Here is a 43,621-nt window from a genome sequence, read left to right on the forward strand (position 1 = left end):
GTGACCTGACCGGGAAACCCGACCCTTGCGTAAAAGACGAACCCTTCCCCAAAAACGATGAACTACTTACTGCTGCTGATTCCATGGGTGCTGCAACTCCCGATTAGTCGGGGGTGTTGCAACGTTCGCTAGAACTCGCCCTGCCCATCGACCGGGCGCTGCAGTGGGCAAAGGGCGGGGATCAGGCCAATTCGCTCCGGATCGCGCTCAGGAAGGCGTCAATGTCCGCCTCGGTGGTGTCGAACGAGCACATCCAGCGCACTTCGCGGGCCGCTTCGTCCCAATCGTAGAACCGGAAGGACTCCCGAAGCCTGTCGGCTGATCCTTCCGGCAAAATGGCGAAGACTCCGTTGGATTGCGTCGGCTGGGTGCAGCTGACGCCGTCGATCCCTTCAACTCCAGCCCGCAGCCGTGCCGCCATCGCATTCGCATGGGAGGCGGAGCGCAGCCACAGATCGCCTTCCAGCAGGGCGATGAACTGAGCCGAAATGAAGCGCATCTTCGAGGCGAGCTGCATATTCATTTTGCGCAGGTACTTTAGGCCCGCTGTAGCCTCGGGATTCAGGGCGACGACGGCCTCGCCGTACATCAGGCCGTTTTTGGTTCCGCCGAAGGACAGTACGTCCACGCCCGCATCGGAGGTGAAGGCACGCAGCGGCTGGCCCAAGTGGGCGGCTGCGTTGGCCAGCCGGGCGCCATCCATGTGCAGCCTCATCCCCTTGGCATGGACGTGGTCGGCGATCGCGGCTACTTCCGCAGGGGTGTAGCACGTGCCAAGTTCTGTGGTCTGGGTAATCGAGACGGCCAGCGGCTGCGCCCGGTGCTCGTCGCCCCAGCCCCACGCCTCCTGGTCAATCAGCTCGGGAGTCAGTTTGCCGTCCGGCGCGGCAACGGCCAGCAGTTTCATCCCGCCAACGCGCTCCGGAGCGCCATTTTCATCCATATTGATGTGCGCCGTCCGGGCGCACACCACAGCACCCCAGCGGGGCAGCAGCGACTGCAGGCTCAGCACGTTTGCCCCGGTGCCGTTGAAAACGGGGAAGACATCCACCTCAGCGCCGAAATGGCCGGCCATCACTTCCTGCAGGCGGCTGGTGTAGACATCCTCCCCATAGGAAACTTGGTGGCCGTCGTTGGCCGCCGCCAGGGCAGCCAGTATCTCCGGGTGGACGCCGGAGTAGTTGTCCGAAGCGAAGCCGCGGACGGCTGGATCATGCAGCCGTCCGGAGGCATTGGTGTCCGCAGAGGACGCTGCGGGCGCAGGGGAGCTTTCCGTCAGGGTGTTTGCCGTGTTGGTCACTGGAGCGGGTTCGCCTTTTTCTAGAGGATGATGCGGCTGCCGTTGAGCTCGGCGGCCGGTCGTGCAAAGAGGCCTGCCACTTCTTCGGCCAGTCGTTTGACGTCCGTGAAGCCGGGGAAGTTGCGTTGAGGGGCTGCGGCGCGCATGCCGTCGTACACCAAAGCCTTGACTGCCAGTATGACGGCGGCTGCCCTGCTGCCGTCAACTGCAAAGCCGTCGGCTACGGCGAGGACCCACGCTTCCGCCGCGGCCTTGACGGCGGCATAGTTGGCGTTGCCCGCCGTCGGCCGGCTCACAGCGGTGCTGGAAACGATGGACAACCGGCCAGTGACGGAGGCTGCCAAGTCGGGGTAGAACGTCCGGCTGGTGTTGCGCAAGGTGGTGAGCACATTGCGCTGCAGGAAGTCCCAGTCCACATCCGACTGTCCGGCGATGCCGTCTCCGCCGCGCCACCCTCCCACCAGGTGCACCAGCCCGTCGACAAGTCCGAATTGGTCATGCACCTGATCAGCCAGGAGACTGACGCTGTCCGGATCGGCCAAGTCGCAGACCAAGCCTGTGGCTCCGGGGATGCCCGCTACGGCCGCTGCAATCCGACCGCCATCGGAGCCGACCGAGATCACCCGATGCCCAGCCTGGGTAAATGCGCGGGCCCCCGCAATGCCGGCCGCGCTGCTGCCACCGGCAATCAGGATGGTCAGCCCTTTGGTCGCGTCCGCGCTTTGGTCCCGGCGGGCTTCTTCAGTGGTCATTGGGGCTGCGGCGGACATCACTGGCCAGCCGGAGCAAGGTCTGGACTTTCGGCTGTGATGCCGGCGGTGGATTCGATCACCGGACGCATCTTCTTTTCCAGCGCCTCGAAGAACATGGAAAGCGGAAATTCGTCGTCCAGGACCTGGTCCGTCAGCCCGCGCGGAGCGCCGTCCACCGGCAGTGCGGCCGGGCCCTTGGCCCAAACGGAGGCCGGATGCGGGGTGACGGTGGCCGAGACCAACTTATAGGCGGCGAGCCAATGTGCCGTCTTGGGCCGGTCGATGGAACGCCAGTACAGCTCCTCGATTTCCTTGCCCAGGGCGATGACTACTTCGGGAACCTCGGCCCAGTCGATGGACAGCTTAGTGTCCGTCCAGTGCAGTACATGATGCTGGTGCATCCAGGCGAACAGGAGCTGGCCGCCCAGCCCGTCGTAGTTGCGGACCCTGGTGCCGGTGATGGCGAAGCGGAAAATCCGGTCGAAGATGACGGCGTACTGGACCAATTTGGCGTGCCTGCGCGCCTCGGGGGAGGCGTCGTCGTCGTGCTCCAGCTTGACAGACTCGCGGAAGGCGGTGAGATCGCAGCGCAGCTCCTCCAGGGAGTAAAGGAAAAACGGCATCCGCTGCTTGATCATAAACGGATCAAAAGGCAGGTCCCCACGCATGTGAGTGCGGTCGTGGATCAAGTCCCACATCACAAAGGTCTCCTGCGCCAGCTTCTGGTCGTCAAGCAGCTCCGCGGCGTCGGCAGGCAGTTCAAGGGACGTTATGGCTGCTGCGGACCGAAGCACGCGGCGGAAGCGCGCGGCCTCCCGGTCCGCGAAGATGGCGCCCCAAGTGAACGTCGGGGTCTCCCGGACGGCGACACTTTCCGGAAAGAGCACGGCGGCATTCGTGTCATACCCGGGCGTGAAGTCGAGAAACCGGATCGGAACAAAAAGCTTGTTGGAGTAATCGCCGGCCTCGAGTTCGGCAACGAACTCGGGCCAGACCACCTCGATCAGGACTGCCTCCACGAGGCGGTTGGTGCTCCCGTTCTGGGTGTACATCGGGAAAACCACCAGGTGCGTCAGCCCGTTGATCCGCTGTTTCTGCGGCTGGAAAGCCAGCAGCGAATCCAGGAAGTCGGGAACTCCCAGGCCTTCCCCGGACCAGCGTTCGAAGTCCTGCACCAGCAGCTGCAAATAATCTGCGTCATGTGGGAAATGGAGGGTCAAGGCTTGGATGGAGTTGGTGATGGTGGCGATGAGGGCGCCCGCAGCTTCATGGTCCGTCTGCTCCGGGACCGAACCGTCCTTGACTTGGAGGGCCTGCAGGGCGGTCGCGGCGGCCTTGAGCGCGCGCCATGGTTCGCTGGCCACCAGGTCTGCGGTGCTGGCGGGTCGGAAGGTGGAAAGCGTCTCGGTCACGGGAAAGACCTTTCTAGGGGACGGCAGGAAAGCTGCGCGAAGTGCGGAATGTCGATCACCGGTAGGCGTCTCCGGCTTTTCGAGCGTACCAATAGAACAGTAAAACTTACCTGCCATATTCCTAAGCGTCAGCAAATCTTAGTCTCGATGACAATGAAGAGCGGCGCTGCCTCAGCATCGTGATGGCTGGGCAGCACCGCCGTGTTGAGGGTGCAGCAATCTTCCGGTTCAGGGCGCCGTACTTGGGCGGCCGGAGGGGCTGGCGATCAGCCGACCGGGCATCTAGGAACGGCAGCGGGCGGGGATCAGCTGGCTGACACCACAACCACCGGGTGGGCGGGGATCAGCTGGCCGACACCAACTTCAGCGACACAGAGTTTATGCAGAATCGCTGGTCGGTGGGGTTGTCGTATCCCTCACCCTCGAAAACGTGCCCCAGGTGCGAGTCGCAATTGCCGCAGCGCACCTCCACCCGGTCCATGCCCATGGTGCGATCGTGGATGTATTTCACGTTCCCGCCCGCCAGCGGCGCCCAGAACGAGGGCCACCCGCAATGCGAGTCGAATTTCTCTTTGCTGGTGAAGAGCTCAGTTCCGCACGCGCGGCACTGGTAGACACCCTCTGCGTGGCTGTCCCAGTACTCGCCCGTATAGGGGCGCTCGGTTCCGGACTGCCGCAGCACCTGGTATTCGGCAGGGGTGAGTTCGTCGCGCCACTGCTCGTCGGTCTTGACCACCGAAGCTGCGCTGGCCTGATTCACTTCTTCACGTTGTTGATGGCTCATATCGGCATAACGTCCGGACGCGGCCAATAAATCCCGGCTGCTACGAATCGCCAATAAATCCCGAGCCGGAGTACAAATGCAGCACCGGAAGGCCGAGCTTGCCCTGCGCCTGGTTGGCCCAGTCCTGGTGGAAGGTATCCGCCAGCACGTGGGGACGGGTGACCACAACGGCTTGGCGGACGTCGCGCGCCTGTACCTCGGCCACCAAGGCGTTTACCGCGCTGCCATCCACCACTTTGCCGGACGCTCTTGCGCCGGCCCGCTGCAGAACGGCAAGGGATGCCTCCAGGGTGGCGGTGGCACCGGCGCGCGCCGTTGCCGCATTGGGTGCCTTTTCCCGCAGTCCGCGCAGCGCCCCCGGCAGGTCCAACAGGGTGAGCTGGTCGACGACGTCCACCAACAGATTGCGCTTGGTATCGGCCGCGACAATCACCACCAGCTCCACGTCCTCTCCAGCGTCGTAGAGCTGGGCGACATTGGCGGCGTCAATGTCGCCCAAGGGTTCCTCGGTCAGGATGATGATTGCGTCAGTCATGGCATAAGCCTATGCGGTGCGATGGGCCAAAGTGTCTGTGTTCTGAATGTGCCTCGTTCCGGTGCTTTGTGTCCAGGGCGCCCATAGCGCTCGCACTAAGGTGCCTTGGCGTGGACCCTGCTGGGTGCCCTGGCGTGGACCCTGCCGGGGCCCCGTGCACGGTGGGCCCCGATTGCGTGTGCCAAGGGTGGTCGGAGGGCTTTTCCGCGTCCAACACGGTGCGCCGCTCGACGTGGTCCACAGCAATGGGAACAATGGGACCATGGTCAGCACCGCACGCCCCCACCGGATGCCCGCTTCGTCAGAGAGGCTTATTCCGGTGCGCCGCGGCGTTGGTGGGATTCCGCGGCAGGCTGGCTCCTGGGCCAAATGGACCGCGCTGGGCGTTGTGCTCGGAGCCGGTGCCGCTTCCGTTGCACTCACCGCGACGTCGGCACTCGCCGCGCATTTTGCCCGCCGCGTGGTCACGCCGGCTCGGGTTCGGGAGCAGGATCTCGCGATTCTCGCGGTGGTTCGGCACGGACACGAGCTTCGCGTTATTCTGCCCGCGAATGAGGACACCACGGTGGAAGGAACCTACAGTCTGTTTTTTGATGGTGGCGCCGGCCATGCGGTGATAGGCGCCATCCGCTCCTATGTGCCGCGTGAAGGCACCGTCATGCGCGATGTGGAGAAGGTGCTGGCGGGTGATCTGGCGTCCGCCAAGCGTGGCTGGTGGAGCGGGGCCGTTTTCGATACCCCTGCCGAGCTGGGCCTGGCCTGCGAAGATGTCAGCATTCATCTCCCCGATGGTCCAGCGCCGGCCTGGCTGATCCGCGCGGAGCCGGCACTTGGCACTTGGGCCATTCTGGTGCACGGCCGCGGCGCCACCCGCAATGAGGGACTTCGGGCGGTTCGGACGGCCCGCGAGCTGGGTCTGAACAGTCTGGTGATGTCTTATCGGAACGACGGCGATGCTCCCGCCGCCGGTGACGGCCGCTACGGCCTCGGTGTGACGGAGTGGGCGGACGTGGAGGCCGCCATCGAATTTGCCCTTGAGTATGGTGCCAAGGATGTTGTGCTGTTCGGCTATTCGATGGGCGGGGCAATTTCGCTGCAGACGGCCGATCGAAGCTCGCACCGCAACCGGATCCTGGCGCTGGTGCTGGATGCTCCAGTAATTAACTGGGTCGATGTACTGGCCCACCATGCGGAGCTGAACAAGATTCCCGCGGCCGTGGGCAAGTACGGCCAGCTCATGCTCAGCCACCCGTTGGGGCGTCGCATCACCGGACTTGCCGCCGCCGTCGACCTGAAGAGCATGGACTGGGTGAGCCGGGCGGTGGAACTGCGCACGCCCACCTTGATCATCCACAGCGTCGATGACGAATTTGTGCCCTACGGCCCATCGGCCGAACTCGCCGAACGAAACCCGGAAATGGTGACCTTCGAACCCTTCAGCCGTGCCCGCCACACCAAGGAATGGAACGTGGATCCGGAGCGCTGGGACGCGGTGGTGAAGCAGTGGCTGGGGCCGCGGCTGGGCAGTTACGAACTGCCCCGCGATGCCGTGCTGCCTGACTAGACGCAGTCGATTCAGCGACCGTCATGCAAGCGCTGAGGTGCGGCGCCGGCGGGTGGCCTCATCATGCAGTCAGCGGCAGTGCAGTGCCGGGCGGCCTCAGTGCGAGACGGCGGCAACCTTGCGCTTGATCCGGCCCAGCATGGCGCTCATGCCGCGCATCCGCAGTGGCGTGATGGCGCGGGTGAGCCCCAGCAGATCGGGCATTTCGTCCGGCACCGCCAAAATCTCTGCTGCGCTGAGTCCGTCCAGCCCTTCGTGCAGCACGCCGGCGAACCCCCGCGTTGTCGGAGCCTCAGCGGGGGCCCGGAAATACAGCCGGACCACCTCGCCGCCTTCACTTTCTTCGGTTTCAACTGTCAGAAACAGCGGCGTCTGGCATTCAACCACCTGTTCCAACAGCTCAGGATGATCCTGCAGGCGCTCCGGCAAGGCCGGTAGTTCCCGGGAAAATTCCAGCAGCAACTGCAGGCGGTCCGGCTCGGTCAGCGCCTGAAAGTCGTCAACGATCTCCGCCAGCGCGGCGGGCAAGGCATATGTAGTCATCCAATCCAGCCTACTGCTGATTTGTTGCGCCGTTTAGTTCCGCGCACTGCCTGCCTCCGTCGTCGTCCTATGAGGCCGAAGCAACTTCGCCGCGTTCGGTGCCTTTGGCGATGGGTACCCGTACCGCGTTGCCCCACTCGGTCCAGGAGCCGTCATAGTTGCGCACGGAATCGAAGCCCAACAGGTACTTCAGCGCGAACCAAGTGTGGCTGGACCGCTCGCCGATGCGGCAGTACGCCACAACGTCGTCCCCGGGCTTTAGTCCGGCTTCGCCCAGATACAGCGCCTCGAGCTCCTCCCGGCTGCGATAGGTTCCGTCTTCGGCTGCGGCGCGGCCCCACGGAATGGATGCCGCCGTCGGGATGTGCCCGCCGCGCATGGCGCCCTCCTGCGGATAGGCCGGCATGTGCGTGCGCTGCCCGGTGTACTCCTCGGGAGAGCGGACATCGATCAGAGGCTTGCCCAAATGCGCCAGGACGTCGTCCTTGAAGGCCCGGATCGGAGCATCATTACGCTCGGCAACCGGGTAATCGGCCGGAACAGTGCTGGAGGTTTCGGTGCTGATCTCCCGGCCCTCGGCAATCCACTTGTCCCGTCCGCCGTCGAGCAGCCGGACATCCTCGTGGCCAAAAAGCGTGAAAACCCACAGCGCGTAGGCCGCCCACCAATTCGACTTGTCGCCATAGATGATGACGGTGGAATCGCGGGAGATTCCTTTCGACGACGCCAGTCGGGCAAAGGCGTCGCCATCAACGTAGTCGCGGGTCACCTCGTCGTTCAGGTCGGTGTGCCAGTCCACCTTGACGGCGCCTGGAATGTGGCCGGTCTCATAGAGCAGCACGTCTTCGTCCGACTCGACCACGACCAGGGATCCTGAGGTGGAGGGGCCACTGTCTCCCGCCAATGCGTCGGCCAGCCACTGGGTGGAAACCAGCCGCTCCGGATGTGCGTAGGCGGCGAACTTCTCATTGGTCTCTGCAGCAACGTCCATGATGCCCCTTCTCGTTCCGTAAGCGTGTTCCGTCAAGTCCATCCCTTTCAGCCTAACCATCCGGGCCGGGCAAAGCTTCCCGGGGTGTTAACTTGGGGAAACATCCAAGCCGGGTGGGCCTTCTTCAGGTGCTAATCCGGCGGTGGCCTGTGGTTCGCCGTGCCGCAGCCAGCCCGGAGATGGCGGTATTCTGGATGTGCGCCACCGGCGCCTTCCTCCTCACGTCGGAAAACGATCGGAACCCTTCTTTGCTACAGCTTGAGCAGCTCGCCGCCCGGACGCCCGCAGTAACGGTGGATGAACTGCTGAAGGGTTTTTACCCATCGCCGCGGTTCGGCTCTGTCTCCTTTGCCAGTTATCGACCTGATCCAGCGCAGCCGTCGCAGGCCGCGGCGGTCAGGGCGCTGGAACATTTCTCCGAATCCATTCGCACCCCGGAACCCACCGGGCTGCGGAAATTCTTTGGAGCCAAGAAGCCGCCCAGCCGTGCCGGGTTCTACCTGGACGGCGGTTTTGGCGTCGGAAAGACGCACCTGCTGGCCTCGCTTTGGCACGCGGCGCCCGGGCCCAAGGCCTTCGGAACCTTTGTGGAGTACACGAACCTGGTGGGCGCTCTTTCATTCCGTAAAACGGTTGAGGCTCTGAGCGCCTACAAGCTGGTCTGTATTGATGAGTTTGAACTTGACGATCCGGGCGACACCGTTCTGATGTCCCGGCTGATGCGCGAACTGGCCGACGCCGGGGTCAAACTGGCCGCCACGTCCAATACGTTGCCCGGGTCCCTGGGGGAGGGCCGGTTCGCGGCTGTGGACTTTCAGCGCGAGATCCAGGTGCTGGCGGACCAGTTCGAGGTGGTCCGCATTGACGGCGATGATTACCGCCACCGCGGACTGCCCACCCCGCCGTCGCCGCTGGCCAACAGTGACCTCGACAGGGCCATGAAGAAGGAATTTGGCTCCTCCGGTGATTCCGGCGACAAGACGGTCGCCGTGGATGACTTCGGCACCCTGATTGACCATCTGGCCGGCGTGCATCCAAGCCGGTACCGGCAGCTGATAAAGGGGATCGACGGCGTGGTGTGGCGCAACGTGCACACCATAACGGAACAGTCGGTGGCCCTTCGCTTCGTGGTCCTGGCCGACCGGCTGTATGACTCGGATATTCCGATCCTGGCCAGCGGGGTGCCATTTGACGCTCTGTTCACCCCGGAAATGATGGCCGGCGGATACCTGAAGAAGTACTACCGGGCAGTTTCCAGGCTCACCGCGCTGGTGCGTGAGGGGCAGAACCACGAACCGAGCTGACCGATCTGGTTCAGGAGCAGCGGGCTGTCCCAGCTGCCAAGGAGCTAAGGCGTCAAGGAGGCAAGGAGGTAGGCTGCCAAGGCGCCGAAGGGGCTCAGCTGGGTTCGGGTTCTCTTGGGATTCTGGGGACCAGCAGCCAGCGCACCACGAGGCCTGCCAGCAACGCCCAGAAGGCGGCTCCGATGCCACCAAAGCTCAGCCCGGAAGCCGCCACCAGGAAGGTGATGGCCGCGCCAATGCGTTCCTGCGGCTGCTCCAGAGCCGCAGAGATGGCGGCGGCCAAGGTTGACAGCAACGCCAGTCCGGCCACCGCTTCCACCAGGCCGGATGGAGCGGCGGCGACGACGGTTACCAGTGCCGCGGAGGCAGCAGCCAGAACCAGGTAGGCCCAGCCCGAGCTGAAGGCGGCGATCCACCGCCGGTGCCGGTTCTGTCCGGCTTCGTCGCCGGCCGCCAGCGCAGCGCTGAGTGCGGCCAGGTTAATCGCGTGACCGCCGAACCCTGCTCCGGCCACGGTCCCGACGCCGGTGACCAGCATGGAAGCCCGCCACGGGGTGGTAAATCCAAAGGACTTCAGCACCGCCACTCCCGGAACGTTCTGCGAGGCCATGGTGACAATGAACAACGGCACGGCGATGCCGGCCATGGCCTGCCAGCTGAAGGCTGGGGTAGTCCACTGCAGGTGGGGAACAAGGGATCCGGTCGGCACGCTTGTCCCGGTCAGCACCAGATAGGTACCAATCACCAGGAGCGCAACGCCCAGCGCAACGGGTACCGCCCAGCGCGATGCCAGTTTCATCATCAGCAGCCAGGACAGCAGGACCGGTGCCACCAGCAGGGGCGTCGACCCCAAGGCTCGAAATGGGGCCAGGCACAGCGAAAGCAGGACGCCGGCGAGCATGGCCTGCGCCAACGCCACCGGTATCCGGCCGAGCAGCGAGCCTAGGGCGGGGATCAATCCGGTCAGGATTATCAGCACCCCCACCGCCAGGAACGCGCCGACGGCCGCCGGCCAGCCGCCGTCGACCGCCCCGGTGCTGACCAGCAGCGCCGCGCCCGGTGTGGACCAGGCCAATGTGACAGGAAGCTTGGTCCGCCAGGAAATCAGCAGCACGCCGATGCTGAAGGTCACCGTGAGCGCCAGCAGACCGGAGGCAGCCTGTCCATCCGTGGCACCGACCGCGCGCAAGCCGGCCAGGACCACGGCGAAGGAGGAGGTGAAGCCCACCAGAGCCGTCACAATCCCGGCCACTATTGGGCGGGAAATGCCCTCCGGCTCTGTCTCCGCAGCAGCGTCGTCCAAGTCAGTATCAACGGGTGCGGCCCGGCTGTTCGGCGGGGTGGCTTCGGCGGGCACACAGACTCCAAAGGGGTAACGGAGGGAAGGTCTCTATCTCAAGGCTAAACTGCCGGTCACCCAGGGTTGCAGCCGCACGGACGGAGGAGCTGGAAGGGCGTTTAAACGTCAAAGGCGCTGGTACTGCCTCGCGGCAGGACCAGCGCCCCTTTGACTCAAATCCAGGGCAAGGGAGCGGCTAAGCCTGCTCGTCCACGGACCTTTCCCCAGTGGCGTTACGGGTGCCACTGTGGTGGTCAACGAAGTTTCCGGCAGCGTTCTGAACGCTCTCGATCCGGTCCTTGAACTTGTCACCGGTCTTGCTGTCGATGAAATCGCCAGCCTTGCCGATGCCATTCTTCAGGGCCGCTTCGTTGTGGGTGATCAGATCCGTGGCCTTGCCCTTGATGTCGTCAAATATAGACACGGGCACCTCCCTTCCCTCTGGGGAGCCATCTCGCTCCGCTGGAGAAAAGCCTAATCGCATCGGCGGGGCATTCCAAGCGTTTTTCCAAGGGCTTAAACCGGCAGTTCCGTTGTGGTACTCCGGGTGGGGGAAGGCGGACGACGACGGCGGTGCGGGAGACCGGCGGTGGGGACGGAAGACGACGGCGGCAGGACGGTGAAGCGGACGGCGGCGGTGGTGGCAGGACGGTGAAGCGGACGGCGGCGGTGGTGGCAGGGCGGTGGGGCGGACGGCGGCGGTGGGGGCGGGGCGGCTCAGTCGCCGGCTGCCTCAGTGTCGCCGTAGCGTCCGTGCAGGAGCCCGGTTGGGAAGCCAACTAAGACCGGTTCCGGCGCAGCGCAGCACGCGGACTCTTCCTCTGTTCCGGCAGCCGGGGCGCCGCAGCTGGGGCCGGTGTCAGTGGAGCAAACTCCTGTTTCGGGCAGTTCGAGCTGCACCCGGTCCGCGGCCTCCTGGTTACCGGCCAGAGCTGCGGCGATGGACCGGACCTGTTCGTAGCCGGTTGCCAACAGGAAGGTCGGGGCCCGGCCGTAGGACCTCATACCCACGATGTAGAAGTCTTTCTCCGGGTGCGCCAACAGCTTGGCCCCGTGCGCCGGAACGGTGCCGCAGGAGTGGAATTCCGGGTCAATCAGCGGTGCCAATTGCCTGGGCGCCTCTAGCCCGGGGTCCAACTCCAGCCGGATTTCCCTGACAATGTCCAGGTCCGGACGGAATCCGGTGGCGGGGATCAGGACATCCACGCTCAGGACACGCTCCCCGGCAGGGGTGCTGCCCTGAACAGCCAGCCCGGAACTGTCTGCGACCAAGCCGGTGATGCTGAAGGCGGTGTGCAGGTCAACAATGCCGGTTTCAACAAGTTTGCGCAGCCTGGTCCCCAGCATTCCCCTGGCCGGCAGTCCGTCGAGGTCTCCGCCGCCATAGAGCCGGGTAACGGCTGGCCCGCGGACGGCCCAGCTGATCCGGGTTCCCTGTTCCGCACGGGCCAGTTCACCCAGGGCGAGCAGGATGTTGGCGGCGGAGTGGCCGGCACCGACCACCAGGACGTGCCTGCCGGCGAAAGTCCCGCGGTCAACTCCAAGAACGTCGGGCAGGGGCGCGGTGATGCGGGTGCCGGCCTCGCGCTCGCCGACGGCGGTCAGCCCGGCCTGACCGAGTGGGTTGGGAGTGTTCCAGGTGCCGGAGGCGTCGATGACGGCCCGTGCCAGGATGTCGGTCAGCGTGCCGTCTGTGTTCCGGGTCCGGACCAGGAATGGCGTCTCATCGCGCCGCTTGGAATGTGTTTTGTCCATGCCCTGACGGGTGACGGCGACGACGGTGGTCCCGGTCCGAATGAGCGGTGCCAGCTGGGCAGTGGCGGCCAGCGGTTCCAGGTAACCGGTGACGAGCTCGGTCCCGGTGGGCAAAGCTGTCAGGCGCGGCGGCACCCATCCAGTGGGTTCGAGCAGGCGCACCGCCGCGGCGTCGAGGTTGTACCGCCACGGGGAGAACAGTCGGGTGTGGCCCCAGGCCTGCACCGCCATCCCGGGTCCGCTGCCGGCCTCCAGGACAAGGGGCGTCAGTCCGTTTTCGAGCAGGTGGGCAGCCGCGGCCAATCCGACGGGTCCGGCACCGACGACGACGACGGGGAGCTCAGTAAGTGCCGGCATGATCTGCTTTCCGTTCTGATCCAGAAATCCGCTGTCCCTTGAGAAAGGGTTGGGTTGGGCATTCGGTTTCCACCCCGACCATCTCCTTCCGTCTGCCATCGTGGACTTAGGCGAAGGTGGCAGGGAGGAGTTCGGAGACCAGCGTCTCAATCCGGGATTTGATATCGTTCCGGATCGGCCGGACGGCGTCCACGCCTTGGCCTGCCGGGTCCTCAAACGCCCAGTCCTCGTAGCGTTTGCCGGGGAAGATTGGGCAGGTATCCCCGCAGCCCATGGTGATGACGACGTCGGACTCCTTCACCGCTTCGATGGTGAGGACCTTGGGAATTTCGGCGGACATGTCGATCCCCTCCTCGGCCATGGCCTGCACCGCGGCCGGATTGACCCGATCGGCCGGTTCGGAGCCGGCGGAGCGGACCTCGATCGCGTCCTTGGACAGCGAAGTGAGATAGGCGGCGGCCATCTGCGAACGCCCGGCGTTGTGGACGCAGACGAACAGGACGGAAGGCCGCTTCACGGTTTCGGTGGTGCTCATTGCTGCTTGCTCCTCGAGTCAGGAATTGGTCGCTGGTTAGTGAGTAAAGTAGCGTCCGCGGGCCCAGAGCGCGGCGTAGACGAGAGCAACCAGGGCCGGGACCTCGATCAAGGGTCCGACGACGCCGGCCAGCGCCTGCCCGGATGTCACACCGAAGGTGCCGATAGCCACCGCGATGGCGAGTTCAAAGTTGTTCCCCGCCGCGGTGAACGCCAAGGTCGTGGTTTTCGCATACCCCAGACTCAGGAACCGGCCAACCACCATGCCGGCGCCGAAAACGACAATAAAGTACACCAGCAGCGGCACCGCGATGCGGATCACGTCCAGCGGCCGTGAGGTAATGGTCCGGCCCTGCAAGGCAAACAGGACGACGATGGTGAACAGCAGTCCGTACAGCGCCCACGGGCCCAGCCTGGGAAGGAATGTTCCCTCGTACCAGGCGCGTCCCCGCGCTTTTTCGCCGACGGTGCGGGTGAGAAAGCCAGCCAGCAGCGGGATGCCCAGGAAAATCAGTACCGACGCCGTGACGGCCCAGAATGAAAAGCCGGCGCTCGTCGTCGGCAGCCCCAGCCAGCCGGGCAGAACCTGGAGGTAGAACCAGCCCATGGCGCCGAAGGCGAGGACCTGGAACACTGAGTTGATGGCGACCAGCACGGCGGCGGCTTCGCGGTCCCCGCAGGCCAGGTCGTTCCAAATCAGCACCATGGCGATGCACCGGGCTAACCCGACAATGATCAGTCCGGTGCGGTAGTCCGGCAGGTCGGGGATGAAAATCCAGGCGAGGGCGAACATGAACGCGGGTGCCAGGACCCAGTTCAGCACCAGGGATGTGACCAGCAGCTTCCGGTCCCCGGTCACCCGGCGGGTTTCGTTGTAGCGGACCTTGGCCAACACCGGGTACATCATCACCAGCAAACCGACCGCGATCGGCAGCGAGACCGAGCCCACCTTCACCGCATCCAAGGCGGTGTTCAGCCCCGGGATGAATCTGCCCAGCAGCAGGCCAGCGGCCATCGCGGCAATGATCCAGACCGGCAGGAAACGATCAAGGGTGGAAAGGCGCCCGGCGACAGCGGCTTGGCCGGCAGCTTGGGGTACTTCTATGCTCACGATTCTCCTGAGCCCAGGACGGGCTGGATTGACGAATTTCGATATCTAAGTATCTTCGGGTATATCGATGGATGTCAATCTTGATGCATAATGGACCTATGAGCGTTGTGCAGTCCCTTGAACCGCCCGTCGTCGACGTCTGTTGCACCCCGTCCGGTACCGACGTCCTCGACGCGGCCGAGGCACAAAAACGGGCTCTGGTGTTTAAGGCCATGGGTGACCCCAACCGGCTCCGGCTGCTGTCCATCGTCCGGGCCAGCGCTGGCGGCGAAGCCTGCGTCTGCGACTTGACTGAGCCCCTGGACCTGGGGCAACCCACCGTTTCCCACCACCTGAAAATCCTGGTCGACGCCGGCCTGCTGGACCGCGATAAACGTGGAACCTGGGCGTACTACTCGCTCGTGCCCGGAGCCCTGGACCGGGCTGCGGCCCTGCTGACCGCACCGTGACTGCGGCGGCAGCGGACGTCGTCGTCCGGAACCTGGTGGAGGCGCACTGGCCGGAGGTGGAGCGGATTTACCGCCAGGGCATCATCACCGGTAACGCCACCTTTGAAACATCGCCGCCCACCTGGCACCAGTTCAACGCCTCGCGCCTCCCGGGGCACCGTCTGGCGGCCATTGACGCTGCGGGTCAGGTAGTTGGCTGGGCAGCGGTCACCCGGGTCTCCACCCGCACTGTCTATGCCGGCGTCGTCGAGCATTCCATCTACGTTGACGAAGGATCCCGCGGCCACGGCGTCGGCAAGCTCCTGCTGAAGGCACTCGCTCGATCAACGGAGGAGGCCGGGATTTGGACCATCCAGTCGGGCATCTTCCCCGAAAACACGGCCAGCATCGGTCTGCACCTGGGACAGGGATTCCGGGTCATCGGTACCCGCGAACGGATCGCCCGCACGAACCTCGGCCCCTATGCAGGATTATGGCGGGACACTGTTCTGATGGAACGCCGCAGCACTTTAATAGGCGCCGGAAACTTAGCAGGCGCCGGGCCACACTTCGTGGATTCGATTCAGCGGGACGTCCATAGAACCGCTGCGCGATGAGCGGCCTGCAGTTGACCAGCACCCTGACCTGCCCGGACTGCGGGAATCGGGAACTGCGGGACATGCCGGAAGACGCGTGCGTGTATTTCTACCGTTGTGAAGCGTGCGGTGGCACCAGCAAACCGTTGCCGGGGGACTGCTGCGTCTTTTGCTCCTATGGCGACGCCGCATGTCCGCCGCTGCAAACACCCATGTGAAACAATGTGCGTATGGATGCAGATAACGCGGTATGTGGGCGGGAACCGGACGGTCAATATGTGGAACTGGCTGTGGAAATCTTCAGCATGCTCGCCGACGCAACCCGGGTACGCATAATTCTCGCTTTGAAGGACGGTGAACAGCCGGTCAGCGCCCTGGCCGAGTCCATCGGGAAATCCCCCGCGGCAGTGTCTCAGCATTTGGCGAAAATGCGGCTCGGACGTCTGGTGACGACGCGGCAAGAAGGCACCCGGGTCTTCTACCGGCTGGAGAACGAGCATGCCCGCCAGCTGGTCACGGACGCCATCTTCCAGGCCGAACACTCCCTCGGTGGCATTCCCCGCCACCACCACGCCGAAAGCACGGGCAAAGCATGAACAGCGACGGGAATCACCGCCACGGAAGCGTGAACATCCACGAAAACGACGACGATTACGACGACGGCGCCGATCAGGTGGGGGCCGACCGCCTCAGCAGCGGCCACGGTCACGACGACGGCCATGGCCGCAGCCACGACGACGGCGACGGACATGATCATGGCCACTCCCATGAGCATGGCCGCTCCCATGAGCATGGCCATGACGACGGCCATGGCCACTTCCATGAACACCCTTCGGGGATTAGGGGTTTCTTTTACGGCTTGTTCGTTCCGCACAGCCACGACGCCGCCGATTCCATCGATGACGCGCTTGAAGCCAGCGAACAGGGTGTCCGGGCGGTCAAAATCAGCCTCTTCCTGCTGCTGGGCACCACCATTGTGCAATTCATCGTGGTGCTCTTCAGTGGCTCAGTGGCGTTGCTGGCCGACACCATCCACAACTTTTCCGACGCGCTGACCGCGGTTCCGCTTTGGATCGCGTTCATTCTCTCCCGCCGGGCCGCGACCCGGCGCTACACCTATGGCTACGGCCGGGCCGAAGACCTCGCGGGACTGTTCATCGTCGCCGTCGTCGCGCTCTCCGCAATCATTGCCGGCTGGCAGTCCGTCGATCGACTTCTCCACCCCCAGCCCCTGCACAGCCTGTTGTGGGTAGCCGTGGCCGGTCTGGTTGGCTTCGCCGGCAACGAAGGCGTAGCCATCTACAGGATCCGCATCGGCCGGAAGATAGGGTCTGCAGCTTTGGTCGCCGACGGCGTGCACGCGCGTATCGATGGCTTCACCTCCCTGGCCGTGGTCCTGGGCGTCATTGGGGTATGGCTCGGCTTCCCGCTGGCCGACCCGCTTGTCGGACTCCTCATCGCTGTCGCGATCGTCATTCTGCTGTGGGGAACTGTCCGCAGCATCGGTCGGCGGCTGATGGACGGCATCGAACCTGAAATCCTGGACCGCGCCCAAACGGAGCTAAGCCAAACACCGGGCGTGCTGGCCGTCCCCTCCGTGCAACTGCGCTGGATCGGTCACCGTCTCCAGGGGACCGCCACAATCCGGCTCGCGGATACGTCGATCTCCGCCGGCGAGGCGACCGTTGAGCTGGCCCGACACCGCCTCAAGCAGGCCCTGCCCAATTTAGACGACATGTCCATCAGCGCCACTGCCGCCTCCGCAGGGCAGGTTGCAGAAGATCGCATATCGGAGCTTCCCACGCAGGGATGACCGGTCATCTTTGCTGCAGGCTGCCATCCGGCGGGCGCATCGCTTTGGGCGCCCAGCGCGGTTATGGCAGCGGAGCGATCGCTGCAGATAGGACGTTGGATGCAGGAAAGGCACTTTTCCTTTCGGAAAAGTGCCTTTGGCCTGTCGTTTACTGGTGGGCGATACTGGGTTCGAACCAGTGACCTCTTCGGTGTGAACGAAGCGCGCTACCACTGCGCCAATCGCCCGCTTGGATGCTGCCGCAATTTCGCGACCGCACCGTGCGTTGCTTGAAAATCGTAGCCGATTCCGAGCCCTGTTCATAATCTGCCGCTGACCGACGCCCGGCCGCGGCTGCAGGAGTCCACCCCGCAAAGCAAGGATTTGGCGAATCCCCAATCCTTGGGTAAAGTTTTTTATCGCAGGAACACGACGAAAACTTCCCCGAAAGGAGGAGTTGGAATCAGGATATGAAGTTTAAAATCCCGTTCCTTCTGCGGATGTGGCTCAGTGGTAGAGCATCACCTTGCCAAGGTGAGGGTCGCGAGTTCGAATCTCGTCATCCGCTCGCAGGAAACTGTCGAACGTTTTCCGGATAGTACCGACTTGTCGGTACAGTCGGTCAGTGGACACGGTGGGGTGGCCGAGAGGCGAGGCAGCGGCCTGCAAAGCCGCGTACACGGGTTCGAATCCCGTTCCCACCTCATCTGTGCGACGGTACTTGTTTTGCCAGATTATGGTGCTGATTTGGGCGATTGGCGCAGCGGTAGCGCGCTTCCCTGACACGGAAGAGGTCACTGGTTCGATCCCAGTATCGCCCACCACGAAAAAAGGCAGCTTCCCTGCGGAAGCTGCCTTTTTGTTGCCGCAACGGACCCAGTCGAAGCCGACAGGCACGCCCAGCGACTGCTACACCTCGACCCGACGCAAGGCGAAGCCGGCCGTCAGGGCCGCCCAGCGCCTGCTACACCTCGATCCCGCCGCGCCGCAGCAGTTTCCCCGTTGGGGTCCGGCCATCGACCGGAGCGCCGCGGAGATACGTTTTGCGCACCACGCCCAAGAGCGACTTGCCGTCATAGGGTGTGATCGGGTTCTTGTGCTTGAGTTTGGTCACGTCGACGACGTAAGCGTCGTCGGCGGCGAAGATGGCAAAGTCGGCGTCGAAGCCCAGGGCGAGCTGGCCCTTGCGGGGGAGCTGGACCAGTTCCGCCGGGCGGGTGGACATCCAGGAGATGACCTGTTCGAGGGCGATTCCTCGCTGTCGGGCTTCGGTCCAGATCAGGGACAGTCCCAGCTGCAGCGAGGAAACGCCGCCCCAGGCGACCGCGAAATCACCGTTTTCCAGGTCCTTCAGATCCAGCGTGCTGGGGGAGTGGTCGGAAACGATGCAGTCGATGGTGCCGTCCTGCAGGCCCTGCCAGAGCATCTCCCGGTTGGCGGCTTCCCGGATGGGCGGGCAGCACTTGTACGCGGTAGCGCCGTTGGGGATCTCTTCCGCCATCAGGGTCAGGTAATGCGGGCAGGTTTCCACCGTGAGCCGCACGCCATCGCGTTTGGCGCTGGCGATCATGGGCAGCGCGTCCGACGACGACAGGTGCAGGATGTGGGCGCGGGCGCCGGTCCGGCGCGCGCGTTCGATGACATCGGCGATGGCAACGTTTTCGGCGCCGCGGGGGCGGGACGCGAGGAACCGGTCATAGTGGTCTCCGCCGGCCGACGGAGCGCGGTCGATGGTCCGGGAATCTTCCGCGTGGACAATCATCAAAGAGTCGAAGGACTTCAGCTCCGCCATATCCTCCTCCATCTCATCGGCTTCCAGCTGCGGGAATTCGTCCACGCCCGAGTGCAGCAGGAAGCACTTGAAGCCGAAGACGCCGTCGTCGTGCAGCGGACGGAGGTCATCCTTGTTTCCCGGAATGGCGCCACCCCAGAAGCCGACGTCCACGAAGGCCTGGTCTTCGGCGACGCTGCGCTTGAGCTTAAGGGCGTCCACGGTGGTGGTGGGCGGGATGGAGTTCAGGGGCATATCGATCAGGGTTGTCACGCCGCCGGCCGCCGCGGCCCGGGTTGCGGAGGCAAAGCCCTCCCAATCGGTGCGTCCGGGTTCATTGATGTGCACGTGGGTGTCCACCAGCCCGGGGATCAGCGTTTCCTCGTCGGCCAGCTCAAGCACGTCGGTGCCGGTGAGGCCGCTGCCCAGTGGCTCAATGGCGGCTATGACGCCGTGGCGCACGCCCACTTCGCCGGCCACGATACCCGCGTTGGTGAGAATCCGCCGGCCGCGAATGACCAGGTCGAAGGTCGGGTCGGTGACTTCAGGCATGTGCTGCTCCCTGGCTTGGTTGGTGGTTTCCATATCGTGTCATTGAGTGTGGGAGAGCACATTCGTCAAGTTCGGTGCCCATTTTTGCTCCGAGCTGGACCAGCAGGTTGCCGGCGTCGGCCATGCAGGAGGAAATGTCTGGTTCCAGTTGGGTCAAAGTGTATGTTCGGGCGAAGCCGGCGTGGAGCAGGCTGCCCGGATCGAGGGTAGTGCGGCCGCAGACTGCGATCACCGGAACGCCGGCGCGTGCTGCGGCGCGGGCCACTCCCATCGGGGTCTTTCCGCCCAGGCTCTGCTCGTCCAGGCTGCCTTCGCCGGTGATCACCAGGTCCGCGCCGCGGATCCGGTCTTCCAGCGCGGTGAAGCCGAGTACGACGTCGATCCCGGGACGGCGGAGCGCGTTCAGGACCGCAAGGGCCGCGTACCCGACGCCGCCTGCGGCGCCGGCTCCGGCGGCGTTCTCGGCTTCGACGGCGGCACTGCCAAGCTCATTGGCCAGGATCCGGAAGAAGCATTCCAGCCCATGTTCCAGTGCGCGCACGTCGTCAGGGGAGGCGCCTTTTTGCGGGCCGAAAATTTCCGCGGCGCCGTTGGGCCCCAACAGTGGGTTGTCCACATCGCTGGCCAGGATGAAGCGTGCTGTGGTCAGCCGCGGGTCGAGCCGGGCGAAATCCACCGTCTCGATCCGGGCCAGCGCGCCCCCGCCGCCGGGCAATTCCCGGCCGACGCCGTCGAGCATCCTTGCGCCGAGGCCAGCCAGCAGCCCAGCGCCGCCATCGGTGCATGCGCTGCCGCCGACGCCGAGCACGATGTCCGTGCAGCCGGCGTCCAATGCGGCTCGGATCAGCTCACCTGTTCCGCGGCTGGTGGCGCCGAGCGCGTCCGCGCGGCCACCGGGAAGCACGGCCAATCCGGAGGCGGTGGCCATCTCGATCACCGCTTCGGTGCCGCGTACGGCGAAGTCGGCGGCGAGCGGGCGGCCGGTAGGGCCGGTGGCGGTCACCGTTTTGCGGGTGTAGCCAGAGCCGACGGCGGCGTCGAGGGTTCCTTCGCCGCCGTCGGCCACCGGAATGCGCTCCACCTCAAGGCCGCACAGCACGGACCGGAGCCCGATCTCCAGGTGGGCGGCCACGTCCGGAGCCGACAGCGAGCCCTTGAATTTGTCCGGAGCTATGATGATGCGCATCGTGGTCTGACCCGGTCCCTAGTCCAGCAGCGCCGTGATGGCGGTGGGGGCGTCCGTGACGGTCAGGGCCAGCTCCTCGAATTCGGTCACATTGTCCAGTTCGGTGCCCATCGAAATGTTCGTCACGCGCTCCAGGATGACTTCGACAATCACCGGCACCCGGTATTCGGCCATCATCGCCTTGGCCTTGTCGAAGGCGGCGGCCAGGTCCGCCGGATCCTCCACCCGGATGGCCTTGCAGCCCAGGCCCTCGGCCACCTTGACGTGGTCCACGCCGTAGCCGTTGGTCTCCGGGGAGTTGATGTTCTCGAAGGCCAGCGACACTTCATAGTCCATCTCGAAGCCGCGCTGGGACTGGCGGATCAGGCCCAGGTAGGAGTTGTTCACCACCACGTGAATGTACGGCAGCTGGAACTGCGCGCCGACGGCCAATTCCTCGATCATGAACTGGAAGTCGTAATCGCCGGAGAGGGCGACGACGGTCTCGCCGGGTTTGCCACGCACCACGCCCAGGGCAGCCGGTACGGTCCACCCCAGTGGGCCGGCCTGGCCGGCGTTGATCCACCGGCGCGGACCGAAGACGTGCAGCAGCTGCGCGCCGGCAATTTGTGACAGGCCAATAGTGGAGACGTAGGTCGTGTCCTGGCCGAAGGCGCTGTTCATTTCCTGATAGACGCGCTGCGGCTTGACCGGAACATTATCAAAGTCGGTCTTGCGCTGCAGCCTGCCCTTGCGGTCGGCGCAGTCCGCTGCCCAGCTGGTGTAATCCGTCAAAGCGCCGGCTTCCTTGCGCTCGCGGGCCACCTCCAGCAGCATCTGCAGGGCCGCGCCGGCGTCCGAGACGATGCCCAGGTCCGGGGAGAAGACCCGGCCGATCTGCGTGGGCTCGATGTCGACGTGCACAAATGTCCGGCCCTTGGTGTAGGTGTCCAGGCCGCCGGTGTGCCGGTTGGCCCAACGGTTGCCGATACCGATGACGAAGTCGGATGCCAGCATGGTTGCGTTGCCGTAGCGGTGCGACGTCTGCAGGCCCACCATGCCTGCCATCAGCGGGTGGTCATCGGCAATAGTGCCCCAACCCATCAGGGTGGGGATGACCGGAACGTTCAGCAGTTCGGCGAGCTCCACCAGCTGCGCGGACGCGCCGGCGTTGATGATGCCGCCACCGGCCACGATCAGCGGCCGCTCGGAGGCGGTCAGCAGATCCAACGCCTTTTCGGCCTGCTTGCGGCTGGCCCGCGGCTTTTCCACCGGCAATGGCTCGTAGAGGTCAATATCGAACTCGATCTGCGCCATCTGCACGTCGAACGGCAGGTCCAGCAGCACCGGGCCCGGCCGGCCGGAGCGCATCAGGCCGAAGGCCTTCTGGAAGGCACCCGGAACCTGAGCCGGCTCCAGCACGGTCATGGCCATCTTCGTCACCGGTGCCGCGATGGAGGAAATGTCCACGGCCTGGAAGTCCTCTTTGTGCAGCTTGGCCACCGCGGCCTGGCCGGTGATGCACAGGATTGGCACCGAGTCCGCCCAGGCGGCGTAGAGCCCGGTGATCATGTCCGTGCCGGCAGGGCCTGAGGTTCCCAGGCAGAGGCCGATGTTTCCATCAGCGGCGCGGGAATAACCGTCCGCCATGTGCGAGGCACCCTCCACGTGGCGGGCCAGCGTGTGGCGGATGCCGCCGTGGGCTTTCATGGCCGAGTAGAACGGATTGATCGCCGCCCCGGGCAGGCCGAAGGCCTCGGTGGCCCCCTCCTTTTCCAGGATCAGCACGGCCGCATCAACGGTGCGCATCGTAGTCATAAGATTCTCCTTAGAATTTTAAGTGTGGGAAGTCTGTGGGTTATTTGGCGGTGCGGCCGGAGAGCTGCTCCACCAGCTTGAACAGGCCGGAGTGGTCAAGGCCGCCGTCGCCCTGATTGACCATGGAGCCAATGAGCTGGGCCACCAAGGCACCAACGGGGATGCTGACGCCGGCTTTCCGGGCGGCCGAGGTGACGATCCCCATGTCCTTGTTATGCAGCGCCAGCCGGAAGCCCGGCTCGAAGGAGCGGTCCAGCATCTTCTGGCCCTTCTGCTCCAGCACCTTGGAGCCGGCCAGGCCGCCGCCGAGGACTTTCAGCGCCGCGGTGGTGTCCACGCCGTAGGCCTCAAGGAAGACGATCGCCTCGGCCAGAAGCGCGATGTTGCCGGCAACGATCAGCTGGTTGGCAGCCTTGACCGTTTGGCCGGAACCGGAGGGGCCGACGTGCACGATGGTTTTGCCGACGGCGTTGAGGATTTCCTGCCCGGCCTCGAAGTCCGCGGCCTCGCCGCCGACCATGATGGACAGCACGCCGTCAACCGCGCCCTGCTCGCCGCCGGAAACCGGGGCGTCAAGTGGGCGCACGCCAGCTTCGCGGGCTGCGGAGGCCAGCTGCACGGCGACGTCCGGGCGGATGCTGCTGGCATCGATCCACAGCGCGCCGTCCTTGGTGTTGGCGAAGACGCCCTCGGCGCCGTTCACCACCGCTTCGACGTCCGGGGAGTCCGGAACCATGGTGATAACGACGTCGGCCTCGCGTACCGCCTCGGCAACGCTGGCCGCGCCGCGGCCGCCTTCCGAAACGAGCTTGTCGATCTTGTCCTGGCTGCGGTTGTAGCCGGTGACGTCGAAGCCGGCCTTGACCAGGTTGACGGCCATGGGCAGGCCCATGATGCCGAGTCCGATGACGGCTACTTTTTGCTTGCTGGTCATGTGCTGAATCCTTTGCTGCTGGGTGCGTCTGGTTGCGTCTGTGTGTGCGGCGTGCTGGTGCGTGCTGCCTGTGTGCTGCCTGCAGGAGGCTGTCCGGGTCAATCGCCGGGGCCTCCACGCTGTAGGGCTGAGTGTCAGCGGATCAGCCAGTTGAACGCGGAGGCGGTGTCCGCCTTGTATTCCAGCCCGATATAGCCCTCGTAACCGAGCTCGCGGCTGCGCGTGATCCACTCGCCAAGGGGGAGCGTGCCGGTACCGGGAGCGCCGCGGCCGGGATTGTCGGCGATCTGGATGTGGCCGAAATCCTTGGCGTAGCTGGTGATGGCCGCGTCCACATCGTCGCCATTGACGGCCAGGTGGTAGAAATCGGCCAGCAGTTTGATGTTCTGCGGGCCCTCCGCGCGGACCTTGCCGATGACCTCCATCGCTTGTGCCGCCGTCGTCAGAGGGTAGCGTGCCGCGCCGCTGACCGGCTCGAGCAGCACTGTTCCGCCGATCCGAGCCACGCCTTCGGCAGCGGCAACCAAGCTGTGGAGGGCCAGTGTGTCCTGGGCTTCGGGAGCATCGGTGTCCGTGCGGTTGCCGTACAGGGCGTTGAAAGACTTACAGCCCAGCCGGCCGCCAACGCCAGCGACCACATCGATGTTGTCCCGGAACTCCCTGCCGCGTGCCGGCCAGGACAGCAGGCCGCGGTCCCCGGCAGGCATGTCGCCGGCATGGAAATTCAGCCCTGTCAGCTGGATGCCGGCGTCGGTGATGGCGTTTTCGAAATCCGTGACCTCCGCGTCCGAGGGGACGGAGGAGGCGAAGGGCCACCAGAATTCGACAGCATCGAAGCCTGCGGCCTTTGCCGCTGCCGGACGTTCCAGCAGGGGCAGGTCGGTCAGGAGGATGGAGCAATTCACTGTGTACGTCATCGTCTGGTTTCCTTCGGGTGCAACGTGCGGTTCTATGGTTCTAAATTCCGGTTTCTTATTCCGTATTGTGGAACTTATATTCTGCTTTATGAAAAGTCTAGAACCACCGCGCGTCGCCGTCAACCTTTTCTTTGACGGGCAGGGAGTTTCTTCGGCGCGCATCGAGTTCATCGACGCGGCTGACGGCGAGGCGGCGAGGCGGCGTGGACACGGCAATGCCGCTCCCTCCTGGTCACAGGCTGAAGCGGCATTGCTGCAGGCTCAGACGCCGGCGGGAACTTCGGACGGTGCCTTCGCCGATTTCTGCGTGTGGCCGCGGGTGCCGGCCGACACTGCAGCGCAGACAATAATGTTGGCCAGCAGCGCCAGCACACCGACGTTGATGTGCTGCACGGCCGCGGGCAGGAATGGGAGCACGCTTCCCACGGTGTAATGGCCCAGCGTCAACCATGCGACGATGACGGCGCCCACCCGGTAATTGGAGCTACAGACAAGAGACTTAAACCAGCTCAGCCGCGGCAAATGAGTCCCTAGGCGCCGAACGGGCGTTGTCCACTGGCTTGGTGTCAGCGGGCTCTGGGAACTGACCAGCTTTGGCTCCGGGAGGGCGGTTGACGACGGCGTGTCCCAGGTTTTGCGGGCGTGTCGCCGGGGAAGATGGTCAGTTCCCAGAACCGGCCGCCCGGGCAGGCAGATCTCTCCGCGATCTCCGGGCGCGCGGGCTCACACCGGTTGCGCATTGGCTCGGTGTCAGAGGGCTCTGGGAACTGACCAGCTTTGGCTCCGGGAGGGCGGCTGACGACGGCGTGTCCCTGGTTTTGCGGGTGTGTCGCCGGGAAGGTGGTCAGTTCCCAGAGCCGGCCGCCCGGGCAGGCTGATCTCTCCGCGATCGCCCGGCTCGTTGGCCCACCAGCGGTGGTCAGAGTGGAAGGCCGTTTGGAGTTCGGGCTCGTTGGCTCGCACCGGTTGGCCGAGGGCTCACTGGCTCATACCGGCTGGCTCGCGAGCTCGCGGGCTCACCTGGGTTGACCACAGGCTTGGTGTCAGAGGGTTCTGGGAACTGACCAGCTTTGGCTCCGGGAGGGCGGTTGACGACGGCGTGTCCCAGGTTTTGCGGGCGTGTCGCCGGGGAAAGTGGTCAGTTCTCAGAGCCAGCCCCGGCTAAATGACTCTGCAATGGCTCCGCCCCGGCGTGGCGGAGCCGGGGCGGAGAGTCTGTGGAACGGTCAGTACACCTATGTCAGGCGGATCTGCCGGTTGACGTCCTTGTAGAGAAGGTAGCGGAACTTGCCGGGACCGCCGGCGTAGCAGGCCTGTGGGCAGAAGGCGCGCAGCCACATGAAGTCGCCCGCTTCCACCTCCACCCAGTCGTCGTTGAGCCGGTACACAGCCTTGCCCTCCAGCACAAAGATGCCATGCTCCATCACATGGGTTTCGGCAAAGGGGATCACCGCGCCGGGTTCGAACGTCACGATGTTCACGTGCATGTCGTGAGCGAGGTCATTGGGGTCGACGAAGCGGGTGGTGGCCCACTTCCCATCGGTGCCCACCATCGCCGTGGGGGCGACGGCCGAATCGCTGGTAACGAAGGACTTGGCTGCATAGCCCTCAAGCGGCTCGTAGGCTTTGCGGACCCATTGAAAACTCGAGGCAGCGCCGCCGTCGTTCTGCACGGACCAGGAAGCGCCGGCCGCAACGTAGGCGTATCCGCCAGGCTCCAGCATGTGCGTTTCGCCGTCCAAAGTCAGCGTGAGCGTGCCCTTGGTCAGAAAGAGCACAGACTCCACGCCCGTTTCCGGCTCGGGCCGGGAACTGCCGCCGCCGGGGGCCACCTCCACAATGTACTGCGCGAAGGTGGTGGCAAAACCGGCGATGGGCCGGGCCAGGATCCAAGTCCGGGTGTTCTCCCATCCGGGCAGGTTGCTGGTGACGATGTCGCGCAGCACGCCGCGGGGGATGACGGTGTAGGCCTCCTTCACCACCGCACGGTCGGTCAACAGGGTGGATTGGGAGGGCAGGCCGCCCTCGGGGGAGAAATATGTGCTCATTTATGCGCTCCTGGGAGGGTGGTAGCCAGCCGCGGATGGGCCAGCCGGACAAGTTGGGCCTCGTCGACGCCGGTCAGTTGGGTGACCTCGTCGGCTCCGACGGCGCCGCAGAGCACGCCGCGGTAGATGAAGCTGGCCAGTGCGCGCGCTGTCGCCGGTTCGTCCATGATGCCGCCCTGGGTCTGCGCCACATAATTGCGCAGCCGCTGGGCCGCGGCCGGCAGTCCCTGCCGGTAGAAGGCATAGGTGGCGATGAATCGGGTGGGCAACTGGGCTGGGTGCATGTCCCAGCCCTGGTAGTAGCCGCGCTCCAGCGACCGCCGGACCAGCCGTCCGTGCAGCGCCCAAGCGGAGCGGATCTCCTCCGGGGTGCCGACGGGCTTGACGTTGGTGGAGCCGTCGGAGAGCCGAATGCCGGTGCCGGCCACCGCCAGCTGCATAATCTGCTTGGCCAAGTCGGCCGCCGGATGTTCCATCGACTGGTATTCCGCCGCGATCTGCAGCGAGGCACTGTAGTCGTAGGTGCCGTAGTGCAGGGCGCTGATCCGGCCGTCGGTGACATGCGGCAGTTGGGCCACGGGGGAACCGCCGCTGGATCCAAGGATCAGCTGCGGGGTCTCAACCTGGACCTCGAACCGAAGCCGGCCGGCGGCCAGGCCCAGGCCGGATTCGAGCCGGCCACAGGCATAGTCCATGGCCCTGACCTGGTCCACGGTGCTGACCTTGGGTAGCGTCAGCACCAGCCCCTCCGGAAGGTTTCCATTTCCGGCCAGACCTGCCATGAAGAGCTCCAGGGTCCGCAGGCCCCGCCGCCGGGTGGCCGCCTCAAAACACTTGAAGCGAATGCCGATGTACGGCGGTGCACTGCCCTCGGCCACGGCGCTGGAAACGGCATCGGCGGCGTGTTGGGCGTCCGCGTCCTCGGCCAGATCTCCCCGGTCCCCGTAGCCGTCCTCGAAGTCCAGCCGCAAATCCTCGATCGGTTCAATCTCCAGCTTGGCGGTGGCCTTGGCCGCCACCTCCGCCGCCAGCGCCCCATCGAGCCCGAGCAGATGGCACAGTTGTTCCATCCCACCCTCGGAGGCGACCACGTCCAGCGCCTGCGACCCCCAGTCCTGCGCCAGCGAGGGAGTGAACTGGTCGGCCGGGACATAGACGGTATGCACGGGCTGCCGGCTGCCGTCCTCGCCCGGATAGTTCTTTTCCAGCAGCCGGTCCGTGCCGGCGAGGTCCGCGTCCAGGCGTTCGTAGTCTTCCGGGCCAAAAATTGCCGTTGCCATGCCTCAGCCCACCAGCTCGTAGGCGGGCGTGGTGAGGAAGTCCGTGTAATCCTCGGAAAGACAGATGTCGGCGATGAGGTCGCTGGCCGGCCGGTAGAACTTGTCGAACGCGTCCTGTCCCACCTCGGCGCGCAGCTTGTCCGTCTCCTCCGCCAGGATCCGGCGCACCAGCTCGCGGGTGACAGTGTTGACGGTGTCCGCCAGGGTGACCCGGTTGCGGATCTGCTGCCAGACCTGGGACCGGGAGATCTCCGCGGTGGCGGCGTCCTCCATCAGATTGTGGATGGCCACCGCACCATTGCCGGACAGCCACACCGCGGTGTAGGCAACGGCAACGTAGAGGTTTGCCCGCATGCCGGCCTCGGTCACCTCGCCCTGCGCGGAAGCGATGTCCAGCAGGTCGTCCGCCGTGACGGAAACCTCCGGGCGCTGCTTGTCCAGCTGGTTGGGCCGCGTCCCCAGCACGGCGTCAAAGACTTCCTGGCAGACCGGCACCAGGTCCGGATGCGCCACCCAGGAGCCGTCGAAGCCGTCGTTCGCCTCCCGGGTCTTGTCCGCACGGACCTTCTCGAAGGCCTGTTGGGTGACCTCCGGCTCGCGCCGGTTCGGAATCACCGCGGCCATCCCACCCATCGCGAAGGCGCCGCGCGCGTGACAGGTTTTAACCAGCAGCTCGGTATAGGCGCGCATGAAAGGTGCGGTCATCGCCACGGAAGCGCGGTCAGGCAGAATGAAATCGGCGCCGGCATCGCGGAAGTACTTGACGATGCTGAACAGGTAGTCCCAGCGTCCGGCGTTCAGGCCGGAGGCGTGATCGCGCAGTTCAAAGAGGATTTCGTCCATCTCAAAGGCAGCCGGAATCGTTTCGATCAGCATGGTGGCGCGGACGCTGCCCTGCGGGACACCGAGGTAGTCCTGCGCAAAGACGAACACGTCGTTCCAGAGCCGGGCCTCCAGATAGCCTTCCATCTTGGGCAGGTAGTAGTAGGGTCCCTGTCCGTTGGCCAGCAGCGTCTTGGCGTTGTGGAAGAAGTGCAGGCCAAAGTCCACCAGCGCACCCGCCACTGGTTCGCCGTCGACCAGCAGGTGGCGTTCGGACATGTGCCAGCCGCGCGGGCGGGCGACGACGACGGCCAGCGGCGCGTCGGTGCGCAGCCGGTATTCCTTGCCCTCCTTGGAGGTGAAGGACAGCGTGCCGCGCCCGGCGTCGAGCAGGTTCAACTGTGCGTCGATCACATTGTGCCAGGTGGGCGTGCTGGCATCCTCAAGGTCAGCCAGCCAGACCTTGGCACCGGAGTTCAGGGCGTTGATGGCCATCTTGGCCGGGGACGCCGGTCCCGTCATCTCCACCCGGCGGTCCGCCAGCGCGGCGGGGGCGGGCGCAACCTGCCAGTCACCTTGGCGCACGTCCTTGGTCTGCGCCAAAAAGTCCAGCCGGCCGGTGCGGGCTACTTCCCCGCGCTTGGCCAGCCGGTCCGCCAGCCGCTCGGCGCGGGTCCGGGCAAAGCGCCGGTGCAGCGCCTCGATGAAGGCCAAGGCCTCCGGGGTCAGAATCTCCGCTGCCCGGTCGATGGGCTGCGGATCGGTCACTGAGAGGGCCATGATGTGGATCTCTTTCCTGCTTGTGGGCTGGCTGCTGTCGGTTGGCGGTCCAGGCGGTCTGGCGGACTAGGCGTTCTGAGGTTCCAGAACGGAGGCGGATTCCAAGGACGCGCCGTTCTCCTGTGCGGCGGCCACCACGGCTGCCGCGACGTCCGCGGCCACATGCGGGTCGAAAACGCTGGGGATGATGAAGCTGGCGTTCAGCTCATCGTCGGCAACACGGTTGGCGATGGCCTCCGCCGCTGCCACCAGCATATTGGGGGTGATGTCCGAGACTCCAGCGTCCAGCAGGCCGCGGAAGAAACCGGGGAACGCGAGCACATTGTTGATCTGGTTCGGGAAGTCGCTGCGTCCGGTGGCGACGACGGCGGCATACTTGGCGGCTATTACCGGATCCACCTCCGGGGTCGGGTTGGCCATCGCGAAGACGATCGAGTCCTTGGCCATGCTGGCCACCTGTGCTTCGCCGAGGACGTTGGGGCCCGATACGCCGATAAAGACGTCGGCCCCCGCCACGGCGTCATGCAGGCTGCCGCTGAAGTTCTCCGGGTTGGTGTTCTCCGCCAGCCAGGTGCGGTGGGCATCGGTGTAGGTTTCATTCCTGTTGATGGCACCGTTGCGCCCGCAGGCGACGATGTTGGTGGCGCCCTGGGCCTTGAGCAGCTGGACAATGGCATTGCCGGCAGCACCGACACCAGCGACGACAATCTTGACTGAGCCAATGTTTTTTCCCACCACCCGCAGCGCGTTCGTCAGCGCGGCCAGGGTGACGATGGCGGTGCCGTGCTGGTCATCGTGGAAGACCGGGATGTCCAGTTCCGCGCGCAGCCGGCTCTCGATCTCGAAGCAGCGCGGAGCGGCGATGTCCTCCAGGTTCACGCCGCCGTAGACCGGCGCCAGCGCCTTGACGATCATGATGATTTCCTCGGTGTCCTGAGTGTCCAGGCAGACCGGCCAGGCGTCCACATTGGCAAACTGCTTAAACAGGGCGGCCTTGCCCTCCATCACCGGCAGCGCGGCGGCGGGGCCAATATTGCCCAGGCCCAGTACGGCGGAGCCGTCCGTGACAACGGCGATGGTGTTGCGCTTGACCGTCAAGTTCCGGGCAGCCGCAGGGTCTTCCGCAATCGCCAGGCAGACGCGGGCGACCCCGGGAGTATACGCGCGGGAGAGGTCGTCGCGGTTGCGCAGCGCCACTTTGGGGACCACCTCGAGCTTGCCGCCCAGATGCATCAAAAAGGTGCGGTCCGAGACCTTGCGGACTGTGACGCCGTCGAGCGCGTCCAACGCATCCTTCACCCGCGCGGCGTGCGCATCGTCGGTGGTGTTGCAGGTGACATCGACGACGATGGTCTCGTGATGCGACGAGGTGACATCCAAAGCCGTGATGGCCGCACCTGCCGCACCCACGGCGGCAGCCAGTTCGCTGGTGGCGCTGAAGCTGGACTGCGCCTCAACGCGCAGGGTGATCGAATTTCCGGGGCTGGGATTCGCCATGGCAGTTCCTCCTGGTGCCGGCCAGCTGCCGGCTTATGTTCCTGCATCAATTGTTCTCGTATTATGGATATTATTATCTACGCAGTGGAAATACAAGACCATATGCCACTGGCTCCGCCCGGGCCGGCCGTCCCGGTGACGGACAGCGTGTCCCGGCGGCCGATGCCGCTGCGGTGTGCGGTATGTTGGAAGTTCATCGGCACTTTTTCACGATGTGGATAAGAGTTGCCGGAAACCCAGGAATCAGGAGTGCGCAGACATGGCAGACAAACCATCCGGCGGCGTTCAGTCGGTCGAGCGTGTGTTTGAGCTGCTGGAACTGATCACCGACGCCGGCGGTGAGGTCACGCTCAGCGAACTGTCGTCGTCGACCGATCTGCCGCTGCCCACTATCCACCGCCTGCTGCGCACGTTGGTGACCATGGGCTACCTTCGCCAGCTGGCCAATCGTCGCTATGCCCTGGGGCCGCGGCTGATCCGCCTCGGTGAGGGCGCGAACAAGCAGCTCGGCGCGTTGGCCCGGCCGCAGCTCAAATCGTTGGTGGACACGCTGGGGGAGACCTCCAATATGGCCGTGCTGGATTCGGACATGGTGATCTATGTGGCCCAGGTGCCCTCACCGCACTCGATGCGGATGTTCACCGAAGTGGGCAGGCACGCGCACACCCATGACACAGGCGTGGGCAAGGCGATCCTGGCCCAGCTCGACGACGACGTGGTGCGCGGCATCGTTTCGCGTGCCGGCATGCCCCGTCCCACCACGATGAGCATTGGCGACATCGATGCGCTGATCGCCGAGCTGGACCGGATCCGCGAGCGCGGCTATTCGATCGACGACGGCGAGCAGGAGATCGGCGTGCGCTGCTTCGCCATGGCCGTGCCGCGTGCTCCGACGCCTACGGCGATTTCCGTTTCCGGACCCGTCTCCCGGGTCGATGATTCGTTTGCCCAGCGGGCTGTGCCGCTGCTGCAGCAGGCTGCCCGCGTCATCTCCGATGAGATGAACCGCAATTAGCTGAAACCTCCCGGGCGGCCTGTTCGGGCTGCCAACGGGAGAGAGCCGCGGCCAATCGGAAATTTTCACTTCCCGGAATAAACTTTCCACAAAACTGTTGCTTGGCTCACACGGCGGTGTTAGTGTCATTCCAGCCAATGGCGGGCAACCGACTCACGGAAGCTATCTACCAGGCGCAACTTAACCTTCACGCAACACTGCAGGTAAGGGTGCCGTCCCGTGATAGTCACGCCCGCATCCTCCCCGCAGCTTCAAAGCAAAGGGAGTCGCCATGAAATCCACCATCACCGGCCAGCTTCATCTGGCCCGGGCCGTTGAGCTGGCCTGCGCAAATGTCCACAACAGTGGCGGGCCCTTCGGCGCCGTCATAGTCACAGCGGACGGTCAGGTGTTCGACGGCGTCAATCGCGTCACCGCGAGCAACGATCCGACCGCGCACGCCGAGGTCACGGCGATCCGCACGGCCTGCAGCCAGCTGGGCACCTTCGATCTGACGGGAGCCACCCTCTACACCAGCTGCGAACCCTGCCCGATGTGCCTCGCCTCCGCACTCTGGGCCCGGGTGGAACACGTCTTTTATGCCGCCGACCGCCATGACGCCGCGCGGGCGGGGTTTGACGACGCGGTGTTCTACAACTACTTCGACACCCCGGTGGCGGAGCGGCCGATGCCGGTGCGCCAACTGGATCCGGAGACAGCGTTGGCCGTTGCACCTTTCGAGGCGTGGGCCACGCTCGAATCCCGGATCGCCTACTAGGACCGGTGGCTGAGATGACGCTGCTGGCTAAGCCCTTCGAAGAATCTGACGCTTCCGATCCGGTCCGCCGGACCTCCCGCCCCCGCGAACCCAAGACCTCCCGGCTGGACGCGTTCTTCAAGATCACCCACCGTGGTTCCACGCTGGCACGCGAAATGCGCGGCGGACTGGTGACCTTCTTCACGATGGCGTACATCGTCATTCTGAACCCTCTGATCCTCGGGGGCTTCAGTGCCACCTCCGCTCCGTTGGACGTGGCCGGAGGCTGGCTCCCCGCGGCTCAGGTGGGTGCCGTCACCGGCCTGACCGCCGGACTGATGACCATCATTTTCGGCTTGGTGGCCAACCTTCCGTTCGGCCTGGCCGCCGGACTTGGCATTAACTCCTTCCTGGCGGTGTCAGTGATTCACGAAGTCAGCTGGGCCGAGGCCATGGGACTGGTTGTGATCAACGGGCTGCTGATCGTGCTCTTCGGCATCACCGGGGCACGGACCGCTATCTTCCGGGCGGTTCCCCGCGAGCTCAAGGCCGCGATCACCGTCGGAATCGGTCTGTTCATCGCCTTCATCGGCTTCGTGGACTCGGGATTCGTCCGTCCCACCAAGGGTGGCCCTCCCGTGCAGCTGGGTCAGGACGGTTCCATCAACTCGGTGCCGACTCTGGTCTTCGTCATTGGGCTGCTGGCGATGGGGATCCTGGTGGCGCGTAAGGTCCAGGGCGGACTGCTGATCGGCATTGCCGCCACCACTGTGCTGGCCGCCATTGTCGAGGCCACTATGCACATCGGTGCCGCGGGCGAGGCAAATCCCGGTGGCTGGCACTTGAACACTCCGGTGCTGTCCGGCCAGCTGGTCTCCATTCCGGATCTGGGGCTGGTGGGGCACTTCGACCTGTTCGGCGCCTTCGGCCGCGTGGGCGGGCTGGCCGCCACCATGCTGGTCTTCACGCTCGTGTTCACCAACTTCTTCGATGCCATGGGCACCATGACCGGTCTTGCCAAGAGCGCTGGCCTGACCCACAAGGACGGGACCTTTCCGCGGCTGAAGTCCGCGTTTATCGTGGAAGGTTTCGCCGCCGTCGCCGGCGGTGCCACCTCGGGTTCGTCCAATACCGTCGATGTGGACTCGGCTGCCGGGATCGGTGAAGGAGCGCGCACCGGCCTGGCCTCTGTGGTCACCGGCGTGCTGTTCCTGGGATCGATGTTCCTGACCCCGCTGACCAGCGTCGTTCCGCTGGAAGTGGCGGCTGCCGCCCTGGTGGTGGTGGGTGCGATGATGATGGCCCAGATCCGCGAGATTAAGTTCACCAAGTTCTCCGTGGCGCTGCCGGCCTTCCTGACCATCGTCACCATGCCGCTGACATACTCCATAGCCAACGGCATCGGCGCCGGGTTCATCTCCTGGGCCATCATCGGCGCGGCTTCTGGCAGGGCCCGGAAGATCCACCCGCTGATGTGGGTGGTCGCGGCGGGCTTCCTGGTGTACTTTGCCCGTGGACCGCTGAGCGCCTGGATGGCAGGCTAGCAGTCGGATGGCTGGCCGGTCCGGCGCGCCGTGGTTACACCGCAGCGTGCCGGACCGGGGCGAAGGAAGGGAAAACAAATGCTGGAACTTATGGATTCGCTGCCGGAGTGGTTGTTGACCCGGGGAAGCGGGCCCTGTGCCGTGGCTACCATTGTTGCCACCGATGGCTCCGTTCCGCGTCCGCTGGGGACCTCCATGCTGGTATCCGGTGGCGGGGAAGTCCTGGGTTCGCTTTCCGGCGGCTGCGTCGAAGGCGCGGTGATCGAGGCCGCGCTGGAATCGATGGACAGCGGCCTGCCACGGCGCGAGCAGTTCCGCTACACCGCCGATGATGCCTTTGCCGCGGGTTTAACCTGCGGCGGCAGCCTTGAGGTGCGCATTCAGCCCTACCTTGCCAGCATCGCCGCCGGTTCAGACCAGGTTGATGCCGGCTCGGCCGGGGTTGGCGAGCTCAGAGCGCTGGCTTTAGCCATGGCCGGCGCGGGGGGCGGCTTTCCGGCATTGATCACAAGGCTCGACGACGGCGGGGGCCGTGCCGTCGTCGTCCACGATCCGCAGGCCATCAGCGAACAGGATCTCCATGCCGAGCTGATCGGGCTGCTGGGGGCGGGAGTGGCACGCCGGGCGGTCGGCCTTATGTCCATGCTCCGCGCCGGCCAGAGTGGCTTGTTGAAACTGGCGGATGAGACCGGAGAATGCACGGACAACCCGCCGACTTTGCTGGTGGAAAGCCGGCTCCCACCGCCGCGGATGCTCATTTTTGGGAGCAATGATTTCAGTGCGGCGCTGCTGCCGGCAGCACAGTTGCTGGGTTACCACGTCACCCTGTGCGATGCGCGGCCGGTTTTCGCTCGGCAGGAGCGCTTTCGCCACGCGGACCAGGTCGCCGTGAACTGGCCGCACCACTACCTGCGCGCCGAGGCAGAAGCCGGCAGAATTGATGGTCGAACGGTGGTCTGCGTGCTCAGCCACGATCCAAAATTCGACGTTCCGCTGTTGGCCGTGGCACTGGAACTGGAGCTGGCCTACCTGGGCGCGATGGGATCACGACGCAGCCACCAGGACCGGGTCGCGGCCCTGCTGGAAGGCGGTGCGGACCCGGAAAAAATTGCCCGGATGCATGCGCCGATCGGGCTCGACCTTGGCGCCGTCACTGCGGCCGAAGTGGCGGTATCCATCGCGGCAGAAATCGTCGCCTGCCGGCGTGGAGCGGCCAGTCACCCGTCCGGGGGTGCAGGGGTCGGGGGTGCAGAGTCCGGAGGCGCGGCGGCCGCCGTCGTCCGCTCTGCCGGTACCGGCGCCGCCTTCCGCTCACTAAAGGATGGCACCGGCGTCATCCATTCCGGCACCTCGCTACCCGACGCCCTTGTACCGGGCGCCGTCAAGATTTCCTAGGAGAAACCGATGGACATGAACACCATCACGGCCGTGGTCCCCACCGCGGACCCCGACCAGTGGCGACCCGGTGATGCCTGGCTGGCGGGCGGCACAGTGCTTTTTTCCTATGGCAGCAGCGTGCTGACCCGCCTGCTGGACATCAGCACAGCCGGCTGGCCGGCGGTCACCGTCACCGACGACGGCATTGAACTGGCCGCCAGCGCCACAATCGCGGAGCTGTACGAGCTTCCGGACCGCGATGGTCTGCTCCGGCGCTGGCCGGCCCTGGAGCTGGTGCGCCAGTGCTGTGATTCCTTCGTGGCCTCGTTCAAGATCTGGAACATGTCCACCGTGGGCGGCAATGTCTGCACCGCGCTGCCGGCTGGCCCGATTACCTCGCTGTGCGCAGCTCTCGACGGTGTGGCCACCATCCTGATGCCCGGCGGCGGCAGCCGCAGAGTACCGGTGGCAGAGCTGGTCATAGGAGATGGCCGAACGTCGCTGCGACCGGGGGAACTGCTGCGCAGCATTTTCCTGCCGTCGGCGGCGCTCAGCTCCCGGGTGGCCTTCCGCCGGCTGTCGCTGAGCAACCTGGGCCGTTCCGGCGTGCTGCTGGTTGGGCGCCGGGATAAGGAGGGAACGCTGCTGATTACTGTGACAGCGGCGACGAAGCGGCCGGTGCAGCTGCGCTTCGACGCTCACCCCGAGGGCTCGGACGTTCCTGAGCCCGCTGCCGCCGTCGTCGTCCCGCCGGAGCCCGCTGCCGCCGTCGGCCGGCCGGACGCTGCCGCCCTGCGTGCGGCGCTTGGCGCCGCCATCCCCGCCGATCTCTACCACGACGATATCCACGGACTGCCGCAGTGGCGGCGCGACATGACCTACAGATTGGCGGAGGAAATCCGCGCCGAACTGCTGGCGGAACCGGCCGGTCGGCAACCCGCCCAATCCCCGGCCGGGCAACCTGCCGGACCATCCACCGGAAGGGGTGCCTGAGCATGGCGATGGACATCAACGGAGCGCCAAACGAGGAACAGCCACGGCCAGGACAATGCCTGCGCACATTTTTGCGTGAACAGGGCCTGCTTGGCGTAAAGAAGGGATGCGACGGCGGCGACTGCGGTGCCTGCACAGTGCATGTTGACGGCAAGCCCGTCCACAGCTGCCTCTATCCGGCGGTTCGTGCGCAAGGACGGTCCATCACCACCGTGGAAGGTCTCGCCGGACCGGACTCCCTGCACCCGATGCAGGAGCAGTTCCTGGCGGCGCAGGGTTTCCAGTGTGGATTCTGCACGGCCGGAATGCTGATGACGGCGGCCACCTTCGACGCGGCGCAGAAGGAGAATCTGCCGCGGAACCTGAAGGGAAACCTCTGCCGCTGCACCGGCTACGCGGCCATCGAGGATGCGGTCTGCGGCGTCTCCACCGGCCAATCGGGTGGAAAACAGCAGCTTGGCGATAACGTGCCGGCGCCGGCTGGCCGGGAGATCGTCACCGGGCGGGCCCGCTACACTCTGGACGTTCCAGCTGCTGAACTGCCGGGCCTGCTGCACATGAAGCTCGTCCGTTCCCCGCATCCGCACGCCCGGATCCGCTCCGTCGACGCCTCCGCGGCACTGCTGCTGCCCGGAGTCCGTGCGGTGTTCACCCATCTGGATGCGCCCGGGCAGCTGTTCTCCACCGCCCAGCACGAGCTGTACACCGATGATCCGGATGACACCCGGGTGCTGGATTCGGTGGTCCGTTTCATCGGCCAGCGCGTGGCGGCCGTCGTGGCGGACAGTGTGGCGGAGGCCGAGGCAGGTGTTCGCGCCGTGGCAGTGGACTATGAGCTGCTGGAAGCGGTTTTCGACCCGGAGCTCGCGGTCTTGCCCGGGGCTCCGACGGTCCACTGTGACAAGGACGCGGCGCTCGCCCGGATTGTTAGCCCGAGGGAGAATGTGGTGGCCGAGCTGCACCCCGAATTGGGCGACGTTACGGCCGGTTTCCGGGAGGCGGATGTCATCCACGAGAAGGTCTACCGCACGCAGCGGGTTCAGCATGTGTCGCTGGAGACGCACGCGTCGATCGCCTATTTCGAGGACGACCGTGCCCAGTCCGACGGCGCCCAGTCCGACGGCGGCCAATCCGACGGCAGCCAATCCGACGGCGGCCAGTCCGAAAGTCGGTTCGGCGCCAACGGCCCGTCCGAGGCCGGCACCGGTGCGGCCAACTTCGCCGGCCGGCTGGTGGTCCGCTCCTCCACCCAGACGCCCTTTTTGACCCGGCGCTCGCTTTGCCGGGTATTTAATCTGCCCGAGGACCGGATCCGGGTCGTCGCGGGCAGGGTGGGCGGAGGGTTTGGCGGCAAGCAGGAAATGCTGACCGAGGACGTCGTCGTGCTGGCCGCCTTGCGCCTGCGCCGTCCGGTCCAGCTGGAATTCACCCGGTCGGAGCAGTTCACCGCGGCCACCACCAGGCACCCCTTCCGTATCCGGCTCAAGGCCGGGGCCCGGCGCGATGGCACGCTGACCGCGTTGCAGGTTGACGTGCTGACCAACACCGGCGCCTACGGGAACCACGCCCCCGGCGTGATGTTCCACGGCTGCGGCGAGTCTCTGGCCGTTTACCTGTGCCCCAACAAAAAGGTGGACGCGCGCGCCGTGTACACCAACACAGTTCCCTCCGGTGCCTTTCGCGGCTACGGGCTGAGCCAGATGATCTTCGCCGTCGAGTCCGCCATCGATGAGTTGGCCGCGGATATCGGGATGGATCCAATGGAGTTCCGCCGCCGCAACATCATCCGGCGCGGGGATCCGATGCTCTCCAGTCACCCGGAGCCGGCGGATGACGTGCTCTACGGCAGCTACGGCCTGGACCAGTGCATCGAGCTGGTCGCGGATGCGCTGGCGCGCGGGCGCGAGCGGTACCTCACCGCGGGCCTGGCGGAGCTGGGCCCGGACTGGGTCCAAGGCACCGGCACGGCGCTGTCCATGATCGACACCGTGCCACCGCGCGGGCACTTCGCGCACAGCCGCCTGTGCCTGCTTCCTGACGGCGGCTACCGCGTCGACGTGGGCACGGCGGAGTTCGGGAACGGCACGACGACGGTGCACGCCCAGTTGGCGGCGACGGCGTTGGGCACCAGGGCGGACCGGGTCCAAGTGCGGCAGGCAGACACAGACCTGATTGTGCACGACACCGGCGCCTTCGGATCCACTGGAACCGTGGTGGCCGGCAAGGCGACGCTGGCCGCGGCCCAGGAGCTCGCTGGCCGAATCCGGAATCTGGCCGCAGAGCTGAGCGGCGTTCCGGCGGAGCAGTGCGTCCTTGGTCCTGATGCAGTGGACTGCGCCGGAACTTTGATTGCGCTGGCCGAGTTGAACCGCCATGCCGAGGACCGAGGAGAGTCGCTTGAGTCGGAGGGGCGCTGGCACGGTTCGCCGCGGTCCGTGGCCTTCAACGTCCATGGCTTCGCCGTGGCCGTGAACACCGGGACGGGGGAGCTGCGGATCCTGCAGAGCGTACAGGCCGCCGACGCCGGCGTGGTGGTGAACCCCAGGCAGTGCCGGGGTCAAATTGAGGGCGGCATAGCCCAAGCCCTGGGCGCGGCGCTGTACGAGGAAGTCCGAATCGGTGCGGATGGCCGGGTGGAAACGGACATCCTGCGCCAGTACCACATCCCCACCTTCGCCGATGTCCCGCGCAGCGAGGTCTACTTTGCCGACACCACTGATTCGCTGGGACCACTGGGGGCCAAGTCGATGAGCGAGAGTCCCTTCAATCCGGTGGCTCCGGCGCTGGCCAACGCGGTCCGTAACGCCACCGGACTCCGGTTCAGCGAGTTGCCCCTAGCCCGCGACCGCATCTACCTGGGCCTGCGGGAAGCCGAGCGGGCTGCTGATCTGGCTGCCGCCCGGGAGGAGCAGGAATCAGCCGACGGTCGCAGACGAGCGCGCGCCTGATCGCCTTGTCCAGGCGTACTGGCGGTTCTAAGAGCTTTTACGTGCGCACACCGGCCCTTACTCATCTACAAGATCTGGAGGACATCTACGCCGCCTACGGGCAATGAGTCGACCGACCGCGTGTGGCTGGTGACCACAGCAGCGTTCGACAGGGAGTTCGACAGTTTCGGCCACAGTATCCAAGTCGGTGGTGTCGCTAACTCAGTCAGTTTGTGTCCTACATAAATGTGTGGATTCCTAGTAAGCTAACCCCGTGGGATTTGAGTGGGCGGCGTCGGCGGCTAAACACGGAATCGCCCGCGAGGATGCGCTAAATGCGATGCTCAACGCGGTGGACTTTGTGGAGTCCTTCGACGATCCGAGAATGCCGGGACGTGGTCGACCGAATCTGTACATTGGTCCATCGCGGGACAGGCGGCGGCTCATTGAGGTGATGGTGGAAGTCATCCCGCCATCCGATGTTTCGGTTTTCCATGTCATGGAGGCCCGCCGGAAAATTTTGGACTTAGTTGAGGAGTTGAGAGGAAAATGAGTACGCGGGACGAACGAAGCGAGTGGGCTGAGGGGATCGATTCCTTCGGTACAGAAGCGAAACTTACTTCCGGAAAAGACGCAGCAGCCCGAGGTCGAGTGGCGTTGGAGGACGCTCTCGGCGGTCATGCCGAAGTTGAGAAAGCGCTCCGCGGCAGGCCATCGCTCACGGCCGGTCGCAAGGGGCACGGCCATCAATCCCCCAAGAGGACTTTCCGACTCACTGAGCAACTCAATGAACAATTAAACACGATGGTTTCGGCGCAGAAGCGCCCGCAGAGCGAAGTAATGCGCGACGCCCTCGCAGAGTATTTCGACCGCCACTCCGCCTAATCGAGGATCGGCAGTAGGTGAAACCGTCCTCGACTTTCCCACCTGAACTTTGTGGCTGGAGAAGAGCGTGCGTCTACCCATTGACCAATTTCCGGGCCGCCTGGCTGTGCCGGGCTATCAGGGTCACCCATGTCCAGGCCGGGGATCTGCCCGTCCAGGACACGCCAGCTACCGCCCACCATCACACGGTCGGCACGGTCGGCTCCGCAGAGCAGCAGAGCGGCTATTGGATCGTGGCTGCCGGAGAAGCGCAATTCGTCCAGTCGGAACATGGCGAGGTCCGCCTGCAGCCCCGGGGCCAACTGCCCCACGTCGCTGCGGCCCAGCACGGCAGCTGACCCACGCGTAGCCCAGCTCAGCGCCTGCTCACAGGTGACGGCGGCGGTGCCGTAGTGCAAACGTTGAAGGTAGAGGGCCTGCCGGGCCTCCAAGATCATGTTGGATGCGTCGTTGGACGCTGAGCCGTCCACGCCCAGTCCCACTGGCACTCCGGCCGCTTCCAGTTCCAGGACCCGGGCGGTGCCGGAGGCCAGGCGCATGTTCGACGTCGGGCAGTGGGCCACCGCCGTGCCGGCCGCGCCAAGGCGGGTTATTTCCGCGTCATCGAAGTGGATGCCATGCCCCAGCCAGGTACGGTCAGTCAGCCAGCCGACGCTCTCCAGATAGTCCAGCGGGCGCAGCCCGAACATTTCCTTGCAGAAGGTTTCCTCATCCAGCGTCTCGGCCAGATGAGTATGCAGGCGGACATCATGGCGTACGGCCAGTTCGGCGCTGGCCTCCATCAGATCCCGGGTCACGGAAAACGGCGAGCAGGGAGCCAGAGCAACCTGGATAACCGCGCCCTCGCCGCGTTCGTGGTAGCTATCGATCAGCCGCTCGCTGTCGGCCAGAATCACCTCGGCGGTCTGCACCGTCGACTGCGGCGGCAGTCCGCCGTCGTGCTGTCCCAATGACATCGATCCCCGGGAGAGCATGGCCCGCATGCCGAGCCGGCGGACCACCTGGACCTGAATATCCACTGCCTCCTCCAGCCCTTTCGGGTACAGGTAATGTTGGTCCGCGGCCGTGGTACAGCCGGAGAGCAGCAGTTCCGCCAGTGCGGCCGTGCTCGCCAGCTCAAGGTCCGTTGGCGTGAGCCGGGCCCAGACCGGGTACAGATTGGTCAGCCACGGGAACAATTCCACGCTGGCCACCGGGCCCCAGGCGCGGGTGAGGGTTTGATAGAAATGATGATGCGTGTTGATCAAACCGGGGGTGAGAACGTGCGCGCTGGCGTCGAAGAGCTCCTCGCAGGGCGTCGCCGGCCGCTGGCCGGCGCCCAGAACCTCGACAATTTTCCCGTCGCTGACGACAATGCCGCCGGAAGCATCCAGCTCGTTGGCGGTAAAGGAGGCGAGGGGATTTTTGATCCAGAGCCTGTGCTCCTGGGACTGGGAGGCGATGGGAGTGGTCATAGCGTGTTCCTTTGGTCGCAGTGGCTGCTGGTGGTGCTGCCGGGAACAGGAAGAGCCGGCGCCAGCGGTGCCAGCTCAGTGATGCCCTGTCTGCTGATCCAGGTCAGGCGGCCGTGGGGCGCCAGGTTCAAAGGTAGGTCGGAGGTGAATCCCCGTCAACGCGGGGTGGAGGGTGGTTGAGGTGCCTGTTCGCGCCCAGGTTTGAACGACTCGGGCGCAAACTGTCAGCCCAACCTTGCGGCGGTTCTGTCAGCTGTCACCGCCGGCGCTGCCGGTGGTTCCGGCGTTGACGTCGTGCAGCCGGTACTGCTCGATGGCCCGGGCCGGGGCGTCGGCGCTGATCTTGCCGCGCTTGGCCAGCAGCTGCAGGGTCCGGACGACGACGGAGTGGCTGTCGATCTTGAAGTATCGGCGCGCCGCCGCCCGGGTATCGGAGAAGCCGAAGCCGTCGGCGCCCAGCACCGCATAGTCGCCGGGCATGAACTGGCGGATCTGGTCCGGCACGGCCTTCATATAATCGCTGACGGCGATCACCGGACCGTCGGCGTTCTGCAGTTGTTCGGTCACAAACGGAATCCGCGGCGGCGCTGTGGCGTTCAGGAATTCCTGCTCCTCGGCTTCAAGCCCGTCGCGGCGCAGCTCGGTCCAGGACGTGACGGACCAGACGTCGGCTGCGACGCCCCAGTCCTCGGCGAGGATGCGCTGGGCCTCCAGCGCCCACGGCACGGCCACGCCGGAGGCCAGCAGCTGGGCCTGCGGGCCCTCAATTTTCGCCGGCGCCAGCAGGTACATGCCCCGCAGCAGAGAATCCACGTCCAGGCCTTCGGGTTCAGCCGGCTGGATAATGGGCTCGTTGTATACCGTGAGGTAGTACATGATATTGGGATCCGGGTGCTTGCCACCATACATTCGCTCCAGCCCGGCCCTCATAATGTGGCCGATTTCGTAGCCGTAGGAGGGGTCGTAGGTGACGACGGCGGGGTTGGTGGAGGCCAGCAGCGGGGAGTGCCCGTCGGCATGCTGGAGGCCTTCGCCGGTGAGGGTGGTTCGTCCGGCGGTGGCGCCGATGATGAAGCCGCGGGCCATCTGGTCTCCGGCGGCCCACAGTGCGTCGCCGGTGCGCTGGAAGCCGAACATGGAGTAGAAGACGTAAATCGGGATCAGCGGCTCGCCGTGCGTGGCGTAGGAGGTGCCGGCGGCGGTGAAGGCGGCCACCGATCCGGCTTCGTTGATGCCGGCGTGCACGATCTGGCCGGAGATGGACTCCTTGTAGGCCAGCAGCAGGTCCCGGTCCACGGAGAGGTAGTTCTGTCCGTTCGGGTTGTAGATCTTCGCGGTGGGGAAGAACGCATCGATGCCGAAGGTGCGGGCCTCATCCGGAATGATCGGAACTATCCGGGCGCCGAAATCCTTGTCCCGCATCAGATCCTTGAACAGTCGGACGAAGGCCATGGTCGTGGCCGCCCGCTGTTTGCCGGAGCCGCGCCTGGCAACCTCGAAGCTGGGCGAGTCGGACACGGCCAGCGGAGCGTGCGCGCTGCGCCTTTCCGGAACGGAGCCCCCCAGTTGGCTGCGCAGACCCAACAGGTACTTGACCTCGGGGGCGTCCATGCCGGGGTGGTAGTAGGGCGGGCGGTACGGGTCCTTATCGAGTTCCTCGTCGCTGATCGGGATCCGCAGGTGGTCGCGGAAGTCCTTGAGGTCCTGCAGCGTGAGCTTCTTCATCTGGTGCGTGGCGTTGCGGGCCTCGAAGTGTGTGCCCAGCCCGTAGCCCTTGACCGTCTTGACCAGCACCACGGTGGGCTTGCCGGTGAATTCGGTGGCGGCCTTGTAGGCGGCGTAGACCTTGCGGTAGTCGTGGCCGCCGCGCTTGAGGTTCCAGATCTGCTCATCGGTCAGATCGGCGACCATTTCTTTTGTCTGCGGGCTCTGGCCGAAGAAGTGGTCGCGGACGAATCCGCCGGATTCGCCCTTGTAGGTTTGGTAATCGCCGTCGACTGTGGTGTTCA

At 65.2% G+C, this 43,621-nt stretch carries 38 protein-coding genes, 4 tRNA genes and 1 pseudogene; 18 read left to right on the forward strand and 25 right to left on the reverse strand.

The window, feature by feature from the left end; genetic code table 11:
* Window positions 1-181 precede the first annotated feature (181 nt).
* The 5 genes from IV498_RS11785 to IV498_RS11805 form a co-directional block, all read right to left on the reverse strand.
* Window positions 182-1,279, reverse strand: a complete 1,098-nt coding sequence (locus IV498_RS11785) for a threonine aldolase family protein (protein ID WP_269046883.1) — start codon at window positions 1,277-1,279, stop codon at window positions 182-184.
* Window positions 1,280-1,320: 41 nt separating this feature from the next.
* A complete protein-coding gene (locus IV498_RS11790; protein WP_269046833.1) occupies window positions 1,321-2,052 on the reverse strand; it encodes an SDR family NAD(P)-dependent oxidoreductase in 732 nt (243 codons plus the stop codon).
* A 17-nt stretch (window positions 2,053-2,069) separates the two neighbouring features.
* Window positions 2,070-3,464, reverse strand: coding sequence for a DUF6421 family protein (locus IV498_RS11795; protein WP_442951343.1), 1,395 nt, complete (start codon window positions 3,462-3,464; stop codon window positions 2,070-2,072).
* A 343-nt stretch (window positions 3,465-3,807) separates the two neighbouring features.
* The gene (msrB, locus tag IV498_RS11800) at window positions 3,808-4,248 is read right to left on the reverse strand and encodes a peptide-methionine (R)-S-oxide reductase MsrB (RefSeq protein ID WP_269046835.1); all 441 of its coding nucleotides are present in this window, start codon (window positions 4,246-4,248) and stop codon (window positions 3,808-3,810) included.
* A 40-nt stretch (window positions 4,249-4,288) separates the two neighbouring features.
* A complete protein-coding gene (locus tag IV498_RS11805; RefSeq protein ID WP_269046837.1) occupies window positions 4,289-4,783 on the reverse strand; it encodes a hypothetical protein in 495 nt (164 codons plus the stop codon).
* Between the two features lie 262 nt (window positions 4,784-5,045).
* Here IV498_RS11805 and IV498_RS11810 point away from each other — a divergent pair, with 262 nt between their 5' ends.
* Window positions 5,046-6,347 carry an alpha/beta hydrolase gene (locus IV498_RS11810; protein WP_269046839.1) on the forward strand — a complete coding sequence of 434 codons (1,302 nt, stop codon included), beginning with the start codon at window positions 5,046-5,048 and terminating at the stop codon, window positions 6,345-6,347.
* Window positions 6,348-6,443: 96 nt separating this feature from the next.
* On the opposite strand, the gene IV498_RS11815 is transcribed toward IV498_RS11810, so the two are convergent.
* Complete coding sequence (locus IV498_RS11815; protein ID WP_269046841.1) at window positions 6,444-6,890, reverse strand: SufE family protein; 447 nt, start codon at window positions 6,888-6,890, stop codon at window positions 6,444-6,446.
* Window positions 6,891-6,957: 67 nt separating this feature from the next.
* A complete protein-coding gene (locus tag IV498_RS11820) occupies window positions 6,958-7,881 on the reverse strand; it encodes a sulfurtransferase (protein ID WP_269046843.1) in 924 nt (307 codons plus the stop codon).
* A gap of 248 nt (window positions 7,882-8,129) precedes the next feature.
* Here IV498_RS11820 and zapE point away from each other — a divergent pair, with 248 nt between their 5' ends.
* Entirely contained in the window at window positions 8,130-9,185 is a 1,056-nt protein-coding gene (gene zapE, locus IV498_RS11825) for a cell division protein ZapE (protein WP_269046845.1), read from the forward strand.
* Window positions 9,186-9,279: 94 nt separating this feature from the next.
* Here zapE and IV498_RS11830 read toward each other — a convergent pair whose 3' ends face one another.
* The 5 genes from IV498_RS11830 to arsB all read right to left on the reverse strand — a co-directional run bounded on the left by IV498_RS11830 (window position 9,280) and on the right by arsB (window position 14,275).
* Window positions 9,280-10,488 carry a benzoate/H(+) symporter BenE family transporter gene (locus IV498_RS11830; protein WP_269046887.1) on the reverse strand — a complete coding sequence of 403 codons (1,209 nt, stop codon included), beginning with the start codon at window positions 10,486-10,488 and terminating at the stop codon, window positions 9,280-9,282.
* Window positions 10,489-10,720: 232 nt separating this feature from the next.
* On the reverse strand, window positions 10,721-10,948 hold the full coding sequence (locus IV498_RS11835) for an antitoxin (RefSeq protein WP_269046847.1): 228 nt from the start codon (window positions 10,946-10,948) through the stop codon (window positions 10,721-10,723).
* Between the two features lie 293 nt (window positions 10,949-11,241).
* Window positions 11,242-12,636, reverse strand: coding sequence for an FAD-dependent oxidoreductase (locus tag IV498_RS11840; protein WP_269046849.1), 1,395 nt, complete (start codon window positions 12,634-12,636; stop codon window positions 11,242-11,244).
* A gap of 106 nt (window positions 12,637-12,742) precedes the next feature.
* Window positions 12,743-13,171, reverse strand: coding sequence for an arsenate reductase ArsC (locus IV498_RS11845; RefSeq protein WP_269046851.1), 429 nt, complete (start codon window positions 13,169-13,171; stop codon window positions 12,743-12,745).
* A gap of 36 nt (window positions 13,172-13,207) precedes the next feature.
* A complete protein-coding gene (gene arsB / locus IV498_RS11850) occupies window positions 13,208-14,275 on the reverse strand; it encodes an ACR3 family arsenite efflux transporter (protein WP_269046889.1) in 1,068 nt (355 codons plus the stop codon).
* Between the two features lie 104 nt (window positions 14,276-14,379).
* Here arsB and IV498_RS11855 point away from each other — a divergent pair, with 104 nt between their 5' ends.
* The 5 genes from IV498_RS11855 to IV498_RS11870 are packed head-to-tail and all read left to right on the forward strand — an operon-like array spanning window position 14,380 to window position 17,118.
* Window positions 14,380-14,730 (forward strand): ArsR/SmtB family transcription factor, encoded by a 351-nt coding sequence (locus tag IV498_RS11855; RefSeq protein ID WP_269046853.1) that lies wholly within the window; start codon window positions 14,380-14,382, stop codon window positions 14,728-14,730.
* Complete coding sequence (locus IV498_RS11860) at window positions 14,727-15,326, forward strand: GNAT family N-acetyltransferase (protein WP_269046855.1); 600 nt, start codon at window positions 14,727-14,729, stop codon at window positions 15,324-15,326. The genes IV498_RS11855 and IV498_RS11860 overlap by 4 nt, the downstream gene beginning before the upstream one ends.
* Complete coding sequence (locus tag IV498_RS18925; protein ID WP_330059540.1) at window positions 15,323-15,523, forward strand: GDCCVxC domain-containing (seleno)protein; 201 nt, start codon at window positions 15,323-15,325, stop codon at window positions 15,521-15,523. Before IV498_RS11860 ends, IV498_RS18925 begins: the two co-directional genes overlap by 4 nt.
* A gap of 12 nt (window positions 15,524-15,535) precedes the next feature.
* Window positions 15,536-15,901 (forward strand): ArsR/SmtB family transcription factor, encoded by a 366-nt coding sequence (locus IV498_RS11865; RefSeq protein WP_269046856.1) that lies wholly within the window; start codon window positions 15,536-15,538, stop codon window positions 15,899-15,901.
* Window positions 15,902-15,930: 29 nt separating this feature from the next.
* Window positions 15,931-17,118 (forward strand): cation diffusion facilitator family transporter, encoded by a 1,188-nt coding sequence (locus tag IV498_RS11870; RefSeq protein WP_442951344.1) that lies wholly within the window; start codon window positions 15,931-15,933, stop codon window positions 17,116-17,118.
* Window positions 17,119-17,270: 152 nt separating this feature from the next.
* Here IV498_RS11870 and IV498_RS11875 read toward each other — a convergent pair.
* Window positions 17,271-17,345, reverse strand: a tRNA-Val gene (locus IV498_RS11875).
* 248 nt (window positions 17,346-17,593) lie between these two features.
* On the opposite strand from IV498_RS11875, the gene IV498_RS11880 reads away from it, so the two are divergent.
* The 3 genes from IV498_RS11880 to IV498_RS11890 all read left to right on the forward strand — a co-directional run bounded on the left by IV498_RS11880 (window position 17,594) and on the right by IV498_RS11890 (window position 17,921).
* A tRNA-Gly gene (locus IV498_RS11880) sits at window positions 17,594-17,665 on the forward strand.
* A 65-nt stretch (window positions 17,666-17,730) separates the two neighbouring features.
* Window positions 17,731-17,801: transfer RNA gene (locus tag IV498_RS11885), tRNA-Cys, on the forward strand.
* Between the two features lie 45 nt (window positions 17,802-17,846).
* Window positions 17,847-17,921 (forward strand) — tRNA-Val (locus tag IV498_RS11890).
* Between the two features lie 140 nt (window positions 17,922-18,061).
* On the opposite strand, the gene allB is transcribed toward IV498_RS11890, so the two are convergent.
* The 10 genes from allB to IV498_RS11940 form a co-directional block, all read right to left on the reverse strand.
* Window positions 18,062-19,420: an allantoinase AllB gene (allB, locus tag IV498_RS11895; RefSeq protein ID WP_269046858.1), complete on the reverse strand. Its 1,359-nt coding sequence runs from the start codon at window positions 19,418-19,420 to the stop codon at window positions 18,062-18,064.
* Complete coding sequence (locus tag IV498_RS11900; RefSeq protein ID WP_269046860.1) at window positions 19,413-20,606, reverse strand: glycerate kinase; 1,194 nt, start codon at window positions 20,604-20,606, stop codon at window positions 19,413-19,415. Before IV498_RS11900 ends, allB begins: the two co-directional genes overlap by 8 nt.
* An 18-nt stretch (window positions 20,607-20,624) precedes the next feature.
* Window positions 20,625-22,403 carry a glyoxylate carboligase gene (gene gcl / locus IV498_RS11905; protein ID WP_269046861.1) on the reverse strand — a complete coding sequence of 593 codons (1,779 nt, stop codon included), beginning with the start codon at window positions 22,401-22,403 and terminating at the stop codon, window positions 20,625-20,627.
* A 40-nt stretch (window positions 22,404-22,443) separates the two neighbouring features.
* On the reverse strand, window positions 22,444-23,568 hold the full coding sequence (locus tag IV498_RS11910; protein WP_269046862.1) for a 2-hydroxy-3-oxopropionate reductase: 1,125 nt from the start codon (window positions 23,566-23,568) through the stop codon (window positions 22,444-22,446).
* Complete coding sequence (locus IV498_RS11915) at window positions 23,472-24,254, reverse strand: hydroxypyruvate isomerase family protein (RefSeq protein WP_269046863.1); 783 nt, start codon at window positions 24,252-24,254, stop codon at window positions 23,472-23,474. The genes IV498_RS11910 and IV498_RS11915 overlap by 97 nt, the downstream gene beginning before the upstream one ends.
* 261 nt (window positions 24,255-24,515) lie before the next feature.
* Window positions 24,516-24,776 (reverse strand): hypothetical protein, encoded by a 261-nt coding sequence (locus IV498_RS11920; protein ID WP_269046864.1) that lies wholly within the window; start codon window positions 24,774-24,776, stop codon window positions 24,516-24,518.
* A gap of 713 nt (window positions 24,777-25,489) precedes the next feature.
* Complete coding sequence (locus IV498_RS11925; RefSeq protein ID WP_269046865.1) at window positions 25,490-26,302, reverse strand: bifunctional allantoicase/(S)-ureidoglycine aminohydrolase; 813 nt, start codon at window positions 26,300-26,302, stop codon at window positions 25,490-25,492.
* On the reverse strand, window positions 26,299-27,582 hold the full coding sequence (locus IV498_RS11930; protein ID WP_269046866.1) for a DUF6986 family protein: 1,284 nt from the start codon (window positions 27,580-27,582) through the stop codon (window positions 26,299-26,301). The genes IV498_RS11925 and IV498_RS11930 overlap by 4 nt, the downstream gene beginning before the upstream one ends.
* 3 nt (window positions 27,583-27,585) lie before the next feature.
* On the reverse strand, window positions 27,586-29,184 hold the full coding sequence (gene aceB / locus IV498_RS11935) for a malate synthase A (RefSeq protein WP_269046868.1): 1,599 nt from the start codon (window positions 29,182-29,184) through the stop codon (window positions 27,586-27,588).
* 66 nt (window positions 29,185-29,250) lie between these two features.
* Window positions 29,251-30,681, reverse strand: a complete 1,431-nt coding sequence (locus tag IV498_RS11940) for an NAD(P)-dependent malic enzyme (RefSeq protein ID WP_269046870.1) — start codon at window positions 30,679-30,681, stop codon at window positions 29,251-29,253.
* Window positions 30,682-30,940: 259 nt separating this feature from the next.
* Here IV498_RS11940 and IV498_RS11945 point away from each other — a divergent pair, with 259 nt between their 5' ends.
* The 8 genes from IV498_RS11945 to IV498_RS19090 all read left to right on the forward strand — a co-directional run bounded on the left by IV498_RS11945 (window position 30,941) and on the right by IV498_RS19090 (window position 40,158).
* Window positions 30,941-31,696, forward strand: coding sequence for an IclR family transcriptional regulator (locus tag IV498_RS11945; protein ID WP_269046872.1), 756 nt, complete (start codon window positions 30,941-30,943; stop codon window positions 31,694-31,696).
* A gap of 271 nt (window positions 31,697-31,967) precedes the next feature.
* Window positions 31,968-32,453, forward strand: coding sequence for a nucleoside deaminase (locus IV498_RS11950; protein WP_269046874.1), 486 nt, complete (start codon window positions 31,968-31,970; stop codon window positions 32,451-32,453).
* Window positions 32,454-32,467: 14 nt separating this feature from the next.
* Entirely contained in the window at window positions 32,468-33,976 is a 1,509-nt protein-coding gene (locus tag IV498_RS11955; protein WP_269046893.1) for an NCS2 family permease, read from the forward strand.
* 78 nt (window positions 33,977-34,054) lie between these two features.
* Complete coding sequence (locus IV498_RS11960; protein WP_269046876.1) at window positions 34,055-35,371, forward strand: XdhC family protein; 1,317 nt, start codon at window positions 34,055-34,057, stop codon at window positions 35,369-35,371.
* Window positions 35,372-35,380: 9 nt separating this feature from the next.
* Window positions 35,381-36,346 carry an FAD binding domain-containing protein gene (locus IV498_RS11965; protein WP_269046877.1) on the forward strand — a complete coding sequence of 322 codons (966 nt, stop codon included), beginning with the start codon at window positions 35,381-35,383 and terminating at the stop codon, window positions 36,344-36,346.
* A gap of 2 nt (window positions 36,347-36,348) precedes the next feature.
* A complete protein-coding gene (locus IV498_RS11970; protein ID WP_269046879.1) occupies window positions 36,349-39,294 on the forward strand; it encodes a molybdopterin-dependent oxidoreductase in 2,946 nt (981 codons plus the stop codon).
* A 253-nt stretch (window positions 39,295-39,547) separates the two neighbouring features.
* Complete coding sequence (locus tag IV498_RS11975; RefSeq protein WP_269046881.1) at window positions 39,548-39,826, forward strand: hypothetical protein; 279 nt, start codon at window positions 39,548-39,550, stop codon at window positions 39,824-39,826.
* Entirely contained in the window at window positions 39,823-40,158 is a 336-nt protein-coding gene (locus IV498_RS19090) for a ribbon-helix-helix protein, CopG family (protein ID WP_442951345.1), read from the forward strand. Before IV498_RS11975 ends, IV498_RS19090 begins: the two co-directional genes overlap by 4 nt.
* Window positions 40,159-40,231: 73 nt before the next feature.
* Here IV498_RS19090 and IV498_RS11980 read toward each other — a convergent pair.
* Together IV498_RS11980 and IV498_RS11985 are read right to left on the reverse strand one after the other, a co-directional pair.
* Window positions 40,232-41,612 (reverse strand): annotated as a pseudogene (locus tag IV498_RS11980) (8-oxoguanine deaminase).
* 249 nt (window positions 41,613-41,861) lie between these two features.
* Window positions 41,862-43,621 (reverse strand): transketolase-like TK C-terminal-containing protein (locus IV498_RS11985; RefSeq protein ID WP_442951346.1); only part of this gene is annotated, 1,760 nt, incomplete at its 5' end.

Source organism: Paenarthrobacter sp. Z7-10 (genome assembly GCF_026932795.1).
In the GTDB taxonomy this organism is placed as follows: domain Bacteria; phylum Actinomycetota; class Actinomycetes; order Actinomycetales; family Micrococcaceae; genus Arthrobacter_M.

Bases quoted from the DNA above. Each gene is read 5' to 3' on its own strand.
- IV498_RS11940 (WP_269046870.1), bottom strand. From the start codon at position 30,681: ATGGCGAATCCCAGCCCCGGAAATTCGATCACCCTGCGCGTTGAGGCG.
- aceB (WP_269046868.1), bottom strand. From the start codon at position 29,184: ATGGCCCTCTCAGTGACCGATCCGCAGCCCATCGACCGGGCAGCGGAG.
- IV498_RS11960 (WP_269046876.1), top strand. From the start codon at position 34,055: ATGCTGGAACTTATGGATTCGCTGCCGGAGTGGTTGTTGACCCGGGGA.
- IV498_RS11930 (WP_269046866.1), bottom strand. From the start codon at position 27,582: ATGGCAACGGCAATTTTTGGCCCGGAAGACTACGAACGCCTGGACGCG.
- IV498_RS11900 (WP_269046860.1), bottom strand. From the start codon at position 20,606: ATGCGCATCATCATAGCTCCGGACAAATTCAAGGGCTCGCTGTCGGCT.
- IV498_RS11970 (WP_269046879.1), top strand. From the start codon at position 36,349: ATGGCGATGGACATCAACGGAGCGCCAAACGAGGAACAGCCACGGCCA.
- IV498_RS11820 (WP_269046843.1), bottom strand. From the start codon at position 7,881: ATGGACGTTGCTGCAGAGACCAATGAGAAGTTCGCCGCCTACGCACAT.
- IV498_RS11925 (WP_269046865.1), bottom strand. From the start codon at position 26,302: ATGAGCACATATTTCTCCCCCGAGGGCGGCCTGCCCTCCCAATCCACC.
- IV498_RS11955 (WP_269046893.1), top strand. From the start codon at position 32,468: ATGACGCTGCTGGCTAAGCCCTTCGAAGAATCTGACGCTTCCGATCCG.
- IV498_RS11915 (WP_269046863.1), bottom strand. From the start codon at position 24,254: ATGACGTACACAGTGAATTGCTCCATCCTCCTGACCGACCTGCCCCTG.
- IV498_RS11805 (WP_269046837.1), bottom strand. From the start codon at position 4,783: ATGACTGACGCAATCATCATCCTGACCGAGGAACCCTTGGGCGACATT.
- allB (WP_269046858.1), bottom strand. From the start codon at position 19,420: ATGCCTGAAGTCACCGACCCGACCTTCGACCTGGTCATTCGCGGCCGG.
- IV498_RS11815 (WP_269046841.1), bottom strand. From the start codon at position 6,890: ATGACTACATATGCCTTGCCCGCCGCGCTGGCGGAGATCGTTGACGAC.
- IV498_RS19090 (WP_442951345.1), top strand. From the start codon at position 39,823: ATGAGTACGCGGGACGAACGAAGCGAGTGGGCTGAGGGGATCGATTCC.
- IV498_RS11790 (WP_269046833.1), bottom strand. From the start codon at position 2,052: ATGACCACTGAAGAAGCCCGCCGGGACCAAAGCGCGGACGCGACCAAA.
- IV498_RS11810 (WP_269046839.1), top strand. From the start codon at position 5,046: ATGGTCAGCACCGCACGCCCCCACCGGATGCCCGCTTCGTCAGAGAGG.
- msrB (WP_269046835.1), bottom strand. From the start codon at position 4,248: ATGAGCCATCAACAACGTGAAGAAGTGAATCAGGCCAGCGCAGCTTCG.
- IV498_RS11845 (WP_269046851.1), bottom strand. From the start codon at position 13,171: ATGAGCACCACCGAAACCGTGAAGCGGCCTTCCGTCCTGTTCGTCTGC.
- IV498_RS11945 (WP_269046872.1), top strand. From the start codon at position 30,941: ATGGCAGACAAACCATCCGGCGGCGTTCAGTCGGTCGAGCGTGTGTTT.
- gcl (WP_269046861.1), bottom strand. From the start codon at position 22,403: ATGACTACGATGCGCACCGTTGATGCGGCCGTGCTGATCCTGGAAAAG.
- IV498_RS11950 (WP_269046874.1), top strand. From the start codon at position 31,968: ATGAAATCCACCATCACCGGCCAGCTTCATCTGGCCCGGGCCGTTGAG.
- IV498_RS11865 (WP_269046856.1), top strand. From the start codon at position 15,536: ATGGATGCAGATAACGCGGTATGTGGGCGGGAACCGGACGGTCAATAT.
- IV498_RS11840 (WP_269046849.1), bottom strand. From the start codon at position 12,636: ATGCCGGCACTTACTGAGCTCCCCGTCGTCGTCGTCGGTGCCGGACCC.
- IV498_RS11965 (WP_269046877.1), top strand. From the start codon at position 35,381: ATGGACATGAACACCATCACGGCCGTGGTCCCCACCGCGGACCCCGAC.
- IV498_RS18925 (WP_330059540.1), top strand. From the start codon at position 15,323: ATGAGCGGCCTGCAGTTGACCAGCACCCTGACCTGCCCGGACTGCGGG.
- IV498_RS11855 (WP_269046853.1), top strand. From the start codon at position 14,380: ATGAGCGTTGTGCAGTCCCTTGAACCGCCCGTCGTCGACGTCTGTTGC.